Raw genomic sequence first — 57671 nt, forward strand, 5'->3', positions numbered from 1 at the left:
TAAGCGGTAGGATAGTTCCCATTCACGACCCATGTAGCAGAATACGCCAATCAGGAAGTGGAAGATTACCAATTGGTAAGGACCACCGTTGTACAACCACTCATCTAAGGAAGCTGCTTCCCAAATTGGGTAGAAGTGCAAGCCGATGGCGTTGGAGGAAGGTACAACTGCACCGGAGATGATATTGTTTCCGTAGATTAAGGAACCTGCTACTGGTTCGCGGATACCATCGATGTCTACTGGAGGTGCAGCGATGAAGGCGATTACGAAGCAGGCGGTAGCGGCTAGCAAGGTGGGGATCATTACTACGCCGAACCAACCGATGTAGATCCGGTTGTTGGTGCTGGTGATCCATTCGCAGAATCGATCCCATACATTGGCGCTTTGGCGCTGTTGTAAGGTTGCTGTCATGGTTTTATAAGTGCGATTTAATTCATGTATGAATCAGGCGGTAAAGTTTTCGCCTGTGAAACTACTTTACACTGCTTTACAAAAATTAATCAAGTGCTAAGAATTTTGTAGAGTTAATAGAAATGATTAGCTTTACTTATTTAAGAGCTAGATGAGTGTCCCTGAGCATAATAGATGAAAAAAGAGCGATCGCTGCTTAGTCTGGTGTATGAAAGATACCACTGAGCAATTTATATTGCTATTCCTCCAAATACTCTGCCACTGCTGCCAAATCTGACATTGCCCTTCATTTGACGCATTGTCCCCTAAAAAATTAGGCAGCTTTCAATTCTAAAGATTAATCGAGGGGACAACAGACCTATCGTAAAGTCGCTAGCCGATCTTTTTCGTAATCCAATCATGTAGTCGTTGCCACCATTGATAATCAACGATACTGTTTTTTTTGGTAATGCTCCCGCATCAAGAGTGAACATCACTTGTTGACCACAAAACTCAGAGATTAATTGTTTTACGATGTCTACGACGGGCTACGCCTACGCCACTTCACTAATTTTTTTGTTTGACATTGGTTGCATCCTCAGTACAATGCCACGACCGTGACTATAAACTGATACGGTACTGATAAAGTTTTGGTAGGATTGACTGTAATCTGTAACTGTGCAACGAATGCCTTTACCATCGATCGCCAGTCTCTCATCAGGCATTGTTGGAACAAAAACTGATGCCCAATTATTAAATAAATCGGTGAATGCCTGAAAATCTAATGTTTACAGTACTCGTCGGAACGTTGAATAAGATGGAAACTTCATTGCCCGACTAGGTTTAACAGCTCAATTAAGCTTTGTCTGTGTACAACAGTAGGGGGACTAAAGGGGGTAATTCGACATTAAGTTTTAACCATGATAACCGTACAATTACTTTTGCGAGAAATATTCTCGGCAATATTTCCTTGAATCGCTTGTTGCAGTAGACTTTCACGGCTAGCCCCCAGGACAATCACATCACTGTTGTCAAGTTTTGCACAATTAAGAACAGCTTCAGAAACAGAATTGGCACGAACCGGAGTAGCCATCACTTTACCGCTAACTCGGCGTTGCAGAAAGCGAACAGATTTATCTAATAATGTTGTGTCAGGAATCGAGTTAGTCGGTTGGAAAACCTGACATAGCTTGATTTGGGGTGATGTACTTAAAGAAGCCAAAGCAGGTAATAACTTAATTGCTTGGCTGGAGTTAGGGCCGCCTGCCATTGGCAACAACCAACGGTCGAAGGATCTTTTATCATCCAATTTAGCCAAGATAACATCACAACCTGCCTGTCGAATTATGGTATCCACCACTCGGCTAAAAACTCTACCAGGAGTTGATGTATTGCCTTTCCATCCCATCAGCACCAAGTCAATGTGTCGTTCTTTGACAGTCTCTAAAATTGCCCCAGCAACATTATGGGCAACTCGGATCTCGGTATGAACGGGAATCCGCCACTCTTCTCCTAAAAGTATTGCCCGTTGCAAAAGTTGAAGACTTTTGCTGATTTGTACTGGTGTTTCCGATGGAATGCGGCTAGACGAAACGATAACCACTTGTAAGCATTCTATTTCGTAATTGCGATCTTTGGCGATCGCAACTGCCATGTCTAGTAAAGTCTCGGCTGTCTGGGGATGTGAAAGTGGTACTAACAACCTTCCTTTGCCTGTAGCCGGAGCGTGAGTTTGGTAAACCACATAAGAAGGTGCTGATTTACGTTCTATTTGTTCGTTACCACTCAGTCGCTCTGCTTCTACACGGATAATATCACTACGAGTAATAATTCCTATGAGCTTGCGATTTTCTGTAACGGGTAAGCAGCTGAGATGATAACGATTGAGTATATGCAGTACATGAGCCAGTGTTGCTGTGGGATTTACTGTCACTGGCTCTGGTGTCATAATCTCGCTAATAGTTGTATCTTTGCCTGATTGTTCTGAAGCAATATTAACTAAATCTTTTTGAGTGACAATACCAACAACTTTACCATTTTCTAAAACTGGAAAGTTGCGATGGTGAGAGTTGGAAAATGCCTGTACTGCTTCATCAGTACTCATTTGGCTAGAGAGAGTTTCCACCCGCCGTTGCATCACATCTACGGCACTCAGTTGCGCTAGAAGCCCCTCTGTGCTTGGCTCCTTGGTGATGTGAATCCCTTTCCACTCTAGTAGAAGGTCGTAGAGCGATCGATGGTCAATTTTTTCTGCTACTAAATAGGCAACCACAGACGCAATCATCAGCGGTAGCACCAGATTGAAATCTGTTGTCATCTCAAATACAATGACGACTGCTGTAATTGGAACCTTGGAGACGGCGCTAAAAAAGGCAGCCATGCCCACATGAGCATAAACTGTGGCAGCACTCATTCCCAGTAAACTGTGTTCCACAGCACCCACTAAGTAACCAAGGGCAGCGCCCAAGGCTAAGGTGGGAACTAGTAAACCTCCTGGCGCTCCAGAGCCGTAGGTAAAAATAATTAGGGTAAACTGAACTAAAAGAGCGATCGCGGCAAATGACCAATTAGCACTACCCACAAGTAAAATTTCTCTCAGCCCAGCATGATCGCGAAAGACAGCAGGTAAAAAAGCGATCGCCGCACCAGTAACTAACCCAGCGATTCCAATTCGCCAGGATAAACTCAACCTTACCAGGCGGCGGTTAATTGCTAGACTCTCCAGAATACCTTTATTAAATAGAATGCCTAGAAGTCCCGCCAGCACTCCTAAAATCAAGTAGAAAGGGATTTCCTGAGCGAAGAAAGTTGTATCGGGAAGACCTAAATTTAGATGATTCAGATCCAGGCTGTGACTACCATAGAGCCGAGAAATGACTGAAGCGATGAAAGAAGCTAAAATTGCAGTACCAAGAGTGATACCTGATACATCTTGGAGTAATTCTTCGACTACAAAAAGCACACCTGCGATCGGTGCATTAAAAGCCGCAGCTAACCCAGCCCCGGCTCCGGCGGCGATTAGTTGGCGACGATGCTCTGGTGAAGTCGGTGCCCAGTTACTAAGTTGATTTGCCAAGGCTGCCCCAATTTGGACAGTCGGCCCTTCCCGCCCTAAAGGCATTCCCGAACCCAAGACTAATGTAGCGCCGATCAACTTGACCAAAGCAATCCGTAAATTTAATGGCATTGGCACGCGAGCCAATACGGCTTTGACTTCAGACATCCCACTACCTGATGCTTCCGGTGCGAAGCGCTCTACTAGCCAACCAGCTAAAAATCCCCCTGCTAGTCCAACACCTGGTAGCACCAAGTAGGCAGACCAATGGTAAGAAAGATGCACTCGCAATGCACCTGCCCAATCCACTGCCTGTCCTAACAGAACTGCCGCTAACCCAGAAACTAGACCAATCAGGCAAGCTTCCACGAAAGCCAACCGTTTGGGTCGAAGCAACTGACGCCAAAGCCTCAACCAGAGAATTTTACCCTTGACTAACATATTTTTAGCGATCGCTTGTCATCAATGAAGGTATATAAATAGTCTGAAATGTTTTACTGTTCATTCTATTCATAGCCTTTCATAAAAAAATGAAATCCGAATGAAATTTTTCTCTGCCTAAAGATAGATATGTGCAGTAGGGGGTACAGTTATTTATAATGTTTTATACCAAATTGACCATGAGTTTATTAATATCACAGATATTTCGCCAACCCGTGAGATGATTTAAAACTGCGTAAAGTCTTTGGGGTTTGCGTTAGGATTTACGCATAAAAATTGTCTAGAAAATTGAGTGTAAATTTACTATTAACGCTGCCAATCATACATCAATCGTCCGTGGCGATCGCGCACAAGTTCCCATTCTCCATGACGATATCGTTGTCCGTGATAACGTATAGAGCGATAGCGTCGTCGATAATAATGTCCTCGATTCCACTGGCGTTGATAGTAATAGTTTCCAGTCCGATGCCGTCTACGATAACGTCGTCGAGTCCGTCGGTGAGCTAACAAAAACTCTTCACTTTGCTCTCCAACTAATTTTGTTTGTGCGTCAATACTCTGTTCATTGAGAACATCATTGCGAGTATTCTCTTTGGCTTCAACCAAAGTAGGTGGATACATGAAGGCTAATAACAGGAACACAATTGAGGATAGCTTTTTGAAACGGTTCACGTCTTTGCTTTTCCTAAACTATTGGTAATAATTTTATTTAATACTTAAGTTTAGTAATTATATAGTTCAAAATTCACAAATTTTAGTAACGCAAATGTAATGGCAAGTACATATAGCAGTTCCCATTCAGATAAAGTACAATGTTGTATCGCTTAATATAGTTGCTTGAGCATTATTAGTAAAAATTTTGAGTTTTATAAGCAATGGCATACATTCCAAAGGATGCAGAGTGGTATATCGCTGAATTGGTAATCGAGTGTAACATTGAGGGAAATCCACATAATGTTATTCATGTAAATATTGTTCTTGTCCGTGCTTCTTCACCAGAAGATGCTTTTGAGAAAGCCGAAGAACTTGGTTATCAGAGTAACGACACATATCTCAACCCCAAAAATCAAACTGTAACTTTTACTTATAGAGGCTTACGGCATCTTGATGTGATTCATGATGAATTAGAACATGGTGCTGAACTGATGTTTGAAGAAAAAATTGGTATATGTGAAAGCGAGTTACAACAAATATTGACTCCAAAATCTCAGCTAGCTATTTTTCGTCCGTTAAAACCAGTAGATTCATCTAAGCCAGACTATACCAGTAAAGAAATTATGGATGAAGTCGCAAAAATGATGAGTGGCGATAGTGTTATTGAAAGACTTTAAATACTTCAGCCCAACAGTGCATTCGCTATCCTAAACCTTTACAGAGCTAAAGTCATAAATACGCTGTTCGGGTCATCAATGTAGTTAGCAAAAGGGCCTCGGTACTCGAACCCATGCTGTGTGTACAAGGCTCGTGCTGGGGCGAACTCTGGAATTGCCCCTGTTTCTAAATACAAGCGATCGTAAGTACGCCGTTCTGCTTCTTTTATTATGCGTTCAAGAATCTTTGAGGCGACACCCCTACGTCGGTGAGCCTTGGCGGTACGCATTGATTTGATTTCACCACTTCTTGAATCTAGTTCTTTTAGTGCCCCACATCCGAGTAATTCTGATCCCTCCCAAGCTGTCCAGAAAGTAATATCAGGCGAGCACAATGCTTCTAAATCAAGAGCATGAACGCTTCCAGGTGGTGTCATCTCATGCATATTTTCGATATGCTCCTGGAGAAGATCGGCAATTTTTTTACCTGTCAAGTCATCTGAGCTGATTTGCAATCGACTCATCTCCTTAATTTGCTAGGAAATTCTACTCTATAGAGCAAGCAAGATATGCTGAATCAATTAAGCACTGCTGTAGCAAAAAATGCTCTCGCTAGCCATAGTTAATTAGTTTTTTGCAGATTGCTAATTGTCAAAAATATTTCATCATCAGCGATCTGGCTATTATAATCAATATTAATTTGAGTTGGATAACCAAGTATTGGATCGTATTGTACAGTCAAGTTTGCTGCTTTACGAATCAGCGCATCCCTGATGATATCAAATAGTTTAGGAATTGTATTATATTGTTTAAACAATTCTGCCTCAGCTGGCTGTTGAGTTGCTTTATAAGTAATAGAACTTGTGACTCGATTACGTACTTTAATAATCACTGGTTCTGTGGCTTTAGGTAAACAATTGCAACTTCTAGTGAATTCATAGCGGTAGTTAGAGATTTTTTGCCGTTTCCATAATCGGTAATTAATCTTGTATTGTTCTAAGTTTAAACTACTAGGCGCGGGGGTTGTGGCTACCTGTATAGGAGGAGGTTGAGATATTACAGGTGCACTAAAACCCAAAGATGCTACTAAGACAGCACTAATTGCAATTGGTAAGCGCATATAAATCCATTCTTAACTCCAACTGCTCACTTTAACGTAGCTTCAAGATGATTGCCAAAACATTGAAATTATTTGTGACACTCAAAGTTGGTAAGGTATTACGCAAAGAAAATTGCATATTAACTAGTGAGGGTTGTCCTTAGTCAAAAGTCCTTTGTCTTTAGAAACACTTCTGGACTAATGACGGTCTATACGGAAAATTTAGTCGTTACCTGATTGCAACTCATCTGCTGTTAAATCTTTCCTGCCGAACGCTCTGCTAACCACTGTGACGGTAATCCTCTGACTCTATTAAGATAGATTCAAGTTCCCAGGAGCAATATCTCCTGAACATGGGTTTAAATTTTGAAAAAACCCTTTGTTCTTCACATCGGGTTATCAGCTGTATATGTTTTCTGAAGTTAAAAAATGTCTCATGTTAGCCGTACCTTTGGCAGGGGCACAAGTGGCTCAATCTGCAACTGGTTTTGTCGATACGGTAATGATGGGCTGGTTGGGAAGTCAAACCATTGCATCTGGAGGTTTGGGAACTGTTATCTTTACTTTTTCTCTATTGATTTTTAGTGGTATCGTTTCTGCTGTCAGTCCGTTAGCTGCCCAAGCATACGGAGCCGGAAATAAAGAAAAAGTTGGCACAATTGTCCGGCTTGGACTAGGGATATCTCTGGTGCTAGGAATACCAATTACATTACTGCTTTACAATGGAGGTGCTTTACTACTTTTACTAGGACAGGATGCTAACACAGTAGCACTAACAGAGATTTATTTAAGAGCGATCGCACTGGGTTTTATTCCTGGTTTGGGCTTTGCAGTACTTAAAAGTTTTCTTTCTGCTCTATTGCAACCGCAATTAATCATAGTGACAGTGGTCTTGGGTACTCTGTTCAACATTACAGCTAACTATGTGCTGATGTTTGGCAAACTAGGATTCCCGGCCTTGGGTTTAGCTGGTATCGGTTGGGCAAGCACGCTTTCACTTTGGAGTATGTTTATTACTTTGGCAGTTTATATATGTAATCAGCCTCGCTTTGCAGTTTACGGTATTTTTCGACCTTCGTCTCAAGAAGCTTTTCCTCTAGAGCATCGCCGCATCGTTGGCGAGATTTTTCAAGTTGGATTGCCCATCGGGGGGCTGATTGCTGTCGAAGGCGGACTATTCACCGTTGTCACTTTGTTGATTGGACAATTGGGAACCAATGCTCTGGCTGCTCATCAAATTGCTTTACAAACAATTTCGATGTCATTCCAGATGGCAGTAGGCATTTCTCTAGCGACAACAGTTCGTGTTGGACTGTTAGCCGGACAAAATGACTTAGTTGGCACTCGTCTAGCTGGATATGTAGGCATTGCCATTGCAGCTTTAGCTATGGGTGTAGTAGCCCTTGCATTTTGGCTAGTACCAAAGTCGATTATTTCTCTTTATATTGATATCAACAATCAGAACAATGCAGATGTGGTTGCCCTGGCGGTGAAATTGCTAGCAGTCGCGGCCATTTTTCAAATAGTTGACGGCGTGCAAGTTACTGCTGCTGGAGCATTACGCGGACTCAAAGACACCCGAATCCCGATGTTGATTGGCTTTTTTGCTTATTGGTGTGTTGGTTTATTCACTGGTTATACTTTTGGGATCTCGTTGGGGTCTGGAGCTATTGGTCTTTGGTGGGGATTGGCTATTGGTTTAGCCAGCGCTGCAATCATCCTAACTTGGCGGTTTAGCACCAGGAAAACTAATAACTATTGAAGAAGTCAGGAGTCAGAATTCTATTTTGATAAACACAGATGCAGTTAAAGGCAAAAGTCCTCAAGCAACTAAATTATAGTGAATTAGGTTGAATGAAAAAACAAATCTCAAATAACGGATTAACTAAATTTCAAGTACTGATTATGGCGATCGCATCTGGGGTGTGTGTTGCTAACGTTTATTATAATCAGCCAATTCTCAAAGATATTGCATCTTCTTTTCAAGTTAGCGAAAGTGAAGCGGGTAGCATATCTGTGCTTTCGCAAGTTGGTTACGGTTTTGGGCTTTTCTTTTTAATCCCCTTGGGCGATAAAATCAACAAAAAAACATTAATTCTTTCTTTACTTATATGTTTGTTTTGTTTGTTGATAGCGATGACGTTTTCACAAAATATCGTCCAGGTTTGGATATTGAGCATAGCAATTGGAATTACAACAGTCTCCGCTCAGGTTATTCTGCCCTTAGCAGCAAGTATAGATAGAGTAACTACAGGACAAACTGTAGGCAGTATTTTTACTGGTATATTGATTGGAGTTTTAGGAGCAAGGGTTTTTAGTGGATATATTGCTGAAAGCTTGAGTTGGCGTTATGTATATGGATTTTCAGGAGGAATGATTTTAATTGTTACTGTCTTGCTAAAGATTTACTTGCCTAATGTAAATAATGAATACACTGGTGATTATTTTGATTTATTAAAATCAACGCTTCAACAATTAAAACGTTTTTCTTTATTGAGAGAAGCATCTTTAATTGGAGGATTAATGTTTGGTGTCTTTTGCTCATTTTGGACAACGTTGACTTTCCATTTAAGCGGAGCGCCTTTTAATTTTCAATCTGACACAATTGGGATGTATGGCTTTGTGGCGATCGCAGGTGCATTAATGGCACCAATTTTTGGTAAATTAGCCGATAGAGGTAATTCCCAACGTTCCTTAACTATTTCCGTATCTCTGGTGATTGCAAGTTTAGTAATTGCTAAAATTGCTTCTACTTCAACGCTGGCGATCGCTGTTGCTGTATTGTTACTAGATGTAGGCGTACAGGCAATTCAAGTCACCAATGTGGCAAGAATATACACTCTTGATGCTCAATCGAATAGTCGCATCAATACAGTGTACATGACTACCTATTTTATCGGTGGTGCTGTAGGTACTAGCATTGGTTTATTATGCTGGAATTTTGGGGGCTGGAATTTGGTGACTTGGCAGATGTTAGTTTTTACTTTGCTTGGATTTATTGTTATAGTCAGACCGAAAATCACTACAGCAAGCATAAATAAAAAATAATCGTGGCGATGCTATAAAATCTGCGATTCAAGACTCAGATTTTACTATAGCGTTGCTTTTTGATGGGATTTCCAAATAAAAAAACATCCCAAATTTTTTTGTGGGATGGGTGTCCCCACCCGTCCCAGATTTAGAGCGCTCATGTTGCCCACCCCACAAGATGGGTAAATTATTTCTTGTAAGTCCCGATAACAACGTAGATTACGGAGTCCTCTTGTTTTCTCTTCACCACTTTAGAGTGTCAAGAAAGGTTGTGATTTTAGTCTACATAATCTGTTGGTATTTACGAATCAACAGTGTTATTTGAAGCTATTGGTTATTTGAAGCTATTGGGCGGCTACCATCTATCTCTATAGTATCTTTAGCTTTAAATTTACTCTTAGCGATCGGACGTTGACCATCTATATCAAGAATTTCCTCAACTTCAAAATCACTAGGGTCAATTGGACGCTCACCGTCTACAGGTAATATCTCATGTTCTTCAAAATTACTCTTAGCGATCGGGCGTTGACCATCTATATCAATTGTTTGATCGCTAAGATTTTTATCTTTTGCAATTGGGCGTTGACCATCTATATCAATTGTTTCCTCAATCTTAATGTTACTTGGATCGACTGGGCGATGACCATCTACATTAATTGTTTTCGTTGACTTTTGAGGTTCATTAGATAGTAAATTTATCTTAGTTTCATCCACTTTTTTGTCCTGTTTTAAATTCTTATTACTCTTTGTTTTGTTTTTGTTATCCATGTTTTTTATTTTATTCTACTAGGCTATTTATCTGCTATACATATCATTTTTAAAACTGTTTATCTCTTTAGATAAAGAGACTAATTTGAGTAAATAGCAGGAAAATCTGTTTATATATGTAAGATACTGAAGTAGAATCAAAAAATCCTCTATCACAGTACAGAATATATCTCTGACTTGAGAGGTATTTTTCATCTTTCAAAAAATACTTAATTCAATTGCTGGAGGAATGTGAGATTTTCTATAACTGGCAGGAGCCATCTTTTAGGGTCTTTTTTGTGCCTTGACGCGAACTTCTAAATATTTTTATGCAAGTCGTCTAGTTTCATTTTCATCCCAAATCAATGTCGGTGCTATAACAACCCATCCCAAATCAATGTCGGTGCTGTAACAACTAAGGAAACTTATTCTTATGGTGTAAATACAAAATAGATTTTAGTTATTTTGATACTTGTAAGTAACAGTAAAAACCTTTGTATTCAATCAAATAAGATTTTCAGTAATTATAACAAATTATACATAAAGTTTATAAAAATATTGACAAAGTATTTTTATTTTGCCAAAACGTTTATATCAACAATCAGCTATTAGCAAGTATTACGTCCTTTTATAACTCAAGAGATAATGCATACCGCATTTTCACTTAATTTTATACTGCTTATTTTTGTTTACTAAGTATTATCTCTAGATTCATTCCTTTACCAATGAGACTATATGAGCATTCGCTTTTTCCATATTTCTTTAAAGAAAATAATCCGCTTTTCTATGCTCGCTGTAGCTACGACTGTAGCACTTACAACCGTTGAACCTAGTCGCAGTAGTACTACATCTGGGTATCAATGGAATCAAGTCTCTATAGGAGGAGGAGGCTATGTTACCAATATTTATCTGCATCCTTTAGAGAAGAATTTAGCCTACATTAAAACCGATATAGGTGGCTTCTATCGTTGGAATTCGCTAGAGAAGAAATGGATTCCATTAATAGATCACTTTGGGTCTGATAAAAGTAACTACTATGGCGGAGAAGGATTAGCGCTTGACCCTAACAATCCAAATATTGTCTACATCGCAGCAGGCAAATATACTGGGGCTGGCTTAGGAACAATCTTCAAATCGACCAATAAAGGTCAAACCTGGAACAAACTGAACATAGATTTGCCAATGGGTGGCAACGAAACTAAGCGATGGACAGGGGAAAGGCTGGGAGTTAATCCATTTAGTCCTAATATCATCTTCTTTGGTTCGCGTTTGGATGGGCTATGGAAGTCGGCGAATGCTGGTCAAACATGGAAAAAAGTAAGTTCTTTCTCTGGAAAACCTAATGCATCCATTGGTATTACAGGAATTTTGTTTAGCAAAAAAAATGCTGGCTTGGTTTATGCAAATGCCTATGGAGACGGAATATATAAGTCTACTGATACAGGTGTTACCTGGAACAGAATAGCCAAAAGCCCATCAAAAGTAAATCGAATGGTGCTTAATAGCAATGGAGTGCTGTATGTAACGCACACTTCAGGAGTTAGCAAATATGCAAATGGGGCTTGGAGTAATATTACGCCGACTAACATCAAAACTATTTCATTTAATGGGCTTTCTGTAGATCCCAATAACTCTAATCACGTTTTAGTGACTTATGACCAATACCATGAAAGTACTAATTACTCTAGAGTCTTTCAATCTACCGATGGTGGCGCTACATGGCAACAGAAAAGCCATTCATTGAATCCTCAAGTACCTTGGTGGCCAAATTGGTATTTTGCTTCTGCGGCCTCAGCGATTGAATTTGACCCAAATATTGCTGGCAAAATTTGGTTAACAGACTGGTATGGAACCTGGCAAACAGACAATATCAATGCTAACAAGCCTATGTGGTCTAACTATGAAAAAGGACATGAGGAAACAGTTGCTTTTGAACTCATCTCACCTCCAAAAGGCTCACTATTGTTAAGCGGTTTGGCTGATGTAGAAGGCTTTAACCACGGCCAAAAATTAGATACTTACCCATCTACTCAATTGGGTGGTAGTAACGGCCCTTGGTATCAAGAAACATACAGCATGGCCTACAGTGAAAAAGATCCCTTACGTATGGTACGCGTTGGCGGACATCGAGGGTTCAATACCTTTACAGGAGGAACTTCCACAGATGGCGGACATACCTGGAAGAACTTTTCCTCATTTCCGCAGAACATTATGCCACTACGGGTAGCTATGTCTGCAACAAATCCAAGTTTGTTTGTAGCGATCGCCAGCGAGAAACAACCTATACGTACAACTAACGGTGGAGCTACTTGGAGTGGAGTATCAGGTTTACCCAACGGGCCCAAGGGGCCGTGGTACTGGGGTCAACCATTGGCATCAGACAAAGTAAATGGCAATATTTTTTACTACTACAACGATGGCAAAGTCTACTGCAGTAAGGATGGAGCTGCATACTTCAGTATTGTCAACTCAACACTTCCTAGCGAAGATTGGTCTATGCTCAAAACAGTTCCGGGGGTGAGTAACGAAGTTTGGATCAGTCTCAATTCAAATGGGCTTTATCGTTCAACAAACGGTGGTACGAAGTTTGCCAAAATAGCTGGTGTGGAGAAAGCTTATTTATTTGCCTTTGGCAAACCACAAACAGGAAGTACAATTCCAGCACTATATTTATATGGCAAAATCATTGGTATGGGAAAAGGAATTTTCCGTTCTTTGGATCGAGGGCAAACATGGACAAACATCTCTAATCCTCTAAATCCCATTGGCAATGTCCCGAACGTGATGGAAGCTAGCAGACAGCAATTTGGGCTAGTCTTCATTGGCACCGACGGTAAAGGAATCTACTATGGAAAACCAAATTAATCCAAATTAATGACGTTGCATTCCCTACAGAATTGTATATCACTACCTGGGTATCGCTGTTGTCGCCAGAAGTTATAAGTTTAAGATAACGTAGACGCTTTGGCTTGCCGCAGGCTACCGCAAAGGAATAGAGATGAGAACAGAAGAGTTTGATGTGGGTGAGTATGTCGATTTGATGGGGTTGTTGTTGGATTTAAAGATCGCAGATGAGTATCGTGATGGTGTGGTGGCAAATTTTGAGAGAATTAGGGCGATCGCTAATCTGGTAAATTCTTTCCCTTTACCAGAGGAAATTGAAGTTGCACCAGTTTTTGAACCATAATTGCTTCGAGAATAGGTATGTTGATGTTTTAGTGAAGCAAAAACTATTGCTGACTGCTATTACTCAAAAAGCTAAAGGCGCTATCTATTAATATTTCAGCATGAATTTTGATTCAGCCGATGCCATAACAATATCAACTGCTGTACGCGAAGGTAAAACTAGCGCTGTGGAGGTTACGAAAGCTGCCTTAGCACGAATAGCAACGCGAAATCATCTATTCAACTGTTTTACCACTATAACTGCTGAGACAGCTTTAACAGATGCAGCACTGATCGATCAAGAAATTGCTCAAGGTAATCATCCTGGAGTGCTTGCTGGTGTGCCTTTTGCGGTGAAAAATCTCTTCGATATCGCTGGTTTTACGACTCTAGCAGGATCGAAAATCAATGCAGTAAACCCAGAAGCTACTCAAGATGCAACCGCAGTAGCGAAGTTGAAGCAAGCGGGTGCTGTTTTGCTTGGTGCTTTGAATATGGATGAGTACGCTTATGGGTTTGTAACAGAAAACTCCCATTACGGTGCTACTCACAACCCCCATGATTTACAGCGAGTTGCTGGTGGTTCATCGGGTGGTTCGGCGGCGGCGGTTGCGGCGGGGTTAGTACCGCTGACATTGGGTTCTGATACTAATGGTTCAATTCGCGTTCCGGCGGCGTTGTGTGGTGTTTTTGGTTTCAAGCCAACTTATGGAAGATTATCTCGTGCTGGGGTAGCTTTATTTTCTAGCAGTTTTGACCACATTGGCCCTTTTGCGCGTTCGGTGCAGGATATCGCTACGGTGTTTGATGTGCTTCAAGGAAAAGACGATCGCGATCCCATTTGTACAAAGCGTCTACCTGAATTATGTTTACCGCAACTCAAACAAGATATTTCTGGTATCAGAATTGCGATCGCAGCTGATTATTTTACCAAAGGCGCAGAACCGGCAGCTTTAGCAGCAGTGCAAAAAGTAGCTGATGCAATAGAAGTCACTGAATACGTAATCATACCAGAAGCACACCGCGCCCGTGCAGCAGCCTTTGTAATCACAGCTAGCGAGGGTGCAAATCTGCGTTTGGAAAACTTGCGATTGCATCCTGAAGATTTTGATTTGGCTACACGCGATCGCTTTTTGGCTGGGGCGTTAATTCCTAGTAGTTGGTATCTCCAAGCACAACGGTTTAGAAGATGGTATCGCGATCGCGTTCGGGAAGTTTTTCAAAATGTCGATGTAATTCTTGCCCCAACTACACCAATTTCTGCACCATTAATTGGTCAACAAACCATAATTTTGGATGGCGAAGAAATTCTTGTCCGTCCTCATTTAGGGCTATTTACTCAACCATTATCTTTTATTGGTTTACCCGTTTTATCAGTACCAATTCAGTGCCGAAATACATTACCTTTAGGTGTGCAATTGATTGCAGCACCATATAATGAAGCGTTAATTTTACGGGTTGCAGCTGCGTTAGAGGCAAAGGGTGTAGTTTCAGCACCAGTAATTTTAAACGCTCTTAACTCAGAGGCTGTTTGAAAAATCTAATTTATAGCAAGGGACTGGGGACTGGGTGAAAAGCCTTTTTGTGTCTAAGTTTTATCGTCTGTTGATGTCCTAACCACCTTGAGTGTTGCTATTTTACACAAAGACACGATAAATCGCTATCCCCAAAAAGACTTAGTATCAGACATCCTCTAACTTAATTGATTGCGAAACTTACTAAGACTAATAGTTAATAACACAATAGCAATACTAAGCAATGCCAGAATATGCATCCATAACACATCTAAACCAACCCCTTTAAGTAGAATTCCTCGAACAATGGCAATGTAATGACGTAAGGGATTTAGTAGAGATAGGACTTGAAAAAAGGGGGGCATGGCTTCAATAGGGGCAAGCACCCCAGAAGTCTGCAATATCGGCATATTGACGAAAAATGACATCAATACCACCTGTTGTTGCGAACTGGAAAACATCGCCAACATAATACCTATACTGATCCCAACCAGCAGATAGATAATTGACAGCCCAAAAAATAGTAGAAAATTTCCACGCAACGGTAAACCAAAGACCAGTTGTCCTAAAGTCAAAGCTAGCAGAATATCTCCCATGAGCAAAAACGCTAAAGGCAAAATTTTGGAAAGCAAAATTTCCCAGTTTGCGGCTGGTGTCATAAGTAATTGCTCCAAAGTTCCGCTATCTTTCTCTCGTACAACAACGACTGATGAAACTAGTGTTCCAACAAGCGTTAACACTAAACCCATGACTCCCGGCACAAAATACCAGCTACTTATTAATCCTGGATTATACAAAAACACCACTTGGAATGATATCGGAAAATTCAGTTGGGTTTGCCCAAAGTTACGATTATAATTTTGAATAATCTGAGTCATGTAGCCACTGGCAATGCCTGCTGCGTTTGCATCCACTCCATCAATAAATACTTGAATCTCAGCTTCTTTTGTTGCTAGCTTTCTAGGAAATTCTGGTGGAATAATCACCCCTAAATTGAGTTTACCTTCTTCTACTTGACGGCTCAAATCTTTTTCACTTGTTGGTACAGATTCGATGGTAAAAATACTATTAGAGGTCATTGCATTAACAAGTTCGCGACTAGCACTTACATTCGCATAATCAATGACACCCAATTTCAAATTATGTACATCGGGATTAAGTGCAAATCCATAAAGTAATAATTGCATCGTTGGTGGTACAATCAGCAGAATAATTAACTGCTTATCTCGCAGAATTTGATTGATTTCTTTGCGAAGTAATGGCCAAAACGAACTATTAAATAGTCGTGGAAAAAACATATTAATTAGTAGCTGCAACATCTGAGAATAATACAGTTTAATAAGGTAATTGCATCTTACCTAAAGCACGACGCGTTATATTAAAAAACACCAAACCAAAAACAATTAGTACCACTATATCAAACCAAACTCCTGCCCATCCACTACCTCTAACAAATGAATCACGAGTGATATCTATAAAATAGCGGGCGGGAATTATGTTAGGCATAAGTGACAGGGGAAAAGGAATGTTGCTAATAGGATAAATAAAACCAGACAGTAATAAAGAGGTAACAAAACCGATCACAGAGACACTTTGTACAGCAGCATTTTGGTTACTGCTTCGTACTCCAAATAGCAAACCAAATAAAACACTGTCTGTAAGAAAAAGGACAGTTCCTATTAACAAGGTGATAAAATTGCCTACTAAGCTAACCTGGAAAATTAGCGAACCTAGACCCATGACTACGAATGCTTGAAGGATAGCTATCAGCAGGTAAGCCAGTCCTTTACCAAGTAACAGTTCACTTGCACTTATACTAGAAACGTAAAGTTGTAAGATGGTGCCTTTCTCCTTTTCTCTCACCATTGAGATCGCTGTCAATAAAGACGGAAAAATCCATAAAACCACAGCGTAGACTCCCGGTACAATATACAGAGACTCTAACCGACCGGGGTTAAACCATAAACGAATTCGAGGTGTGACGCTGTTATTAGATGTTATCAGTCCTTGCTCCTGCATAAAAAAATTCGTCACTCTCTGAATGCTATTTTTTATGACACGAGCATTATTGACATCTGTACCATCAATCAATACTTGCAGCGTAGTATTTTTACCAGCTTGGACATCTCGGCTGAATTGAGGAGGGATAATGACTGCTGCCTTGGCAATGCCACGGTCGATAGCATCCTGCACCGGATCGTTTCCCGACCATTGGGTGGGCATAAACTGATTGGTGGCGTATAGTCGCTCAATATAGCTATTGCTAATGTTTGTGCGGTTAAAATCTTGCACGATTAAGGGAATATTTTTACTTTCTAACCGGATTGCAAACCCAAAAATGAGTAACGTTATAAATGGCAGTATAAATGCTAACGCTAATGTCAGGCGATCGCGCTGAAACTGTACTAGTTCTTTGGTAAACTGAGCAAAAATCCGTTTCATAAATATAAAAAATATCAAAAAATTCTAGTTTTGCGATCGTTGTACTATACCGATGAAAGCGTCTTCTAGAAATTGATTCCCATCTTGCCACAAGCTTTAAACTAAAGTTTATACCCATAGAGGCGCGAAATTATCCCTAACTAAGACAACACGATATGTGTTGTCACCAAAGCTAAGATAAATACAAAATCAACTGCCGAACCAACTAGAGAACCAAAAAACTTTGTCGGTAAAGCATTGCCAAACAACATTACCACTGTTCCCACAAACATCCAAGGCCATTGGATTTCACGCCAAATGTAGAATCCTGCTACACCAACTAACAAAGCGATTAAAATTGTCAAAATTGGCGCTTGAGTTTTTTTCGGTTTATATCGCAGACTGCCAGCAACGTTTATTGGTGCTAGTTCCAAGTGTTTAAGATTAGTAAACAATCCCAATCCAATCAAACCAAATGTAATCGTCCAGCAACCAGAGAACAAAATCGGTTTACTTGCCCAGAATACACCAGCAGCGCTAGCTAGTCTAATGGCTACTACCACCAACAATGGAATCAATAAATCATGTAATAAGAAGCGCAGACGATTAAGGAATTTTAGGAAATTACCTTCATTAATTAAACGACCTAGCGAAATAATGAGATTGTCATAGGTCATTCCAGCTACCACTAATAGCAGCAACAATATGTTCGCATGGTGTGAGTGCTGCCATAAACTTATACTCCATGTAGCTAAGACCAAATTAGCTACCGTATAGAGTGGATATAAGATAGCCCCCATAATTTAATCCCTAGTATTTTTAGAGAACGAAAGTTTAGATTACAAAGTTAACTTTTATATATTCTTGTGAGGTTCAGCTAATTAACTGAAGCATTTAATAAATCAGGTATGAGCTAATTATTACCTTTTGAAGAAAGCAATGTTTTATACTTTATCATCACTCTATTTGAAATAGTGTAAAGAAATAATTAATTTTGGATTTTTAAATAACTCTGTAAGAAATTAATTCCCATGTTGAATTAGCATCAAAAAATAAGATTAAATACAATTGATTTAACCTCAAACCTTGAGCTTTTCGTTTAAAAGCGTGTTTTTTCAGGTCAAGGTGAAAATTGCACAAGATATAAGTCAGACTAGGGCAAACACATCTAAATAAAAGTCAGTTTGATGAACCTCTCCCTAACCCCTCTCCGACGCAAAGAGAGGCAGAAATATTCTTCGTTGACAATGAAAAAATCATGGTTTCAAAGCCTCTGGAAGAGCGGGGGAAAGGAATGGAAGCGGGATTTTTTAGATCCGTCAAATTCACGTTAAATAAAATTTCAAAGCCTTGACTGAAATGAACATATACTTGTATCGCACTATTAGCGACATTACAAGCACGACGTTAAAAAATGAAGGGCTAGAGTAAAACTTTAACTCCAGCCCTAAATATGTAGCTTTAGGTAATGTCCAAAGCATTAAGTTGTTTAATTGGGTGCAGTCTCACCCCGGCTTAGTGTTCCAAACCTTACAACGAAAGCCCCTAGTGTACCATCAAGGAAGCTATCACTCTGTGTAGCGGTAAACGTTCTTCCACCATTAGCAAAACCTAAGCCGACTCCTGAAGTTGATCCAGTAACTTGAATACCAGGTGCAGGTGTCGGAGGTGGTGTAACTCCACCATGAACAGTCTCCAAATCTGTAGCTGATACTTTTTCAAGCAAGCTAGATTGTAATTCAGCGATTTTGATATTAGCCATGATTTCCCCTTTGAGTTTTCTTGGTAGTACGTTGACGTATCGTATTTGCTATCGCTCTAAAATTTTCCCTGATAATTTTTAATTAGGGGAAGAATTTGAGAAAGCACCAGCCGAAAGAGAAGCGGTGATACGTGGCGATCCGACCCCTCCATTTAATTGAAAAAATGAGTCAGTACCGTTGGTAATCCTTCCCGGCCCTATATTAATGCCTGTGGTAGCAGCAGTTCCAACTAGAACAAATTGGAACTCACTGCCTCCTCCATTAACTAACCGTAAATCGGCATCAGAAAGTTTCTCAAATTGGCTTTCTGGCTGCAATTCAGATATTTTTATCGTAGCCATAGATTCTATCTATTACAAAGAAATTAATTGAAATTTGAACTGCGTTTGTTCAACAAAATAACTATAAACAATTTAGAGAATTTTGCAATACTCTTTTTGCTTAAGTTTTGTAAATTATCTTTGATATATATACTAAAAAACAACAATTTAGATGGAGTAAAACGCCACCTAAATTGTTATTTTAGTTTTCAATTATCAGAATAACTAATATGCAAATTAGAACTGGGTTAGTAATTCACTTTTATAGAAATTATCTTGAACACCAGTACTTTTCACACCATGATTTATCGAAACAAAATTCAGGAGTCAGGAGTCAGAATACAAGAAGGGTATTCTGACCGAAAAAGCGGATATCAGAGCGTAAAGCCTTCTCTACGAGAGACTCCGCCAACGGCATAGCAACTTTTAGAGACGCTACGCGTAGCTTGCTTCTGAGAGGATGTCTGAAAACTTTTTAGTGTTGTATTCGAGACTTGTAGATCCCCCTAAATCCCCCTTAAAAAGGGGGACTTTTAGAAGTTTTCCCCACTTTTCAAGGGGGGCTAGGGGGGATCTCGGACGAAATATTTAATACATCTCAGACATCCTCTGAGCAGGAGTACGCTTAGAGCGAGTCTGCAATAGCGTAGCGTTAGCGAGGGACGAGCGTCGCGTCTGAATAAGCGGGTTTAAGACCCCCACCAAATCGCAGATTTAATAGTCTTCCCTACGGAAGCTGCGCCAACAATTAATCGCGGGTATGAACCCCCAAATGAATTGATTATGACTTCTGAATTTTTATTCAACTAAAAGTGCTTAAAGCAAAAGCAAACACTTAAAACCAAAGTGCTAAACAAGCGAATTGTTATTTTATTTGACTTATAGAGTTAGCTCGACTTTATCCATTTTTTAGCAAAGCGAATATTATCCCTGAAATTTTTGTGCAAAAGTATTTTTACTTTTTTAACTTCATCGGTCATCTGTGATGTTGAAAAAGTATTTGCCAAAAAGCCAGGGGTTTTGCTGGATAAAGAAAACCGGGTTTTTAATTGTCGAGTTTAGAGTAGGTTTGAATTTGCAAACATACTCTAATGCTCAGAGTACTTCCGTTAAATCTATTGGGAAACTTGAAAAAAGGTTTTTGAAGCTAACGCCGTGTTATTTTTTCTTGATTGGTCTTACTGTTGCTTGAATTAAAGTTCCACCCGTTACTGTTTTATTGCCGAAAGCGTCTGCTGTTATTGCAGCAGAACTAATAGTACTAGCGTCTATCTTAGCTCCTGTATCGTCGTAAACAGCTATCGTTCCACTTGTCAAAAGTAAAATCGTAGTACCAGCGCCTCCAACTAAGTTTTTGACTTCCTCATAATTTAGAGATTTTAAGTAACTCTGGTGGCAGTCTAAATCACAAATTTTAAGCATACTTCTCCCTTGTTAACTTACTGTTTACCTCTGATTAACTTCCTATTTAGGATTATTGTCTGAGGACAATCTACCGATTGCTTTTTCGCGCCACAAAAAAGAATAGCACTATTAGAAATTAATAAATAGTAGTTTTACATAAATTTTTTGCATCTCAGCCATAAAAAAGCTCGCTCTGTCAAGCTATTTACCTCCTTTTGTCTTTAGAGGTTGTTTGAAAAGTATTTTGCTATGACTGATTTTAGGTACTTTCAGATCCTCTGTATCCTAGTCATAGAGACATTTTAGCTCACATTTGCAAGAAGTTTATCAATATGATAGTAGAGAAATAATTAAGAAGTTGCAATGGAAGCATTACTACTTTTGCGGAGAATATTTAGTCGCTTTTCAAGCGATTTTAAGAACAGTATTGGTTCGCGAATGATATTCGCGAACCGTAAATAGATAAAATGATTTTCCGATTTCAGGTATTAACAAACGAGTCTCCTATCACACACAAAAATATTTGTCTATTCTCCGTTGGTATACATATCGTTGGCAGATAGAAGAGTATTATCAAATTCTGAAATCGAGCTGCAAAGCAAAAAGCGATCGCTTGGTGGGTGAGAGATATCTTTGATAATAGGTTTTTTGACTTTGATTGCTGCACAACTATTAAGAATGACTTATTTATAGCGATCAACTATTAAGAATGACTTATTTGTATTGAACTAAACTACAAATTGTTGCATCCTGAATGTAAAATAAATCACAGATGTATCTTCTACTTGAAAATACACCTCCAAAGCAAAAATAATGTTGAATTCACTATTGATTGGACAATAGGCGCAATAGTGTGGCTAGGAGAATACTTAGAATATATAAAAAATAGTGTAATTAGGATACAAGTTTGGTGAAGAGGTTAGTTAGAGTTGGAAACCTCGTGCCAAACTTGCTTGTTGTATTCTTTACTACATTTTGTTGCACGGTTTATTACATTTTGTTGTATTGGTTATTACATTTTAAAATTAATGGTTTAATTTTAATTGTTTAAAAGCTTTGTAAAGCCAAGAATGGTTTGTATAAATTATTCGCGAACCGTAGAATTTTTATTTTATGTCTAATAACTCAAAACCCTCGCCCCAAGAAGATTTATATGCACGCATAAATTGCGTAGTTCAAGCTAAAGAGCATCTTGAGAAAGAAATCCAAGCAATAAGTGCAAGTGCTTCGGAAGAAGTAGCTGCATCTTCCTGTTGGATTGTTCGCTATCTTGCTAAAGGCAGGAAGTCTGTATATTGGTATTATAAATTACACGCTAGTGTGGCAATATTTCCAACAAAGACTGATGGAAAGAGTTCTCGTTACAAGCATTTAGGTAAAGCTGGTAGTCAAGCATACCTGGATGCTGTAGAACAAATTTTTCTAAAAGCCAAAATCGAAGCATTAGATCGTTCAATTAAAACTTTAGACCAGGGTTTGAAAGATTTAATCCAAGAAACTTCTAAATACAACAAAGATTAGTAGCGGGTTTGCGAATAATGTGCCTGCGAACTATTCCCGCTTCTCACATCCTGTGAAAAGTCAGGAGTAATAACCAATCGCGTACTCCTACAAAGAAGTAAGCTACGCGTAGCGTCTCGTATATAAAAAAAGAAATACTTGACTAAACTGTATTATACTATACTTCATCAAAACTATCTGGATAAACAACCTTACCTTTATACTGCTTTTGATAGTTTTGCAGTGCTTTCACCATGAAAAATTCCTCTGGTACTGGAAAGGGAGACTCGATTTCATAAACAACAGAAGACTGAAAACCAAAGCGAGTATAGAAATGGGGATGACCTAATACAATTACTATGGATTCTTTCTTTAGCTCTGCTATTTCTAACCCTGCTTTTATTAGTGCGCTGCCAATTCCTTGTCTTTGAAACTGTGGATGAACTGCCAAAGGTGCTAAACCAAGTACCTGTAGTGTTTCTTCACCTACTAGGTCAATATAGCTGAATAAAATATGAGCGGCTACAACATTTTCAACTTCTGCAACTAGAGAAAGTTCGGAAATATAACGGTCAGAATAGCGAATTTTCTCTATAAGTTTAGCTTCGTTTTCTTGCCCAAAGGCTAATGTATTTACCTCAGCTATTGCTGTGTAGTCTAGCAGAGTTTCACAACGGATATGAATCATTTTAAAATTAATTCCATAAAAATCCAGTCTGCTTGATGTTCTAGAGTAATCTCGGTTTTTTCTAAATACGGATCAATATTCTGAAAACTAAATATATGATAAAGTGCGTGTGCTTATTTTGCAAAATGGGCACTGTTTAAACGTATCCTTGAGTAACCAATGTAGGCGGCTTAAAAGTTTGGTGTACTTATCTCAATTTTATCAAAAGATTATAGTTCATTTAAGGAATTTACTAATGCGATCGCAGAATTTTTTACTCAGGCTCCAAAATGAAAAATTCTCTTTCTGCTTTATGTCAATAGGCTATCAGAAGGAATGAAAAAACGCCTTTAGAGAGAATCAGCAAACAATGAGAGTGTGGTAATCTCCAGTTAAATATTTCTTTTACTGCATAGGATCACTTAACTGAAAACCTTGAGGTAGGGAACAAAATGGAAATCGATTTTACAACTATTTTAGGGCTAGTAGCAGGAGTACTGACTACACTCGCATATCTCCCTCAACTTATTAAAACTTGGCAGTCCAAATCAGCCAATGACCTTTCTTGGAGTATGTTAATTATTCTTTGTGTAGGTATTATTTTATGGTTGATTTATGGTTTTTCTGTTCATGATATTCCTTTGATTGCTGCTAACATTGTTACCTTACTTATTGCATCGGTGATTTTAGTGCTGAAGATTAGGTACCGCTCAGGTACAGATGAAGAAGGCAAGAAACAGGAAGCACAAGGCAGAACCGAAACCACATCGATTAAGAGTTGAAAGCAGGAAACAAAAGTTAAATGCGAATGGCACTAAGATAAACCCAAAGTCTTGTGTTGCCTAGTTCCCAGCCTGGAGGCTTGAGAATGTATTACGAGAGGCTCTGCCTCTGGTCAAGCCACTGGAGGCAGAGCCTCCCAGGATCGGTTCCCAGCCGGGAGGCTGGGAACCAGTCAAATACAACAAAGATTAATAGTGGGTTTGCGAATAATGTGTTCGCGAACTATTCCCGCTTCTTACATCTTGTGAATATTTAATACATCAATCATAACTTTTCAAACATCCTCTAAAACTAATTCCATAAAAACCCAGTTTGCTCGATGTTCTAGAGGAATCTCAGTTTTTTCCAAATACGGAGCGATATTCTGAAAGCCAAATATATGATAAAGTGCGTGTGCTTCTTTGGCAAAAGGGGCACTGTCTAAACGTATCTTTGAGTAACCAATGTAGGCAGCTTCGTTGATGATAGCTTCTAATAAAGACCGACCGATTCCTTTTCTGCGAAATTCTGGTTTGACATACATTCTTTTAATTTCGCCAATATCTTTACCAATCTTTCGCAAGCAAGCGCAGCCAGCTATTTTTTCCTCATATTGTCCCAAAAGCAAGCGCCCTGAAGGTGGTAGAAATTCGTGGAGTTGAGTCATATATTGGTCAAAGAATGTATTAGCATTTAAATTGATGCCGAATTGATTGCTGAATATCAACTTAGTCTCATTAAAATATTCCCAAAATACTTCCTGGATATGAGAGTTATGTTCATCAGTCTTTACCTGGATAATTTTAAGCAAAGTTTATACCTCCGCTAAATAATTGAATAAAAATACATAAGTTAGAGTGACAATTACTAGGCGTTGCATATTTGCGGGATAATTTTGCTAGTTTTGTGAGATGGGCCGAAAAGCCCGTCCCTTGTATTTTAGGGTAGGCGTCTCGCCCGCCCTACAAGAATCATCCCTTGATTCAGCAAGCCCGACAATTACTAAAGTTGATTTCGCGCTTTGAGTTGCAGATATCGCTCAACTAACCGATCGGCAATTTGATTTGCTGGCGCATCTAGAACCAATACACCTTTTTGTTTCAATTGGGCATAAGCTACTTGTCGTTGCATTAATAAATCTAGTGCTACTGCACGGGTATAAGCACTTGCAACATCATCTGTAAAGGTGTGTGCTAGACGATCGACTTGTGGATCTCGCAAAGTCACACAAAATGGAAGGTAGCGGGGTGCTAACTTGGAAAGTGCAGCTAGGAGTTCTGTAGAGGCAGTGATATCAACTAAATCGGTAATCACTACTACCAGCGCCCTTCGAGTTTGTCGCTGCACAACATTTGTTACCGCCCCCAAATAATCAGATTCAAATAACACTGGTTGAAGTGGAGTTAAGCGATCGATTAACTGATTCAAATGATGTTGACCGCGTTCTGGGGGAATCCACGTATGCATTTGGCGATCAAATACACCAACACCCACGCGATCGCCTCGATGTAAACCTGCCAAAGCTAAGGATAAAGTTGCATTCAATCCCCAGTCAAATCGCTGCAAATTCTGCACTTTTGCCGTCATTAGCCGACCGCGATCGAGTAAAATCAGTAACGTTTGTTCCTGTTCTGGTTCTAGAACCCTGACCAGTGGCATAGCATTACCATAAGCCCCAACCCGACGGGCAGTAGCTTTCCAATCAATAAACCGCAAATCGTCACCAGTTCGATAGTTTCGCAGTTCGGCAAACTCTGTACCAATACCAGTTTTGCGAGATTGGCGCATCGATCCTGATGATTGCAGTGTCAGACGAATGGTGAGCGATCGCAATCCCACTAAATCAGGATAAACTTTCACAGGCAGACTTTGGGGAATTTGCCAGTCATCCCAAGCTAGTCCCCAAAGCCCCAACTGTCGGACTTGAATATTTCCCCAAGGAAACTCTCCTCGCTGTGTTGGGTGGACGGTATACGTTAATTCTTCAGTGCTGTTACTGGGAACAATAGCGCCCAGTGCAGGTGCAGACACGCCAAATCCTGTTGGGTAATAGTCGCGGATTTCAATTTGAGCGTCGGTATTTTGTGATGTCACCTTTAACACTACGGGATTATCTCGCCCAATGGATAATCGTGACGGTAATTCGCGGGTAATTTGCACGCGAGAACGCCGTACCCGCAAACCATCTGCAACCATCAGTCCGAGAATAATTGCATTAAATAGCACAGTTATGGCGATGGTTGCTCTAATGCTGATAAATAAGGATAGAATCGGGGCGATCGCTATACCCAAAACTAATAATAAATAAACTCGTTTGGAAGGAACCATTTTTTAGAGTGAGAAGTTAATAGCTAGGTATAAGGTGAATTCAATGTAACCGAAATAAGAAGACTTGCTAAATTATTTTATTTTTTCCTTGTAAAAAAATAACTACCTAATGTACTATTTTTTTGGGTAAAGTAGCAAATTATATTTTGGACGGGTGTATGAGAATCTTGCTAATCGAAGATGAAGAAATTTTAGCAAGTGTCTTGTTGAAGTCTCTGACTAAGCAACACTATGTTGTTGATGTCGTACAAGACGGACAAATGGGTTGGGAATACACGCAAAGTACGAACTATGACCTGTTATTAATAGATGTAGGATTACCAAAACTAGACGGGATTACATTGTGTCAGCGATTGCGTTCTGGTGGTTGCTTTACTCCGATTCTCTTGATGACGGCGAGAGATGGTAGTAAAGAGCGGATTCAGGGACTTGATGCAGGTGCAGACGATTATTTGATCAAACCTTTAGATTTAGAAGAACTGCAAGCACGGATACGAGCGCTGATCCGTCGAGGCGATCGCCCCTGTACTCCTATACTGGAAGTAGGCGCGCTGCGACTAGATCCCAGTAGTTGCGAAGTCACATATAACAACAAACTCCTGGAATTAACAGCCAAAGAATATAGTTTGCTAGAGCTATTTTTACGGAATCCATCGCGTGTTTTTAGTCGGGGGGATATTATTGAGCATTTGTGGACTTTTGACGACCCACCCCAAGAAGAAACTGTAAAATCTCACATCAAATACTTACGACAAAAGTTGAAAGCAGCTGGAGCAGTAGATTGGATTGAAAATGTTTATGGTTTGGGATATCGGCTGAATCCTGGAAGAGAGCAGGGGAGGCAAGGGGAGCAGGGGAAGCAGGGGGGGAAAGAAAAATCCCAAGTTGCAAGCCCTCAAGTTGAGGAGCAGTTTCAGCAAGCGATGGGTGGCTTGTGGAAACAATACGAAGGGTTGATGGTGCAGCGATTGGCGGTGCTGGAAGAGTTAACAGCTGCGCTTTCTAAGGAAACTCTGACTCAGGAGTTACGTAAATCGGGAGAACGAGAGGCGCACAAACTAGCTGGTGTCTTGGGAATGTTTGAGCAAGACAATGGTACTTTGCTAGCGCGGCAAATTGAACAGATTTTAGGGAAAGATGGTGATTTGTCAGTAAGTGAAAAGCGGCAATTGCTGGGGCTGATTGAAGGTTTGGGTAACATCATCAACCTGATGGGGCAGAATGTAGATGATCAAACTTCTGCTGCGATCGCAGCCGAAATTAGTACGCGATTGGTCTTAATTGACCCGAATCTGCAACTAGGTTCTCAGTTGCAACAACTGGTTGAGTGCATGGGAATATGCTCGAAGCAAATCAGCAACTTAGAGGATGCAAAAAACTTTCTCCAAACCACATCACCAGATTTAGTAGTGCTAAATATAGATGATATCGGCTGGCGTAAAGAAAGTTTAGCACTTCTAAGGGACTTAGCAACGCGTACCCCACCCGTACCCGTTCTTGTGCTGGCTGCAACTGATGAGTTAGTAGAACGCGTAACTTTTGCTCAATATGGGGCGCGGGGTTTTTTGGTCAAACCTGTAACAGCTGCTCAAGTTTGGGATGTTTCGTCTCAGATATTACAACGTACTCGTTCTTTGCGGGTAAATATACTGGCAGTAGATGACGACCCGTTGATTTTAGCAGCACTGCGCCCAATGTTAGAGCCGTGGGGTATGCGGATGACAGGATTAGAAAATCCGCTACGTTTCTGGGAAGTATTGCAATCTACTAAACCGGATTTGTTGATTTTAGATGTGGAAATGCCTCATATAAATGGTATCGAACTTTGCCGAGCAGTTCGTACCGATCCCCAATGGCAGGAATTACCAATTGTGTTTCTGACTGCTCACCGAGAAATGGAAACTGTGCAGCAAGTGTTTGCGGTTGGGGGAGATGATTATGTGATTAAACCTGTTGTCGGTGCAGAATTGTTGGCACGCATTACCCATCGCTTAGAACGCAGTCGTTTACTACAATCGCTTTCTACTAAAGATCCCTTAACCGGACTAACAAATCAGTTTCAGTCTAACCGCGACTTGCAGCACCTAATTGCTCAAGCTGAGAAAAATCAGCAATCTGTTTGTTTGGCAATCTTAAGCGTGACTGATTTGCGTCAAATTAATATTAAGTATGGTCATCAGGCTGGAAATCAAGTATTGCAAAGATGGAGTCGTTTATTCCAATCGGCATTTTGCAGTGGTGAAGTGCTTGGTTATTGGGGTAATGGTGAATTTGTCGTGGGAGTTTCTGGATTAACAAAAACAGAAGTAAACCATCGCCTGAGTGAGATTTTAACTACCCTCCGCCAACAAATATTCACAGGCTTCAAAGGCGATCGCTTTCAGGTAATATGTAATTTCACTGTAGTCGAATACCCCAATGATGGGCTAACGATACAATCTTTATACCAAGCTGCTGCTGGGGGTAATATCGTGTCGGGTTAAAGACTTATCATTAAGACGGCAGGGGGCAGGGGGCAGGGGGCAGGGAGCAGGGGGTATCTCGTTCCCATCATTTTTTCCTTTTATCGACCTGTTGACAAGCTTACCTTTTTCTTAAGTTGTCACCAATGGTCTGAGACTGGGAACGAGGAAACGAGGAAAAAACCGCTATATTTTGAGATGCCTATACATTTGCTGATTTGGTGTTCGCAATTGCTGATTTGGCGATCGCAATTGCTGATTTGGCGATCGCATTTTTGTAAAATGAAGAGAATATGTAGTTTTGCTGTAGTCTAATATTTCAGTCAGAGACTAACGATACAATCACTATACAGATTTATTAGTATCATCTTTAGCACATGATTATTAATTTGTACAGTACTTAATTAATAAAAATTACGAATTACGAATTATTTAACAGGAGTCTTGATGAGTACACAACAGCTAGAGCAGGTAAAGCAATTGCAAGCCACTGTGAAAAAAATGGAAGTAACGCTGGGTGCGATCGCTGATGCTGTAGTTTGGGTAGGAGAAGACCGACTGATTCAATGGTGCAATTCTCGCTTTGAGTCTCTAGTAGACCAACCTCACGCTACTGTCTGCGGTGCAAAGTTAACTGACTTGCTACCCCTGACACAATTAGGACAACCAGTTGCTTTATCCTGCTATCCTGATGTGCAAATACTCAATGAAGAGTATGAAACAGCAAATTATCAGTTGCAGCAAGATCAGCAAATAACATTACAAATTTCTGGTAGCTCTACCGGAATGACTAGCGATCGCTGTGCAATACTAGTGATTCGGGATATCACATTGACGCAACGAACTCAAGAATCTTTACAAGAGATTGAGGAGCGATTGCAGACATTAATTAACGCTACACCCGATATTATCTGTTTAAAAGACGGCGAGGGAAAATGGTTGCTGTCAAACCAGGCTAACCTAGAATTTTTAGAGCTACAAGGCGTTGATTATCAAGACAAAACAGACTCAGAACTGGCAGAATTTAGCAATTTTTATCATGATGCTTTGCTCAACTGCAATAAAACAGATGAACGAGCTTGGCAATTGGGATGTGTGCATCGGATAGAAGAAGCTGTTCCTCGCCCTGATGGGACAGTGAGCAGTTTAGATATGATTAAAGCTCCCCTATTTCACCAAGATGGTAGACGCAAAGCCTTGGTGGTTTTAGGACGGGATTTGAGCGAACGCAAACAAACCCAAGTAGCTTTAGAAAACTCTCTATCTTTATTAAGCGCTATCTTTGAATCGATTCAAGATGGTATATTAGTAGTCGATAGCTCAAGTAAGATCGCTAGTTATAACCAAAAGTTCTTAGAAATGTGGTCAATTCCACCAGAACTTTTGACGGAACCAGAGCATCCTCAGCGACTAGCGTATCTGGCAAACCAATTAAAAGACCCTGATGAATTTTTGCAACGAGTCCGAGAATTATATTCACAGCCGGAATTAGTTAGTTACGACTGGTTAGAACTAGAAGATGGCAGAGTATTTGAGCGCTACTCTTGTCCTCAGCGCATCGGCGAACAGATTATTGGTAGAGTGTGGAGTTTCCGCGACATCACCCAGCGCCAAAGGGCTGAAGCAGCACTGCGACAAAGTGAATTACAATACCGCAGTATTTTTGAAGCAATTAATGATGGACTATTTATTACTGAAATAGAGACTGAAAAAGTCGCCGAAGTTAATCCGGCGGCTTGTCAGATGCACGGTTACTCTTATGAGGAATTTCTCACTTTACATCCATCTAGTTATATTCACCCAAGCTCGCATTCTGTTTTTCTAGAGTTTGTCGAGAAAACCCGATATGGCGAGCAATTTTATGGACAAGCTGTTGATATCTGCAAAGATGGCAGTTTAATAAATGTGGAAGTCAAAGGAACAACCTGTATCTACAATGGCAAGCAACATATTTTAGCAATAGTCCGGGATATTACGGCTCGCAAACGCACCGAAGAAGCCTTACGTCAAAGCGAAGCTCAGTACCGCGATTTGGTGCAAACAGCCAACTGTATCATTCTGCGTTGGGATGGCAATGGTGACATTATATTTTTAAATGACTACGGTCAAAAGCTTTTTGGTTTCGATTCAGATGAAATTACAGGAAGCAATGTTATCGGTACAATCGTTCCAGAAACCGAAACTTCTGGGCGCGATTTGCAGACATTAATGGTTGATATTTGTCAGCACCCAGAAAATTATCTATTTAATGAAAACGAGAACTTATGCAAAAATGGCGATCGCGTCTGGATTGTCTGGGCGAATAAACCCATTTTAGATGCCCAAGGAAACTTAATCGAAATTCTTTCAGTCGGTACAGATGCCACAGAACGCAAACGCGCCGAAGCAGCCCTCCAAGAAAGCGAGTTAAAATTCCGTAGCATTGTTGAAAATGCCAACGATCTGATATTTGTGCTTTCGCCAGAGGGAATTTTTACTTATCACTCGCCGAATGTGACTGCACTGATGGGCTACAGCCTAGAAGAAATTGAAGGTCATTCTGTAGTGGAGTTTACCAAACCGGAAGACTCAGCAACTAGTGCCAGTGCTTTACAAAGGGCGATAACTGGTGAAAAGCTGACTGATATTGAAGTGCGATTGCGACACAAAGATGGTAGCTGGCGATGGTTCAACTTTAACACTTCTACAATTAACACTCCTAGCGGTGAAATTGCGATCGCCGGCGTGGGACGCGATATCACAGAACGCAAGCAAGCAGAAGAAGCCTTGCGTCGTAGTGAAATGAAATACCGCAACATCTTTGAAAATTCCCAAGTGGGGATTTTTCGCACCTGCCAAAAAGATGGATTGATTATCGATGCTAATCAACGTGGTGCCGAGATATTAGGTTTTACCTCTGCTGCTGGCTTAATTGGCAAGTATTTCACGACTGATTTATATGTCAATCCAGAAGAACGCGTGCAAATGTTAGCAGAGTTAGAACAGTCCGGTGAAGTTCGCAATTTTGAAGTAGCACTGCGACGCTTGGATGGATCTGTTGTTTGGGTACTGTTATCACTTCGTTTCAACGCCGAAGAATCCTGTTTGGATTCTGTTTTTACAGATATTAGCCAACGCAAACAGCAAGAACAAGCTTTACGCTTAATTGTTGAGGGTACAGCAGCGAAAACAGGCAATGAATTTTTCAATTCTTGCGTTCGTTACCTTGCCGAAGTCTTGCAGGTTCAATACGCCTTAGTGACTGAGTTTGATGACGAGCCAAAAACGAGAGTCCGCACTTTGGCATTTTGGTGTAATGGGGCTATTAACGATAACTTGGAATATGATTTACAGGGTACTCCTTGCGAACACACCTTGCGAGGCAATATGTGTCACTACCCGCAAGCAGTACAAACTACTTTCCCAGAAGATGCCGATTTAGTGAAGATGAATGCCGAGAGTTTTTTTGGCGTTCCTCTCACCAGTTCATCTGGCGAAATCATCGGACATCTAGCAGTGATCGATGTCAAACCCATGAAACCCGATCCGGGACGGGAACTGATTGTGAAAATATTTGCTGCCCGTGCCGGTGCCGAATTGGAACGCAAACAAGCAGAAGCAGCCCTACAGGAAAGCGAGTTAAAGTTTCGCACTATCGTTGAAAAAGTTAACGATGTGCTGTTTGTTCTTGATGCTGATGGGGTTTTCAACTATATTTCTCCAAATATCTTGAAGACTACCGGATTTGCCCCCAGCGAAATAGAGGGTAATTCCTTGGCATCCTTTACTCATCCCAACGATCTGCCAAAATGGCTGGAAGTTGCCCAAACTATCCTGGCAACAGGTGAGGGAATTTCGGGGACTGAGTACCGCGCTAAACATCGGAATGGGGGCTGGGTTTGGCTAACTAGTAATGCAGTCCGCACACAAGATGCCCAAGGTAATTTTCAGATTGTCGGCGTAGCACGTGATATTAGCGATCGCAAACAAGCAGAAGCAGCATTGCAACGTCGAACTCAAGCCGAAAGTTTAATCAGCAGCGTTTCTCGGCAATTTATTGACCAAGATTTAGCAACAGCAATTAATTTTACACTGCGAGCGATCGCTGAATTTATTAATGCTGAACACAGTTGCATCTTTGAATGCTCCCAGGATAAACGTGAATTCAACCTGATTCATGAATGGTGTGGTGAAGATGTTGCACCATTAATTGATATTGCCAAAGGTTCGCCTGTGGAAGTTTTCCCCTATTTCTACGAGCCAATTCTCCGTGGTAGGCATCGACAAATCTCTTGCGTGGAAAATTTACCCCTGCATCTACCCGAGCGACAACTTTTTGAAAGTATGTCGTTTCAATCTATACTAGCTGTGCCAATGGTTCATGCTGGCAAAGTCGTTGGGTTTGTTGGTGCAGCGATGATTCACTACTCAAAAACCTGGAACCAAGAAGATATTAATCTATTGAAACTGGTAGGTGAAATAATTGCGATCGGTCGAGCTAGACACCAGGCAGAAGAAGCGCTGAGAATTGCCAAAGAAGCCGCCGAAACTGCCAACCGAGCCAAAAGTGCTTTCCTCGCTAACATGAGTCACGAACTCCGCACCCCTCTAAATGCAATTTTGGGTTTTTCCCAATTAATGGAGCGAGACATTAGCCTCAACTCAAACCAGCGCGAATCATTAGCTACCATTAATCGCAGTGGAGAACACTTGCTTAACCTGATTAACGATGTCTTGGAAATGTCCAAAATTGAAGCTGGACAAATCATTTTCAACCCCGAAGACTTCGACCTATATCTGCTGTTGCAAACACTACAAGAGATGTTCCAAGTGCGGACACAGGCAAAGCAATTGTTTCTCAAATTTGAAATGGCTCCCAATCTCCCGCGTTACATCCAAACAGATGAAGGTAAACTCCGCCAAGTGCTAATTAATCTTTTGGGTAACGCCGTCAAATTTACTCAAACTGGGGGAATTACTTTACGAGTCAGATTAGGAAGTGAGAGTAGAGGAGGGGAAGCAGGGGGGGCAGGGGAGGAAGAACTATTAAGCCCTGCCCAATCCCCAATCCCCAATCCCCAATCCCCAATCCCCAATCCCCAATCCCTACACTTTGAAGTCGAAGACACTGGACGGGGAATAGCGGCAGCAGAAATGAATAACCTGTTTCAGCCTTTTGTCCAGACAACAAGCGGTATTCAAACTAAGGAGGGAACTGGACTTGGACTGACTATCAGCCGTCAATTTGTGCGGTTGCTGGGAGGCGATATTTACTTAACGAGTAGCGTTGGACAAGGGTCTATTTTTAGCTTTGATATTCAAGTGAATTTAGCCGCAGCTTTGAAAGCTGCACCAAAATTGAATAAGGGACGCGTACTGAAGCTAGCAGAAGGCCAACCATCTTACCGTATTCTCGTAGTAGATGACCGTAAAGAAAACCGCGATTTGATTGTGCAACTTCTTGGTAGCATTGGTTTTGAAATTCAGGCTGCGACTAATGGACAAGAAGCGATCGCTATTTGGCAAACCTGGCAACCTCACCTAATTTGGATGGATATGCGGATGCCTGTAATCAACGGCTACGATGCCACTAAAGAGATTAGAGCCAAGGAAAAAAATACAACTAGAAATTTCCGCACTGTAATTATTGCCTTAACTGCCAGTGCTTTTGAAGAACAACAGGCAAGTATCTTAGCCGCAGGTTGTGACGATTTGGTTCGTAAGCCATTCCGAGAGCAAGTGATTTTTGAAAAGATCGCTGAATATTTGCAGGTGCGTTATATCTGTGCAGAAGAAAGCAATGAAGATGCAATAGGCAACAATTTAGAAAATACTCAATCTACTATCTTGGATCTTCGCTCTGCAATTACCATTATGCCTACCCAATGGCTAACAGAACTGAATCAGGCAGCCGTTGAGGTCGATGCTGAAAGGATTTTGCAACTCATTGAGCAAATTCCCCAAACTCATTCTGCTTTGGCAGAAAAATTGGCAAATTTAGTCCGCAACTTCTGCTTCGATGAAATTATCGACTTAACTGAGGAAAATATCTAATTATGAATAACAAAACTAAATTCTTGACTTTTGTCACCGTAATGCTAACAGTTTCTTCTTTGACTATTAGCACAGTTGTCGCCAAGGCGAAACTAACGAATCAGTCAAAACTGTTTATTAACGGTATTGGCACAGTAAAAGTCGGCATGACTGTCCCTCAAGCGGCAAAGGCTGCTGGTACTAAGCTAGTGGGCGATGCGCCAAATAATAATTGCTATTATGTTAAGCCAGAAAATGAACCCAAAAATCTTTCGTTCATGGTGACAAAAGGTCGAATTTCGAGAGTAGATGTCAGGCAAAATAATCAGATTACTACCTTCAAAGGTGCAAAAATTGGCGACACCGAGGCGCAAATCAAGTCTCTTTACCCAGGACAAATTCAAGTCACACCTCATAAATACGTCCAAAACGGACATTACCTAACTTTTGTCCCGAAAGACCCTAGCGATCGCAACTATCGCCTAGTCTTCGAGACTGATGGTAAACTTGTGACTGAGTTCAGAGCGGGGAAATTGCCAGAAGTCGAATATGTTGAGGGCTGCTCTTGATTTAATCATCTTGCAAAAAAGTTTTGTAGTCTATTAAAGGGTTAAAATTGTCAAAAATTTAACTATCCTCAATTGGCATCAATCTGAATATTGTTTGCTTCAAAGGCTTGCCGCACCCGTAGACGGAACTCTCGCCCAACGTTCCATTGTTCCATAGGTGCGGTTTTAATCCAGACGCGCACTAACATACCTGTATGAGATAGGTCATCAATCCCCAACACTTGGGGCGATTCTAGCAGGCGATCGCGCCATTCTACTTCGCTATACAATTCTTTGGATACTTGCTTGAGAATCTCTAAAACCTGCTTGGGGTCGTTTTCATACGCCACTACAATAGAAAAGTCTACCCGCGACCAGAGACGGGTTAGATTGCTGACATTCATGATATTGCTATTGGGAATGGTAATTAGTTTACCTTCGTTATTACGTAGTTGAGTCACCCGCAGGTTGAGATTTTCCACCAGTCCGCTTTTATCCCCAATTTCAATTACATCTCCCACAGCAAATTGATCCTCCATCAAAATCAAGCAGCCATTGACCAAATCTTTAATCAGACTTTGGGAACCAAGAGAAATGGCGATACCGATGACAGCGCCCCCTGCCAAAATTGAACTGGTGGGCATATTAAATGCGTTTAGAGAATGCAAGATACCCAAGGTAATGAAAATAAAGGTGATTAATCCTTTGAGTGCCCCGGAAACTGTTGCAGCTCGTAGCGCAATCCGTTGAGTTTCACTCAAAGGGAGAGAGGAATGGGTTGTCCAGACATCAGTGAGGCGGTCAATTAAGGTTTTGCCGATCCGAATAACAAGACTGATGAAAAACCAAATAATCAGTAGCGCCAGGGGCCTGGCTAAAGCGTCCTTCGACCATCTCATGAGGTAGGGGACGCTATACATGATGACCACAATCCCGATGTACCACATCAGAATAAATGCCCAAAACAGTAGCAATGTGAGCAGAGAATAGATCCCCAGTTGGCGCTTGAGGCTAAACTGTCGCTGGATCATTTCTAGAAAGTGCGATCGCCCATCAGCGATGGTGTCTGTCTTTGTTTGACTGTCGCTGGTTTCTATTGTGTGAATAGTTGTGGATGTTTCTGCCTCAGATTGCTTGACCACATGCTCTTTTACCGCAGCTATCTGCTCTTGATGGCGAACTTCCAATGCCGTCTGTTTGCGAATTAGAGTTCGGCGCAGTAACCACAACACAACACTCCCTAACACTAAGCCGACGCTGATTTGTAGTGCCTGCCCAATTCGTTGCCACAATATCTCATGCGAGAAGAGTTTATTAATGCGTTCCACTTCTGCTTGTAATATTTTTTGCCACTCCTGCGCCAATTCTTCCAGAGTTTTCCCGTGGTAGTCAGCATCTGGCTCTGTTACTGTCACCAGCCTTAAAGGACGGGTCGTTCGATCGTCACTGAGTTGGAGGATTGAATCCTGATTCAGAATGGCAATAGAAACCAAAGGAGTTTGTTTAGCTTTATTAGTTCGTTCGAGCGCTCGCATCAGCCGTTGTGTAATTTCTTCGGCACGTACCTCTACTGGAAGAGATCCATCTGGCGGTTGGCTACGATTAAAAACAGTGGGAGAGACAATCTCAAACAAGGAGTCTCTGTCTAAGGGTGAATACACAGAGGCAATTTCATACATCCCGAGGCGGGTAACACCTTTAGGTGGCTGGCGCGGATCGTTGGAAGCTGCGGTAGGTAACGAAGGCAGTTGACTGTGAGCGATCGCACTCCAACCAAGTACTATTGCGATCGTCATCACACTGACTAGCACAAACCGAATTATTGAATGGAGGTAGCGATTAAACAACATAATCTATGGTCAAGTGATTGAATAACTAATAATATTTAGTGTTAGTCATCATCCTACTTTAATTTTCTATCATCAATTAATTTTAAAGATTTTCGGGCTATTAGAAAAAATTTGGCGCTCGGTTCCTATAAAAAAGCTCTAGAATTCAGAAATTGCAAAAGTTTTTGGAAAGTGACACAACAAAGATAGTTTAAGAAAGTTTGCAAGTGTCAATTAGAAAACGCACATTTAAGAGATGATATAAAATGCGATCTTCGTTGTCATAACTGAGGAGTTTTATGGCGATCAAATCTTCAAATTCGTTTTTAGCGGTAGCACTGGCGATCGCTTCAGTAAGTTTTCCCGTATCCGTCAAAGCCGATACCGTGAATGCCCGTTGCGATGTATTCCCAAAAGGAGAAGACCGCGCCACATCCTCTGGCCCTTGTACCTTTTCCCAACGTCAGGGTGCGGTTAGCATTCAACTAGAAAATGGTAATAGCTATGACCTGCTCCCTTCGGGTAATCGACCTGGCAATTATCGCGATCAAAATGGTGATGCTGCCTATCGACAATCTGGACTTGGCGATCGAGGACAGATTTATCGTCTCGCCAATGAGTCGATTTTTGTCTATTGGGATACATCTGCCAATCGACAAAACTCAGGTAACAGAAATCGGACGGCTGCTGCTAGGCGTCAGCCGGAAGCGGGTACTACCGTCTCTCGGTTGAGCGATTTAGTGGGAGCAAGGGCAGGACAGGCAGAAAACACAGTGAAAAAACGGGGCTATCGATGGGTCAAGAGTGATGATTCGGGCTATGGCTACTGGCTAGAAGGCAAAACCAACTACTGTGTAACAATTCAAACAGACCAAGGACGCTATCAATCGATCGTTTACACGGGGAATTCAGAGGATTGTAAGAATTAGTTGCTATCTGGACAAATAATCCAATTTAGAAGTGTATTTTTATATAGGACTAGTATTTGATTTTTGAAAAGATACGTAGGGTGTGTAGCTGCGAGAGTACGGCACTATCATCAAGGGTTTGGTGCGTTACTAACTGCGTTCTAACACACCCTACAATACCTAATTTTGTTCAAAAATCAAATATGATTCCTATATATAGCAAGGGACTGGGGACTGGTGACTGGGGATTGGGTGAAAAGTCTTGTTGTGTCTAAGTTTTATCATCTGTTAATGTCCTAACCACGTTGGCTGTTGCTATAACAGTTGAAGGTGGCGAATGTGAGATAAAAACTGCAAAGACATGGGTTTCGTCTTTGTCTTTATAAAACCCAACAATACAACAGACTAAAAACGAGTTCTGCTATTGCTCCAGTCGCCGGAATCGCAATTACCACGGAAATGCTCAATCCCATTAATGGCAATCCGTCCACTGCGTCGATCGATCTCAACACGCGGATGATTTAGCCCATTTACTTGGTATTTTCCCGTGATTTGCTCAGGTGTGACACGGAGATCCTTAAGGTTCCACCATCCATTAGTACCGCCGGAATTAATTGGCGGGATGAGCCTTCCGCCCAGATGAATTTTTCCCTGCATATTACGAATCTCGACTTGAACCTCGGAATCGAACTCGTCTGTCGAAGACTCTACACGATTTTGCAGTTCATAGCGATGACGGCGTGAGTTCCATTCATAGCTGTTGCGGTTTTCAAGACTTGGTTTGCGACCTTCACCGTAGCAGATTAAGGTCAGTTTTTGCCGCATTGAGTTGTCACTGTTGCGCTCAGGTGCGCCTTGCTCCCGGAGATAGGTATCGATCGCAGTTTGAGCTTTACCAATTTCTCTTGAACTACAGGAACGACCGTTTTGAACTAGCTCCCCTTGAGGACTAAAAAGGACAGTGCAACCGCTTCCTCGTGTCATCCCCGTCACACTTAAATTACCGTTGTCTACAGTATCGATTATCGCTTGAGCATTCACAGAACTTGCGACCGTAAGCGTAAGTAAACCCAGCGCGATCGGCGTTAAAGCCCGCAATGTTTTCATTGTTATATTGATTGTTGTTTTGAATAGATATGAATTAATGGGATCACTCTATCACCAAGAGGTTGAATGGTAAAGTCAGCAAACCTAAAAGTTTTGCCAAGCCAAAAAGAATAGCCTATAATACCGTTTTTGTATAATTAAGTTATTAGCTTTACTTACAAAACGAGTTCTTGATAAAAAAATATAGCAAGGGACTGGGGACTAGGGACTGGGGACTGGGTGAAAAGCCTTTTTGTGTCTAAATTTTATCATCTGTTAATGTCCTAACCTTTTTGGCTATTGCTATAGGACTCATATTTGATTTTTGAAAAAAACTCAGTACAGCATTATTCCTTCTTCCCAGTCCCCAGTCCCCATTACCCCTTATCCCCAGAGGGGGCCCCACCATCCCCAGTCCCTAGTCCCTACGATTAATTCAGAAATCAAATCAGATTGCTATATAAAAGACCATATTTTATTTTGAGATCCAATTTTTAAATTTCAAATAAGCAAAGTTCCTCTCCCAAGCTTGGGAGAGGGATTTAGGGTGAGGGCTAATATTACTCCTTATTTATCGACTTTACTTCTTCTGGTAGTAAAGTAGTTTCATCTTTAGGACGTTCGCTATCTACGGATTTGGCTATAGTTCTATAGGGTTTGATAATTAGACTGACACCAATCGTCCAACCTAATGCAACCATCCAACCTGCGAGAATGTCACTAGGAAAATGAACCCCTAAATAGAGACGACACCACGCAATCGCGATGATGTATAAGCTGCCGAATATGAGAACTAACCAGCGCCAAGAGGTAGTCCAAGTTAAGAATAACAAAATTGCTACCAGTGTTACACTCGTCATCGCATGAGCGCTGGGAAATGCAAAAGTAGACTCAGGTGCAATAGACTGCCACAATTGTGGACGCACTCGATGCATTAATTGTTTTGCTGTGCGGTTGATGATAGTGCTTCCTGCTGAGGCGGTGAGTAAATAAGCTAGCGATCGCCAGCGTTTTTGAAGTAGTAACATCAGTGCGATCGCCCCCAAAATCACCATCGCCGTCCAAGGCAACCCAATTGTCGCTAGGGTGACAGCTAAAACATCTAACTGTGGGTTTTCTGTAGAATGAACTGCTAACAGAATCGGCACATCCCACGGAAAGCCCGCTTGATTCTCCCATATCTTCACTGTCAGGATTTCAAAAATCTGCAAAGGTAAATAGACTCCGATCAAAAGGAGTAAGAGCGATCGCCAACGAGCAATCAACAGGTTTTTGAGAAAATCAAGTGGCGATTTACTCTCTTTATTGATTTGTTTCTTTTTTTCCATATCTAAGTTAAAAGGGTCGATCGACGACTTCATTGATTACAAATTACTGGAAACTTGAGAAGTTCCACAATGTTTACAGTACGACAAATGCTTATAAGTAAGATTATGGCAGTTATGGCATTCAATGTACTGATAATAACCGCAGTGTGGACAGTAAGTATCAAGATGTCGAATTTTCTTGGCACAATTGACACATCGTGATTTTTGAACTCTGCTAGCTGCTTGGACTTTAGCGTTAAAGACAAATTTTTGAAAAAATTGGATGATTCCAAAACCAATAACTGGAATTAGCAAGATATAAACATAATTTATCAGGAAAAGTAACCCGCCAAAAATGGCACTGATTATATCAAATAAAAATTTGAATATTGCACCTATTTGGAGAAATTCAAATATTTTAACGATTAATGGGATAAAAAAGATAACTAGCAAATGCCAGCTAATTAGCGAGACGAGTCCATATCCTCTTCTTTGGGCAAATTTATGAACTGATAAGGCAATGAGAATCAGTGGTAAAAGAAAGAGGGACTGAAAACCAAGTTGAATACTTGGATACCAAAATGATGCCTGATGATAGCCTTTATCGACTTCTTGAAATAGATTGTCATTTTTAAGAAAGGCTATAAAACTAATGCTTTCTGGTTGAGCAAGTAGTTCATTTTTAAGAGTAGAAGTTTCTTGTTGAAGAGTAGAAATTTGGCGATTATTTTCTTCTAACGTCTGTTTAGCTTTTTCAGCACTGACTTGATTAATTGATTGTTCGCGATTCTGTCCGGCAATTTTTTCTAAGAGCGTTGAGTCATACTGAGATTTAATCGTGCTATTTGCTTGTTCGAGTCTACTAATTTTTGCTTGTTTTTGATCGATAGTTTTGATAATTTGCTGCTTTTCAGAATTCTTAATCTTATCTTTGTAATCGGCATATTGCAAACACGTTTGAGAAACCTTACCTAGATGTCCTGCTTCGGCTTGTTGATAGTTTCCCCGAAAACTAAATTGATTGTTCGTGTAAGATGGCAATGAAAGTCTAACAATTTCATAGTCTTTATCTTTAGTAGTTTTTGCTCGGTAATTTTGCCACTCTGAATAACATGGATAAGCCTCGGTTGGACTGATATGCCATCTGCTAATATCATCGAGTCCGGTAAAAACATTAATTAAGATAAAAATATCAACTATAATAATCACAATCAAACTGACTTTATTCAGTGGTTCGTTGTTGATTGTTCTGGAATTACTAAAAAATTGACTCAAAATTCGGCGAATTCTGGCAAACATATTGTCTTTTAAAGAAATATAAATTTAATCCGAATCAATTTTATGCGATCGTTAGTGAATAGCTAGACAAAAATACATCTACATATCTGAAGATTTGTTAACTGCTGGAGAAAAACAAAATCCCCGACAACTTTTAGGAAGTCGGGAATCGGTGTTTTTCAATTCTCACAAATCAGGCTGCGGTCAAAAATATCATAACTTTGACTGAAGTTTACACAATTGATGACTGTGTACCCCAACTCAATACCGTTCGGTTAAAAATATTCGTCGCGACTGTTTTAACGTGAGTTCGATGAACCTCTCCCTCCCAACCTCCCTCTCCCACAGGGAAAGGGAGGAGCAACGAAAAATTAGAGTTTTGGCTCCCCTCTCCGTGTCGGAGAGGGGTTGGGGGAGAGGTCAAAAAAGGGCTTGTCGAACTCGCGTTGTTTTAAAAGTCAAGCGTAGGCGTAGCCCGCATCTGTGTACTCAATCGCAATGCGACAAAGTTTAAAGTACCTCAACACGACTTTGAAGTACCTCAACACGACTTCGGAGTACCTCAAAACGACTTTGAAGTACCTCGAAACGACTTTGAAGTACCTCAAAACGACTTTGAAGTACCTCGAAACGACTTTGGAGTACCTCAAAACGACTTCGAGGTATCTGTTGCTTATATAGCAATATGGTTCAGTTAAGGAAGACAAGGGTTTAGAGGGAGTTGCAAAAAAATTGTAGATTGGGTGGAGGCTTTGCCAAAGCCAACATTCTGATATATGTTGGGTTGCGCTTTGCTCCACCCAACCTACGTCTAATGCACTATTTTTTTGCTTGCCACGCCACTACACATTTCTATTTTTGAGGCAAAACCTATGCAGTATTGCAACCCCACTCAACCCTATTTTGCAGCGAAGTAGGCTTCTAATGCCTCAGAACCACCAATTAATTTACCATCGATAAATACTTGGGGAACTGTTGTCGCACCCGCAACTGCTTTTAGCGATCGCGTGGTGATATCCTTGCCCAAGATAATTTCTTCGTAATTGATGCCATGTTCCTTGAGCATTGCCTTAGCACGGGCACAGTAAGGACAACCCACTTTCGCAAACAGGGAAACTACTTCGGGCTTAACTGCTTGGGGATTGATGTATCTGAGCATTGTCTCAGCATCGGACACCTTAAAGGGATCTCCTGGCTCCTCTGGTTCAATAAACATCTGGTTAATTACACCATCTCTCACCAGCATAGAATAACGCCACGATCGCTTCCCAAACCCCAGGTCTGATTTATCTACTAATAAACCCATGCCTTCAGTAAATTCCCCATTCCCATCAGGAATTAGTGTGATATTTTCTACTTCTTGATCCTTTGCCCATTCGTTCATCACAAAGGCATCATTAACAGAAATACAGATAATGTCATCGACACCATTCTGTTTGAAAATTGGAGCTAATTCGTTGTAGCCAGGGAGATGAGTAGATGAACAAGTCGGAGTATAAGCACCTGGTAAAGAGAAGACAACTACTGTCTTATTAGCAAATAGTTGATCGGTTGTCACATCCACCCACTGGTCGTCCTTGCGAGTATGAAAAGTGACATTGGGTACTCTTTGTCCTCGATGATTGGGTAACATAATTTTGCTTGCCTTCAGTAATCAATTCCAGTCATAACCTATCATGGGAGAACTGGTACAATGTAACTATCAATCGTCTAAGAAACTTCATTAATGAAGGTCGCGATCGCTGCTACAAATTCAGTGGTTGATTCATAGGGTAAAACATTACGTCCGTTTATTTTTATACCTCTATTTTTAGGGAAACAAGCAAGATAATGAGCCAAGCGTTCATCTGGCGTTTCTTTTTTATTGTCTTGGCTAATACTCGATGCAGTTTCGCCCATAACTATTAATGTTGGTTGATGAATAGAGGCCATAAAACTAGTATAATCATCACGCCAAAACCCTGCTAAAAAAGAAAACACTGCATGGCGGCTTGCAGAATTTTCTGCACCTGCAAGCAATGTATTTAACCACTCTGCATCCACCGCATTTTCAGAAGCAAAAAGTTGGCGAATCGAGAAAGAACGTAAAAATTTTGGAGTGCGTGCATAGCGATAAAAAGCACTGCCAAAAGGCGAATCTAATACATTCCAAAGGAATTTTTCCTGCCATTTTGGTGGTTTATTTGTCATCAAAGCCCACGTTGGCGGCCCAGAAAGTACCAGTCCGGCAATTAGATTTGATTCCTTTTGGACTAATTGAATAGCAACTGGCAATAAAGCGCCTTGCACTACAACAATAACAGGTTTTTGGACTACTGTTTGTAAAAAAAACTGCAACTGTTCTGCCCAATCACTAGGAGTGTAAGCTATACGGGGCATATCACTTTCACCACATCCTAGTAAATCAGGGTTATAAATTGAATTACGCTGACCTGTACTATACCATTCGCGACAAAATCGTTGCCAAAATCGCCGCGACAATCCCACGCCAATCGGATGAATTAATAGTAAAGGAATGCCCTCAGATGTTGTATTAATTGGTTGATGTACTTCGTAGGCACAACGATAATTCTGCCAACTGTAAAACTGGCTAGGAGATGCTGTCAAATTAGTTGTGTTAGCTACAGCAGATGGTTGCATAATTCCTAGTTTTTAATACGTACTAAAAAATCATCTGTGGATGAATCAATTTATATCCAGCTTCTTTGAGTTTTTCATTCGATACCCAAGCATTATATGGGCGAGTACTCTTGATAGATGTATCCCATTCTACTTTGGGTAAATTATGTTTTTCAAATAAGCTATCTAGCAAGTCTCGGCTGGTGAGATGTGCATCATCTACCAGATTGTAAATTCCTTGCAAACGACGGTGACGGGCAAATTCTATCGCACCAACAATATCATCTAGATGAATCCAATTTGTGGTGTCCTCACCATTGCCCGGACGGGTTGTACCAGAATATCTACCAAATATTTTCAACAGTTCTCTACCAGTTCCATAAATCCCTCCTAAGCGGAATATACAAACACGGAGATTTTCGCTAGATGCCGATAGCAACACCTCTTCTGTTTTGCAGAGAATTTGGGCATTTAAATTAGCAGGTGCAAGCGGTGTTTCTTCATCTACCCATACACCATTCCTGTCACCATATACGGCATAACTACCTGTGTAGATTAATTGTTTTACACTTTTAATCTGCTGTAAGCACGAAACTAAAGTTTGGGCAGTTTGTAGATAAGTTTTTTCATAAACTTCTCCATTTTTTGCCCCAACACTCAAAAGTACAACTTCTTGATTGTGCAAAACTGATTTTAGACCATCTATGTCATTACCACTGGTAACTACAACTCTTTGAGATACTGATTGTAGGGCGGGGACACGCTCAGGAGAAGTTGTGGTTACACTAACAACAAAATTCATATCTTGTTGCCAATATTGAGCAACTTTATAACCAACATAACCACAACCAATGATTGCAACATTCATGACAAATTAGACACAAATAAATTAAACTACTCATTGAGACGATTTTCTGAGTTAACTGTCTGGAAGTAAATAATTTTAACAGTCCAGAGCTAATAGTCAATAATTAACAGGACAGAAATTTTTACCTAATGACTATTTCGCTAATTCTTTCTCAATTATGGCAATTATTTCTGGTGAATTTGGCTGGACACTACTATTAAATCGAGCTACCACTTCACCTTGCTTATTAACTAAAAATTTTTCAAAGTTCCAAGCAACAGCTCCCGTTGGCTCAACAGCTTTAGTAAGTCGCTCATAAAGTGGATGCTGCTGTGAACCTTTGGCATGAACTTTATCAAATAGTTCAAAGGTAACACCATATTTACTCGTGCAGAATTGCACAATTTCTTCATTGCTTCCTGGTTCTTGCCCACCAAAATCGTTACAAGGAAACCCTAAAATACGTAAACCTGCTTCTCCATACTTTTGGTTCAACTTTTCTAACCCCTCGTATTGAGAAGTATAACCGCAGAAGGAAGCCACATTTACAATTAAGAGTACCTTATCGGTGTAGTCGTTTAATTGCTTATCTTCACCGTTGATGGTCTTGACTGCAATATCCGAAATTGTCTTATTCATCTGAAATCTGATTGATAGGGAATATTGCCAAGTCTCCCATATTACAGGTACTCTAAACTCGGTTTCTTTAAGGAAATTAGGTTTGTTAGTCTTGTTGTAACAATTCTATGTGAGTTGTGTAGTTGCAAAACCCTGTATCTTGGAGAAATAGCTCGGTAAAGCTGCTATTTCAGCATAAATACGTTAAATTTACGTTGCTTTTAATACCAAGTTTTGAGTGCAGTGATGAATCGATCTAGGTTGAAAGTCACAAAGAATTGACTCTTTGTATCAAAAGTTAACAACATCCTGAATTCTCCAATTTATGATTTTGGAAAATAGGTAGCTAGAAAGAATATAGTTACTTTTTTGTTGCATCATAAATTATATTTCATCACAAAAACTAAAAAACTGTATCATAAAATACAGTTTTTTAGTTTTGATAGTGAATAGAGCTAAAAATCACATTGTTAGCTTAAAAGAGCTATTTTAGGATAGTTCTTTCTACCTGATTTTTTATTGGCATTATTCAAGACAATTTTGGGCGCTTTTTCAGCTAATTTTTTTAAAACATTTAAAGATTAAGTTAAGAAGACTTGACTCTTTCAGAAAGTACATCATAAATTTTTGACGAAGAACTATCAAAAATATTTACAGATGTGCCAATAATTTCTTAAACTCCTACTAAGATTATTTGAGTTTCTGGTTTTTCAACAAGTTGTCTAAAGGAAAAATATCAAAACCCACTGAATCTAATTTCGGACAGTATTTTTTTCTGCTTAACCTGCTTTTTCCCTTTTTTAAGGATGATTTGGAGGATGATGTTCAAATTCATGTACAAACAAAAATCGAAAACAAAAAAGAGGCATTCGTCTGCAAGAAATTACGTTATCAATTCACAATCCAACTCTAAAGTCAAGCTATTTAATTTGATTAAGCGACTTTCTCCCAGTTGGCAAGCTTGTTTACCTATCGCTTGTCTGATTGTGTTGGGTTGGGGTTATGCCGCAGTTGCCCAAACTCCAGCCGCAGCGCCAACGACAGCAGAACTCAAAATTGCTATTGACACCCTGTGGGTAGCGATCGCTGCTTTTTTAGTGTTCTTCATGAACGCTGGTTTTTGTATGTTAGAAACTGGCTTCTGTCGCCAGAAAAATGCTGTCAATGTTCTTTCCAAAAACTTGATTGTATTTGCTCTGTCTACCGTTGCCTTTTGGTCAATTGGTTTTGCCTTCATGTTCGGTGATGGCAATGACTTCATTGGATTGAATGGGTTTTTCTTAAAAGGAGTAGATAACAGTCCCGCGACAGCAGACGCTTATAAAGGTATCTTCAGCGCTCTTAATTGGGCTGGTGTACCTTTAGCAGCCAAGTTTTTATTCCAGCTAGTGTTTGCTGGAACAGCAGCAACAATCGTTTCTGGTGCAGTAGCCGAACGAATTAAGTTTGTTGACTTCCTAATTTTCAGCCTCTTACTTGTAGGCATTGCCTATCCCATTACCGGACATTGGATTTGGGGTGGTGGTTGGCTAGCAGACAGAGGCTTTTGGGATTTTGCCGGTTGTACAGTGGTTCACTCTGTAGGTGGCTGGGCAGCTTTGATGGGGGCAGCATTTCTTGGGCCCCGTCTTGGTAAATATCAAGACAAGCAAACTGTAGCAATGCCCGGCCACAACATGAGTATTGCTACTTTGGGCTGTTTGATTTTGTGGTTGGGCTGGTTTGGTTTCAACCCCGGTTCTGTCATGGCTGCCGATCCTGGTGCGATCGCTCATATTGCTCTAACTACTAACATGGCTGCTGCTGGCGGTGGAATTGCTGCCACTATCACAGCTTGGTTGTACTTAGGTAAACCAGACCTATCAATGATTATCAATGGTATTTTGGCTGGTTTGGTTGGAATTACAGCATCTTGTGCTTACGTAGGTGTCGCTAGTTCTTTAGTAATTGGCTTCATTGCTGGGGTACTGGTAGTTTTCTCTGTAACATTCTTTGACAAACTTGGCATTGATGACCCAGTGGGAGCTACTTCAGTTCACTTAGTTTGTGGTATTTGGGGAACCCTAGCAGTTGGTCTATGGTCTGTTGGCCCTGGTGTTTTTACTTGGTATACACTTGGCCCAGAAAAAGGTTTATTTTCCGGTGGTGGCTTTGGACAGTTTGGTGTTCAGTTGCTGGGCGTTCTCTCAGTAGGTGGCTTCACTGTTTTACTCAGTAGTATTTTTTGGTTGGCACTAAAAGCTACTTTAGGTATTAGAGTATCTAAAGAAGAGGAATTAGAAGGTTTGGATATCGGCGAACACGGTATGGAAGCCTACAGTGGATTTCTTAAAGAAGGTGATGCAATGGCATTTTCTGATGAACAAAGCTCAATTGGGAGATATTAAGTAAAATATTTCTTTAGCTCACCCTCTGGCATATTCTGACAGCAGAAATCATGTATTTGAACCACACCTCTCGTAGGGGCGTAAGGCCTTGCGCTCCTACCGCGTGGTCTATTTATCTGAAAATAGCTGTAATTTGAGCGACCAATACACCATTAGTTGATTGAACTGATTTTGCTTCTCTACCCAAGCGGTGAAAAGTAGGGGGTATAAAATCTCCTGCCCCCTGCCTCCTTCAATAATTTAGCGATCGCATTTTACCTTGTGAAAATTTTATGCTTAAAGGCTTAAGAGTTAGTATGCTGCTATTGGCAGTTATGGGAAATTTAGCATGGTCATTTAATGCCAAAGCAAATTTTAACGGCAAACTCACCGTGGAAATTGATGGTTTGAAGAATAAAAAAGGACAAGTTTGTGCCAGTATATTTGCTAGCAGTGAAGGATTTCCTAGCGATGGCGATCGCGTCTTACAAAAGCAGTGTACCAAGATTACTGAAAATCCCTTACCACTTACCTTTAATAACTTGAAAGCAGGTAGTTACGCTGTTGCTGTTTTCCACGATCAAAATAATGACCGCACTCTCAATACCAATCTTTTTGGTATACCAAGGGAAGGTTTTGGATTTTCCAGCAATCCAGAAATTCGCACAAGAGCGCCTAAATTTAGCGAAGCAGCATTTTTAGTGGCAGGGCCAGATACTAATATCCACATCCAGTTGAAATATTTTTAAGCTGATAGCAGATTCCGCTTGGTACACTGCCAATACTTTTCCCCAAAACCCGACAAGTATTGGTACACCATCAATCTCTATTGTTGTGAATTAAGATCGGAATCTTCCTGTAGACTCTGTTGCTCTGGCAAGTCACGTATTCGTATTCGATTCATCTGATTTAAAGCATATCGTGCTGTTGCTTGCACATCGGCATCTGGGTCTTCTAGCGCATGGTGCAACATCTGAGTCATTTGACCCATCATGTCATAAACGCGCGTCAGGTCACGGATCGCATTTTGCCGCACTTGTGGACTTTCATTTTGAATTGAAATTGCTAAAGCACGGTTCATTGGTTTGAGTGTGCGCATACCAATTTCTGACAAAGCTGCCAAAATTAAGCTGCTTTCTTGAGAATCAGCATCAATTATTAGGTCAACCAGATGTTGAATTGCCCGCGAATCTCCTTGCTGACCCAAATCCCAAATAGCCTTGCGCCGCTTGGTTGGGTCAGAACTGCGTAAATCTTGAATTAATTCCTCAACGATATTGAGTTTAGCAAGACGAGAAGTTTTTTCTGGTAACAGTAATTGCGCGGAAAATGTTGGTGGTGGAGGAGGTGTTTGTAGACTAGTGACAGTTTCCAGTAAAGGTGGTGTAATCGGCTCTTTGTCAGCTTCACTCAAACTTTTAGGCTCTGATATTTCGGACTTTTGCACTTGCTTTCTCTTCTGAAACAACCTCAGCAGATAAAAAAGTGCGCCACTACACCCTAAAACTCCAATGGCAAATAGTAACCACCAGATAAAACCTCTCTCAGGTGCTTGGGGATTTGCAGAAGTCGGAGCAATAGAGGTAGCTATTGAAGAGGTAACTTTTGGAGAGGTGAAAAACTGCTTTTTCGCCTCTATTGCTGCTTGCAGTTTCTCCTGAGTCGCTGGGCCAGCAAGCCCATCTAATTTTAAACCCTTTACTTTCTGGAATTTAGCTACAGCGATTTCCGTATTGGCGTTATACTGTCCATTTACTACATCCCTGTAGTACCCCAACTGCTTTAATTGGGTTTGTAGTCTCTGCACATCTGATTTTCGACTACCATATCTCAAAACAGCTGGACTAGCAGTAACTTTTGGACTAGCTTGTGCAAGTTCTAAAATTTCAGGTGCTAGGTTAGGTGTAGCTGCACTTGAGCGATTTGGGTAAAAACCCACGCAAGCAAAACAGGTAAATATCAGAATTGAGGAACGGCATAGCCTCATATTGCAAGTTTCAGCTTGAAGGTGCTTTTCAAATCTTCGATACCACAATAGCTTCTAGACGACCAAATGTTAACTGTCATTTTTAATTGAGAATTGGGTATGGGGCATTAGGAGTGCTGTTAGCGGGGCATTGAGCCAGTGCTGAGTTAGGAGTTAAGAGTTAGGAGTTTTGTTTACCCCCTTGTCCCCTCATCTCCCCACTGAATTACGTTAGCAGCGTTAGCGTTAGCGTAGCGGTAGCGAGTACTCGAGCGTCCGCAGGAGCGTCATTACGAATTACGTAGCTTGCTTCTCGCATGAAGGCGAGTATTACAAATTATTTTAACAAGTTAGGGTGATATTTCTGGTTCCGATTCTTTAACTGCTAGGCTGATGGGGTTCAATTTTTTAGCAGATGCTTCTAAAACTGGTTGCTGTATATTAGCTATCTCGCCGACAGTAACTGTGTCGTTTTGTCCTCCTAAAGTATCACGTTGGTTAATGAGATAGATGCTGATTAAAGTGAGAAAAACTCCTACCCACTGCAACGGACTGAGGACTTCTGAGAGGAAAAGATTGCCGAATAATAGCGCAAATACGGGTGTTAGGAAGGTGAGAGAACTAAGACTTGTGAGACTGCCACTAGAAGCAAAGTAGAAAAATAACCCATAAGCGATCGCACTGCCGAATACGGTAGCATAACCCAAGGCCATGAAATCAGATGCTCCCAGATTTTCCCACTGCTGGGATTCAACAACTGATGAAATTCCCCATAGCGGCAATCCTCCCAAAATCATGTGCCATCCCGTAGCGCTTACAGGGTCAGCATGTCGGCACACAAATCGAATCAACACTGTTCCCACTGCCATTAATAGTGCTGCTAATAGCATTAACCACTCGCCACTAGCAAACAAATCTTGCCAGTTGCCGATTGTCATATTTGCGCCTGAGTCGAGAAAATGTAAAATCCACTCATCAGGTAAGCCAATTAAAGTAATGCCTGTGACTCCCAAGCCTAGTCCCAGCCATCCCCAAAAACCAATTTGTTCTTGGAATAGCCACAACGACAGCAAGGCAACAGCCAAGGGTTGCGAGTCAATCATCACAGACCCCAACCCTGCACTAGTTCTGACTAATCCCTCTGCCAAAAAGCCTTGAAACAGCGTTCCATCTACTAAGGCAAATAAGGCAATCCACAGCCATGCAGCCCAACCCTTCGGCTGGGGTTTACCCATGAATGCTGCTGCAATCAGAATTAACATCCCTGCTGGTATCAGACGCACACCTGCCATGAATAGCGGTGTAGTATGGGGTATCACTCCTTTCATCGCTACCATTGCCGTCCCCCATAGGAAAAAGGGGGCGATTAACAACAGGGGGGCGAAGGGAAGTCGAGATGCACTGAGTTTCAGTTGCATGGGTTTGCTGATGCCTTTCTTTGTTTAACAAGCGCAAAAATTGCTTTACCCAATTTTACCGAATTATGTAGTTTTGCGTAGGCATCGCCTTTGGTGGGTGCTTCGCACCATCGCGGAGGGTTTTGGAGTATGATTTGCTTCATACTCTTTTTCTATTTTGGCGATCGCTGTACTATACCAATAAAGGCATCTTCTAAAGAAAAAGGAATCGGACGTAAAGAGTTGATGGTAATTTGATTAGCTTTTAAAAGTTGAGTTAGTTGATTTATTTCCTGTTCGGGGCGATCGAGAACAATGTGTAAACTATCAGCGAAAATCGAGACGCGCCAAGACTCGAAGTGTTGTTTTAGTATTTTAGAAGCTACTTGGTTTTGATTAACAATAATTTCTATTAGTTGTCCCGGTTGCGAGGCTTTGACAGAACTGGGTGAACCTTCAGCAACGGTTTCTCCTGCAACCATAAAACTCATCCGGTTGCACTGTTCAGCTTCTTCTAGATAGTGCGTTGTCACTAAAATAGCTGTACCGTTGCGGGCGAAATCATTAATCAGCTTCCAAAACTGGCGACGCGCCAACGGATCTACCCCTGATGTTGGTTCGTCTAAAAACAAAATATCTGGTTCGTGCATCACGCAAGCACCAAAAGCAACTCGTTGTTTCCAACCACCTGGTAGCTGCCCTGTAATCATATTTGCTTGTCCTTCTAAGCCGCAAGTAGCGATTACCCAATCAATTTTTTCCCGTCGAAGCTTGCGAGGTACGCCGTAAACTCCGCTATAAAATTCGAGATTTTGCAAAATAGTTAAATCGTCGTAAAGAGTGAATTTTTGACTCATGTAACCAATGCGTCGCCGTAAGTCTGCACTACGTAGATTTCCTGTCTCACCACCCAAGGAAATTTCACCGCCACTTGCTCCTAGTAATCCACACAGCATCTTAATGGTGGTGGTTTTGCCAGCACCATTAGCACCTAACAACCCAAAGATTTCCCCATAACGAACTTCGACGTTGACATCTTTAACGGCTTGGAACTTGCCAAAAACACGGCTGAGGTTGCGAGCATATATAGCCAGTGAAGACGCAAATAAAGCATCTGTCTCCTTGTCCCCTTGTCCCCTTGTCCCCTTGTCCCCTTGTCCCCTCTTCCGATAACGAGGAAATGGAAAAAATTGCGGTGCAGAACCTTGTTGTCGCAAGCGCATGACAAAAACGTTTTCTAATGTGGGTTGGCCATATTCGATACTGCCAGAAGGTAAATGATGTTGTTGCAGTAGTTCGCGGACTTGGGTTTCGCCAGAATTTATATCTTCAACGAGGACATCCAAGCGATCGCCAAAAGTTTGCACATCTACTATATTTGTCTGAGTAGCCTGGGAGAGTATTTCTTCTGTGGCTTCCAGGTTGGCTGTTCGCACTTCTAAGCGATGCAAGCCTAAGTTAGCCCGTAAGTCTGCGGGTGTGCCAATTTCATGAATTTGTCCACTATACATCAAAGCCACGCGGTGACAGCGTTCCGCTTCATCTAAATATGGTGTCGCAACTACAATTGTCATCCCCTCGGCTGATAATTCCCCCAGCACATCCCAAAACTCCCGCCGGGAAACTGGATCGACACCTGTGGTAGGTTCATCTAATAACAATACTTCTGGTTGCGAAACCAAAGCACAACACAGCGCTAGTTTTTGTTTCATTCCACCAGAAAGTTGTTCCGCCAAGCGATCGCCAAATCGCTCTAAATTCATTAATTTTAAATATTTATTGCGGCGTTCCCTCAATAAATCATCTGCTACTTGCCGCAACCCTGCTGCATAACGCAAGTTTTCATCAATACTCAAATCCAAATACAGCGAAAACTGTTGAGTAAGATAACCTGTGATTAATCGGGCATCTCGTGCAGGTTGATTAAATATTTGCACCTCTCCTGCGGTTGCTTCCATCACACCGCCCAAAATGTGAAATGTACTAGTTTTACCCGCACCATCAGGGCCAATTAGTCCAAACATTTCACCTTTGTAGACACTCAAATCAATTCCTCGCACAGCAGCTAAGTTTCCATAGTGCTTGTGCAAACCGCGAACTTCAATTGCTGTAGTTGGCAAACTAGATGATGCAGGTAAGTTTCGAGAGAAAGTAATAATTTGCGGTTTCATTCCCTTCTATCTCCTGCCGACGCTCTCGGACTCGCTACCACTGCGCTATCCTGCCCCCCCTGCTTCTCTGCTCCCCTGCTCCCCTGCTCCCCTGCCCCCCTGCTCCCTGCCCCCTGCTCCCCTGCCCCCTGCCCCTCGCCCCCCGCCTTCAAAATAATTTCGGCATCTGCTGGCATCCCCATTTTGGCGCAGGGTAAATCTGATTCCCTATAAGGTTTTTCGGGGTTAAAGCAGCTATCAGGGTTTTGAACTTTGATCCGAATTCCTACTACTTGCCTGACTCGATCTTTTTGAAAGTAAATATTTTCTGGTGTAAATGAAGCTTGCGGATCGATGGAGATTACTTTACCTTCTAATGGTTTCTTTGGTGCAGAATCAATGAAGATTTTTGTTGTTTGTCCTAGACGCACTTTGCCAATATCGCCTTCGGGAATAAAACCTCTAAAATACACTGTTTTGGGGTCAACAATTGTCAAAATATTAGTCTGACTGCTAACTATTGCGCCTGGTTCGACACTCCGGGCTGTCACTACTCCATCTAAAGGACTAACTACATTTAAATCTTTTTTAGAGTCTGCAATCTGGGTGAGGATTTGCTGATTTGATGCTTGGGCATCTTTCACTTTGGCACGGGCAGAATTGACTTTTGCCTGTGCAGATTTAAGTTCAGCATAACTTTGCTGCTGCTTTCTGACTAAAGCTGTTAACTGGGCGTTGCGAATATCAGGATTGAAACCTGTAGTATTAACTTGAGTTAACGCTCCTGATGTAGCCTTTAATTGCTGGCGTTCGGCATTAACTGCTGCAACTCGTGCTTCTAGGGTTGCAATCGCGGTATCTAGAGTAGTTTGAGCTTGATCGAATTGTTGTTGATTGACTGCCCCTTCTTTTACCAATTGGGCATAGCGATCGCGGTTGATTTTTGCTAAATTAACTTCTGCTGTTGCTTGTTTAACTTGTGCCTGTGCTTGCACTAATGTGGCTCTGGCTGCTGCGACATTTGCTTGTGCTTGCTCAATTCTTCCTTGGGTATCTCCTTGGGACTGCTGTAAATTCAGTTTGGCTTCGTTAATTTGGCTGTTAATTTCTTGAATTTCTCTACTGACTCGCTCTACATCTGAAATTGCCTGTTGTTCATCATACCTAGCAGATGTCACTCTCGCTTGACTACCCAGTAGTTGTTGTTGCAGCAATCGATCGTCTGTGTCGTCTAACTTAATTAACTCTTGCCCCTTTTTAACTGCTGCCCCTTCCCGCACGGCAATTGTCTCAATTCTTCCAGAACGCTTGATCCCGATCTCGGTTTCATAACCCTCAATCCGTCCGCTAACTTGCAGTACATTTGGTGATACTTGCGGTTGAGAGCGCCACACCGCGTAGCCAATACCACCAACCACCAGCAGCACTCCGATCGGTAAAAGGAGCGGTTTCTTGCGCTTTTGCGGCTTCAATACTGCATCTTTGAAATTTTCCGGGGATGTTGGGATAGTCTGAGTCATGTTAACCCTGGATTGTGAAAAATATTTTGTAAATTGAAAATTCTGAATTCTGTGTCATATACTAGACTGTCTAGTATGATCGGACAAGACATAAGTCAAAAAGTTTACTTTTCATGTTTATAAACCCTACTTTTCAACTAGAAAATACTTTATCTGCGATCGCTCCCAAGCAGGAGCAAATCTTGCAAGGAGCTATACAGGTATTTTTGAAGGAGGGTTACGCTAGAACAAGTATGGATCGTGTTAGCGCGGCGGCTAGAGTATCTAAGCAAACAATATACAGTCACTTTCAAGATAAAGAAGGGCTGTTTAAAGCGTTGATAGAACGGTTGACCCTCGCTTGTTTTCAAAGTATTTTTTGCACAGAAAATTTACATAGCGAACCAGCGATTTTTTTGCGGCAAATGGCTAAAATTTATTTAACCGAAGTCGCTGATAATCCCGATTATTTGGCATTATTGCGTTTGATGATCGCCGAGTCACAAAACTTTCCAGAACTAGCCAAACTTTATACTCAAACCGTTGTGCTACGCGGTCGGCAAATGCTGAGTCAGTATTTAGTATCTCATCCAGAATTAGGAATCACCGACCCAGAAGCAATGGCTCATATTTTTTTTGGTTCGCTGGTATCCTACGTGATTTTACAAGAAATGTTGTACGGAAAAGAACTTACATCTTTATCGCGCGATCGCTTGCTAGATAGCTTAGTAAATGCAGTCATGAGCCAGTCCCTAAATACGGTTACTCAGGGATAATCGGTGTATTTGTTTGAGATTATCAAGTGGAATCCCAAGTAAAATATTATGCTTAGTCAATTACCGAATTGCATTACTAGCCCTTCGTGGTGGCAACTGATCGGATGGATTGCCGATCCGATTGGATTTCAGCAAAAGTATAGTCAAGAGTATGGAGATATTTTTTCCATGCGACTGAGTGGACTCGGTTCTTATGTAATTATTAGCCATCCCCAAGCCATTCAAGAAATTTTCAGTCAAGATTCTAAATTTGATATTGGTCGTGGTAATAAAATTGCAGAACCTTTGATTGGACGAAATTCTCTCATGTTAATAGATGGTGCCCGCCATCGACGAGAACGAAAATTATTAATGCCCCCCTTTCATGGAGAAAGGCTACAGACTTATGCTCAACAAATCTGCTTAATTACCGAGCAAATCGCCAATCAATGGCAAATCAATCAACCTTTTGTGGCTCGTTCTGCCATGCAGAAAGTTAGTCTAGAAGTAATTTTACAAATTGTCTTTGGTTTAAGTGAAGGGGAACGCTATCAACTAATTTTACCTCTACTAACTAGTTGGTTGGATATGACTGATTCTCCTTTGCGCTCCAGTATGCTATTTTTGCCATTCTTACAACAAGATTGGGGAAAATGGACTCCTTGGGGGCAGATGAAAAGTAGACAAAGCTATATTTATCAGCTACTTCAAGCAGAAATTGCAGAGAAAAGAACAAAGAACAATCACAGCCAAGGTGACGTTCTAAGCTTGATGATGGCAGCACGGGATGAAAATGGGCAAGCAATGACCGACGATGAATTAAAAGATGAATTGCTCACAATTTTATTTGCTGGACATGAAACTACTGCAACAACCCTAGCGTGGGCTTTCTATCAAATTCACCGAAATTCAGATGTTCTCTTAAAATTGCAGCAGGAACTCGACAACTTGGGAGAAAATCCGAACCCAATGGAAATTGCCCAGCTTCCTTACTTAAGCGCAGTTTGCCAAGAAACCCTGCGGATGTATCCAGTCTTACCAGTGCTTTTCCCCCGGATTACCAAATCATCCATAAATCTTGCTGGATATCAGTTTCCTCCTGACACAACTTTAATGCTAAGTATTTACCTTTTGCATTACCGAGAAGACTTGTATCCTAATCCTCAACAATTTAATCCCGAACGTTTTTTAGGACGCCAGTATTCTCCTTGGGAGTTCATTGCTTTTGGTGGCGGAAGTCGGCGCTGTTTGGGATATGCCCTTGCTTTGTTAGAAATCAAATTAGTCCTTGCAACAGTTTTATCTAATTATCAACTTACCTTACTAGAAAATAAACCTATTAAATTGCAACGACGTGGATTTACCCTTGCTCCGAATGGTGGAGTTCGGATGATGGCGATTAAAAAACGATAAACTTGTTTGGGAGGAACTTGGGGTGCGAGTAGGATAAGAAAATAAAATCAAAAATATTGGCAAAATTCAAATCACACTTCAATTAGTACAGGTTTCTCCGTGGCTCACGCTTGGATTAAAAGCGGCTCATCAAATCCAAGGGCGTAACTTTCTGTACGGATACTTACTTCACCCCGGATACAGAAGAAGGTCGCCCTAGAAATGCCTGTTTGCTCTTTGCGCATGGTTAGGCCTTTGGGGTGGACGATGGAAGTGGACAGACTTCCATAGCTTGAATCAAGCCGTGTTCAAAGGTGAATCGATGACCCACGTGTTCATCGGCAAGAACTGCGTAAGCCTTGTCACGCACGACCTGATGCACATCGACCAAAATGCGCCCGCCCTCCTCCAAGTAAAAGGAAATCGGCTCGACGTGCGGATCGATCTCGCTCCATTGCTCTGTCCAGTAAGCGCGAACTTCTTCAGGCCCATGAACAAAACCGCCTTTGAACGCTCTCGGCCAAACCACGTCCGGAGTCATGAGGGCAAGGGCAGCGTCAATGTCTCGCGCGTTGAAAGCTGCGTAAGCCGCACGGAGCAGTTCGATTAGGAGTGCTTTTTGATCTGACATAAGAGGTATGGTGAACCAGATGCAGTAAGGACTAATAATTTATTGTACAGAGTTTAGCTAAAGCTTTTTTTATCGACACTATCAT

The 57671-nt window shown here is 41.1% G+C and carries 44 protein-coding genes and 1 pseudogene; 16 read left to right on the forward strand and 29 right to left on the reverse strand.

The genetic code is table 11. The annotated features are described in order from the left end of the window. The 4 genes and pseudogenes from RMY32_RS12995 to RMY32_RS13010 all read right to left on the reverse strand — a co-directional run. A pseudogene (locus RMY32_RS12995) lies at positions 1–411 on the reverse strand (photosystem II q(b) protein); the annotation flags it as partial. Between the two features lie 533 nt (positions 412–944). Beyond that, positions 945–1115, reverse strand: coding sequence for a hypothetical protein (locus RMY32_RS13000; RefSeq protein WP_322714416.1), 171 nt, complete (start codon positions 1113–1115; stop codon positions 945–947). 182 nt (positions 1116–1297) lie between these two features. After that, entirely contained in the window at positions 1298–3886 is a 2589-nt protein-coding gene (locus RMY32_RS13005; protein WP_322714417.1) for a chloride channel protein, read from the reverse strand. A 306-nt stretch (positions 3887–4192) separates the two neighbouring features. Then, complete coding sequence (locus RMY32_RS13010; RefSeq protein WP_322714418.1) at positions 4193–4558, reverse strand: hypothetical protein; 366 nt, start codon at positions 4556–4558, stop codon at positions 4193–4195. A 203-nt stretch (positions 4559–4761) separates the two neighbouring features. On the opposite strand from RMY32_RS13010, the gene RMY32_RS13015 reads away from it, so the two are divergent. After that, positions 4762–5217: a DUF4288 domain-containing protein gene (locus RMY32_RS13015; RefSeq protein WP_322714419.1), complete on the forward strand. Its 456-nt coding sequence runs from the start codon at positions 4762–4764 to the stop codon at positions 5215–5217. Between the two features lie 38 nt (positions 5218–5255). Here RMY32_RS13015 and RMY32_RS13020 read toward each other — a convergent pair whose 3' ends face one another. Together RMY32_RS13020 and RMY32_RS13025 are read right to left on the reverse strand one after the other, a co-directional pair. After that, positions 5256–5720 (reverse strand): GNAT family N-acetyltransferase, encoded by a 465-nt coding sequence (locus RMY32_RS13020; protein ID WP_322714420.1) that lies wholly within the window; start codon positions 5718–5720, stop codon positions 5256–5258. A gap of 98 nt (positions 5721–5818) precedes the next feature. Further along, complete coding sequence (locus RMY32_RS13025; RefSeq protein WP_322714421.1) at positions 5819–6316, reverse strand: DUF6174 domain-containing protein; 498 nt, start codon at positions 6314–6316, stop codon at positions 5819–5821. Between the two features lie 388 nt (positions 6317–6704). Here RMY32_RS13025 and RMY32_RS13030 point away from each other — a divergent pair, with 388 nt between their 5' ends. Then, the gene (locus tag RMY32_RS13030; RefSeq protein ID WP_409882886.1) at positions 6705–8057 is read left to right on the forward strand and encodes an MATE family efflux transporter; all 1353 of its coding nucleotides are present in this window, start codon (positions 6705–6707) and stop codon (positions 8055–8057) included. A gap of 92 nt (positions 8058–8149) precedes the next feature. Continuing rightward, positions 8150–9343, forward strand: a complete 1194-nt coding sequence (locus tag RMY32_RS13035; protein ID WP_322714423.1) for an MFS transporter — start codon at positions 8150–8152, stop codon at positions 9341–9343. 309 nt (positions 9344–9652) lie between these two features. Here the strand turns inward: RMY32_RS13035 and RMY32_RS13040 are convergent, their stop codons facing one another. After that, positions 9653–10039 carry a hypothetical protein gene (locus RMY32_RS13040; RefSeq protein ID WP_322714424.1) on the reverse strand — a complete coding sequence of 129 codons (387 nt, stop codon included), beginning with the start codon at positions 10037–10039 and terminating at the stop codon, positions 9653–9655. A 768-nt stretch (positions 10040–10807) separates the two neighbouring features. On the opposite strand from RMY32_RS13040, the gene RMY32_RS13045 reads away from it, so the two are divergent. The 3 genes from RMY32_RS13045 (at position 10808) to RMY32_RS13055 (ending at position 14772) form a co-directional block, all read left to right on the forward strand. After that, entirely contained in the window at positions 10808–12937 is a 2130-nt protein-coding gene (locus RMY32_RS13045; RefSeq protein WP_322714425.1) for a hypothetical protein, read from the forward strand. Between the two features lie 133 nt (positions 12938–13070). Further along, positions 13071–13259 carry a DUF4089 domain-containing protein gene (locus RMY32_RS13050; protein ID WP_322714426.1) on the forward strand — a complete coding sequence of 63 codons (189 nt, stop codon included), beginning with the start codon at positions 13071–13073 and terminating at the stop codon, positions 13257–13259. Between the two features lie 100 nt (positions 13260–13359). Then, a complete protein-coding gene (locus RMY32_RS13055) occupies positions 13360–14772 on the forward strand; it encodes an AtzE family amidohydrolase (RefSeq protein ID WP_322714427.1) in 1413 nt (470 codons plus the stop codon). Positions 14773–14930: 158 nt separating this feature from the next. Here RMY32_RS13055 and RMY32_RS13060 read toward each other — a convergent pair whose 3' ends face one another. The 6 genes from RMY32_RS13060 to RMY32_RS13085 all read right to left on the reverse strand — a co-directional run bounded on the left by RMY32_RS13060 (position 14931) and on the right by RMY32_RS13085 (position 20677). Then, positions 14931–16049 (reverse strand): ABC transporter permease, encoded by a 1119-nt coding sequence (locus RMY32_RS13060; protein WP_409882890.1) that lies wholly within the window; start codon positions 16047–16049, stop codon positions 14931–14933. A gap of 37 nt (positions 16050–16086) precedes the next feature. Further along, the gene (locus RMY32_RS13065) at positions 16087–17193 is read right to left on the reverse strand and encodes an ABC transporter permease (protein WP_322714429.1); all 1107 of its coding nucleotides are present in this window, start codon (positions 17191–17193) and stop codon (positions 16087–16089) included. 140 nt (positions 17194–17333) lie between these two features. Further along, positions 17334–17972, reverse strand: a complete 639-nt coding sequence (locus RMY32_RS13070; protein ID WP_322714430.1) for a hypothetical protein — start codon at positions 17970–17972, stop codon at positions 17334–17336. 689 nt (positions 17973–18661) lie between these two features. Next, positions 18662–18934, reverse strand: a complete 273-nt coding sequence (locus tag RMY32_RS13075) for a hypothetical protein (RefSeq protein ID WP_322691850.1) — start codon at positions 18932–18934, stop codon at positions 18662–18664. 78 nt (positions 18935–19012) lie between these two features. Then, complete coding sequence (locus RMY32_RS13080; protein WP_322714431.1) at positions 19013–19276, reverse strand: hypothetical protein; 264 nt, start codon at positions 19274–19276, stop codon at positions 19013–19015. A 1137-nt stretch (positions 19277–20413) separates the two neighbouring features. Beyond that, positions 20414–20677: a hypothetical protein gene (locus tag RMY32_RS13085; protein ID WP_322714432.1), complete on the reverse strand. Its 264-nt coding sequence runs from the start codon at positions 20675–20677 to the stop codon at positions 20414–20416. A 1095-nt stretch (positions 20678–21772) separates the two neighbouring features. Between RMY32_RS13085 and RMY32_RS13090 the strand changes: the two genes are divergently transcribed. Then, on the forward strand, positions 21773–22180 hold the full coding sequence (locus tag RMY32_RS13090) for a hypothetical protein (RefSeq protein WP_322714433.1): 408 nt from the start codon (positions 21773–21775) through the stop codon (positions 22178–22180). Positions 22181–22337: 157 nt separating this feature from the next. Here RMY32_RS13090 and RMY32_RS13095 read toward each other — a convergent pair whose 3' ends face one another. After that, the gene (locus RMY32_RS13095; protein WP_322714434.1) at positions 22338–22847 is read right to left on the reverse strand and encodes an N-acetyltransferase; all 510 of its coding nucleotides are present in this window, start codon (positions 22845–22847) and stop codon (positions 22338–22340) included. Positions 22848–23278: 431 nt separating this feature from the next. On the opposite strand from RMY32_RS13095, the gene RMY32_RS13100 reads away from it, so the two are divergent. After that, on the forward strand, positions 23279–23608 hold the full coding sequence (locus RMY32_RS13100; RefSeq protein WP_322697519.1) for a SemiSWEET transporter: 330 nt from the start codon (positions 23279–23281) through the stop codon (positions 23606–23608). 275 nt (positions 23609–23883) lie between these two features. Here RMY32_RS13100 and RMY32_RS13105 read toward each other — a convergent pair whose 3' ends face one another. Continuing rightward, entirely contained in the window at positions 23884–24399 is a 516-nt protein-coding gene (locus RMY32_RS13105; protein ID WP_322697518.1) for a GNAT family N-acetyltransferase, read from the reverse strand. Positions 24400–24590: 191 nt separating this feature from the next. After that, on the reverse strand, positions 24591–25916 hold the full coding sequence (locus RMY32_RS13110) for a DUF58 domain-containing protein (protein WP_322714435.1): 1326 nt from the start codon (positions 25914–25916) through the stop codon (positions 24591–24593). Between the two features lie 158 nt (positions 25917–26074). Here RMY32_RS13110 and RMY32_RS13115 point away from each other — a divergent pair, with 158 nt between their 5' ends. From RMY32_RS13115 to RMY32_RS13125, 3 genes are all read left to right on the forward strand, one after another. Next, on the forward strand, positions 26075–28399 hold the full coding sequence (locus RMY32_RS13115; RefSeq protein WP_322714436.1) for a response regulator: 2325 nt from the start codon (positions 26075–26077) through the stop codon (positions 28397–28399). A 426-nt stretch (positions 28400–28825) separates the two neighbouring features. Then, the gene (locus RMY32_RS13120) at positions 28826–34411 is read left to right on the forward strand and encodes a PAS domain S-box protein (RefSeq protein WP_322714437.1); all 5586 of its coding nucleotides are present in this window, start codon (positions 28826–28828) and stop codon (positions 34409–34411) included. Between the two features lie 2 nt (positions 34412–34413). Further along, positions 34414–34959 carry a hypothetical protein gene (locus RMY32_RS13125; RefSeq protein ID WP_322714438.1) on the forward strand — a complete coding sequence of 182 codons (546 nt, stop codon included), beginning with the start codon at positions 34414–34416 and terminating at the stop codon, positions 34957–34959. 68 nt (positions 34960–35027) lie between these two features. Here the strand turns inward: RMY32_RS13125 and RMY32_RS13130 are convergent, their stop codons facing one another. Next, entirely contained in the window at positions 35028–36788 is a 1761-nt protein-coding gene (locus RMY32_RS13130) for a mechanosensitive ion channel family protein (protein WP_322714439.1), read from the reverse strand. 278 nt (positions 36789–37066) lie between these two features. Between RMY32_RS13130 and RMY32_RS13135 the strand changes: the two genes are divergently transcribed. Further along, positions 37067–37696: a hypothetical protein gene (locus RMY32_RS13135; protein WP_322714440.1), complete on the forward strand. Its 630-nt coding sequence runs from the start codon at positions 37067–37069 to the stop codon at positions 37694–37696. 384 nt (positions 37697–38080) lie between these two features. Here RMY32_RS13135 and RMY32_RS13140 read toward each other — a convergent pair whose 3' ends face one another. The 7 genes from RMY32_RS13140 to RMY32_RS13170 form a co-directional block, all read right to left on the reverse strand. After that, the gene (locus RMY32_RS13140) at positions 38081–38782 is read right to left on the reverse strand and encodes a hypothetical protein (RefSeq protein WP_322714441.1); all 702 of its coding nucleotides are present in this window, start codon (positions 38780–38782) and stop codon (positions 38081–38083) included. A gap of 539 nt (positions 38783–39321) precedes the next feature. Beyond that, the gene (locus tag RMY32_RS13145; RefSeq protein WP_322714479.1) at positions 39322–40089 is read right to left on the reverse strand and encodes a phosphatase PAP2 family protein; all 768 of its coding nucleotides are present in this window, start codon (positions 40087–40089) and stop codon (positions 39322–39324) included. A gap of 36 nt (positions 40090–40125) precedes the next feature. Next, a complete protein-coding gene (locus RMY32_RS13150) occupies positions 40126–41367 on the reverse strand; it encodes a hypothetical protein (RefSeq protein ID WP_322714442.1) in 1242 nt (413 codons plus the stop codon). A gap of 877 nt (positions 41368–42244) precedes the next feature. Further along, positions 42245–42979 carry a glutathione peroxidase gene (locus RMY32_RS13155; protein ID WP_322714443.1) on the reverse strand — a complete coding sequence of 245 codons (735 nt, stop codon included), beginning with the start codon at positions 42977–42979 and terminating at the stop codon, positions 42245–42247. Between the two features lie 77 nt (positions 42980–43056). Continuing rightward, positions 43057–43986 carry an alpha/beta hydrolase gene (locus RMY32_RS13160; RefSeq protein ID WP_322714444.1) on the reverse strand — a complete coding sequence of 310 codons (930 nt, stop codon included), beginning with the start codon at positions 43984–43986 and terminating at the stop codon, positions 43057–43059. 22 nt (positions 43987–44008) lie between these two features. Further along, complete coding sequence (locus tag RMY32_RS13165) at positions 44009–44833, reverse strand: SDR family oxidoreductase (RefSeq protein ID WP_322714445.1); 825 nt, start codon at positions 44831–44833, stop codon at positions 44009–44011. 132 nt (positions 44834–44965) lie between these two features. Then, the gene (locus RMY32_RS13170) at positions 44966–45451 is read right to left on the reverse strand and encodes a glutathione peroxidase (protein ID WP_322714446.1); all 486 of its coding nucleotides are present in this window, start codon (positions 45449–45451) and stop codon (positions 44966–44968) included. 812 nt (positions 45452–46263) lie between these two features. Here RMY32_RS13170 and RMY32_RS13175 point away from each other — a divergent pair. Further along, positions 46264–47817 carry an ammonium transporter gene (locus tag RMY32_RS13175; protein ID WP_322714447.1) on the forward strand — a complete coding sequence of 518 codons (1554 nt, stop codon included), beginning with the start codon at positions 46264–46266 and terminating at the stop codon, positions 47815–47817. 272 nt (positions 47818–48089) lie between these two features. Then, positions 48090–48545 carry a DUF2141 domain-containing protein gene (locus RMY32_RS13180; RefSeq protein ID WP_322714448.1) on the forward strand — a complete coding sequence of 152 codons (456 nt, stop codon included), beginning with the start codon at positions 48090–48092 and terminating at the stop codon, positions 48543–48545. A 77-nt stretch (positions 48546–48622) separates the two neighbouring features. On the opposite strand, the gene RMY32_RS13185 is transcribed toward RMY32_RS13180, so the two are convergent. The 4 genes from RMY32_RS13185 to RMY32_RS13200 all read right to left on the reverse strand — a co-directional run bounded on the left by RMY32_RS13185 (position 48623) and on the right by RMY32_RS13200 (position 54829). Next, positions 48623–49783, reverse strand: coding sequence for a peptidoglycan-binding protein (locus RMY32_RS13185; RefSeq protein WP_322714449.1), 1161 nt, complete (start codon positions 49781–49783; stop codon positions 48623–48625). 329 nt (positions 49784–50112) lie between these two features. Next, on the reverse strand, positions 50113–51180 hold the full coding sequence (locus RMY32_RS13190) for a DMT family transporter (RefSeq protein WP_322714450.1): 1068 nt from the start codon (positions 51178–51180) through the stop codon (positions 50113–50115). A 152-nt stretch (positions 51181–51332) separates the two neighbouring features. Then, positions 51333–53330, reverse strand: coding sequence for an ATP-binding cassette domain-containing protein (locus RMY32_RS13195; RefSeq protein ID WP_322714451.1), 1998 nt, complete (start codon positions 53328–53330; stop codon positions 51333–51335). Then, entirely contained in the window at positions 53327–54829 is a 1503-nt protein-coding gene (locus tag RMY32_RS13200; RefSeq protein ID WP_322714452.1) for an HlyD family secretion protein, read from the reverse strand. Before RMY32_RS13200 ends, RMY32_RS13195 begins: the two co-directional genes overlap by 4 nt. Positions 54830–54942: 113 nt before the next feature. Between RMY32_RS13200 and RMY32_RS13205 the strand changes: the two genes are divergently transcribed. Continuing rightward, entirely contained in the window at positions 54943–55584 is a 642-nt protein-coding gene (locus RMY32_RS13205; RefSeq protein WP_322714453.1) for a TetR/AcrR family transcriptional regulator, read from the forward strand. 48 nt (positions 55585–55632) lie between these two features. After that, the gene (locus tag RMY32_RS13210; RefSeq protein WP_322714454.1) at positions 55633–56976 is read left to right on the forward strand and encodes a cytochrome P450; all 1344 of its coding nucleotides are present in this window, start codon (positions 55633–55635) and stop codon (positions 56974–56976) included. Positions 56977–57202: 226 nt separating this feature from the next. Here RMY32_RS13210 and RMY32_RS13215 read toward each other — a convergent pair whose 3' ends face one another. Beyond that, positions 57203–57586, reverse strand: a complete 384-nt coding sequence (locus RMY32_RS13215) for a nuclear transport factor 2 family protein (RefSeq protein ID WP_322714455.1) — start codon at positions 57584–57586, stop codon at positions 57203–57205. Positions 57587–57671 lie beyond the last annotated feature (85 nt).

Source organism: Nostoc sp. ChiSLP03a, from assembly GCF_034531215.2.
In the GTDB taxonomy this organism is placed as follows: Bacteria; Cyanobacteriota; Cyanobacteriia; order Cyanobacteriales; family Nostocaceae; genus Nostoc.

Excerpts from the sequence above, each read along its gene's own strand:
- RMY32_RS13095 (WP_322714434.1), bottom strand. The coding sequence starts at position 22,847 with ATGATTCATATCCGTTGTGAAACTCTGCTAGACTACACAGCAATAGCT.
- RMY32_RS13085 (WP_322714432.1), bottom strand. The coding sequence starts at position 20,677 with ATGCTTAAAATTTGTGATTTAGACTGCCACCAGAGTTACTTAAAATCT.
- RMY32_RS13150 (WP_322714442.1), bottom strand. The coding sequence starts at position 41,367 with ATGTTTGCCAGAATTCGCCGAATTTTGAGTCAATTTTTTAGTAATTCC.
- RMY32_RS13205 (WP_322714453.1), top strand. The coding sequence starts at position 54,943 with ATGTTTATAAACCCTACTTTTCAACTAGAAAATACTTTATCTGCGATC.
- RMY32_RS13200 (WP_322714452.1), bottom strand. The coding sequence starts at position 54,829 with ATGACTCAGACTATCCCAACATCCCCGGAAAATTTCAAAGATGCAGTA.
- RMY32_RS13195 (WP_322714451.1), bottom strand. The coding sequence starts at position 53,330 with ATGAAACCGCAAATTATTACTTTCTCTCGAAACTTACCTGCATCATCT.
- RMY32_RS13130 (WP_322714439.1), bottom strand. The coding sequence starts at position 36,788 with ATGTTGTTTAATCGCTACCTCCATTCAATAATTCGGTTTGTGCTAGTC.
- RMY32_RS13170 (WP_322714446.1), bottom strand. The coding sequence starts at position 45,451 with ATGAATAAGACAATTTCGGATATTGCAGTCAAGACCATCAACGGTGAA.
- RMY32_RS13180 (WP_322714448.1), top strand. The coding sequence starts at position 48,090 with ATGCTTAAAGGCTTAAGAGTTAGTATGCTGCTATTGGCAGTTATGGGA.
- RMY32_RS13160 (WP_322714444.1), bottom strand. The coding sequence starts at position 43,986 with ATGCAACCATCTGCTGTAGCTAACACAACTAATTTGACAGCATCTCCT.
- RMY32_RS13145 (WP_322714479.1), bottom strand. The coding sequence starts at position 40,089 with ATGGAAAAAAAGAAACAAATCAATAAAGAGAGTAAATCGCCACTTGAT.
- RMY32_RS13075 (WP_322691850.1), bottom strand. The coding sequence starts at position 18,934 with ATGGCTAATATCAAAATCGCTGAATTACAATCTAGCTTGCTTGAAAAA.
- RMY32_RS13125 (WP_322714438.1), top strand. The coding sequence starts at position 34,414 with ATGAATAACAAAACTAAATTCTTGACTTTTGTCACCGTAATGCTAACA.
- RMY32_RS13165 (WP_322714445.1), bottom strand. The coding sequence starts at position 44,833 with ATGAATGTTGCAATCATTGGTTGTGGTTATGTTGGTTATAAAGTTGCT.
- RMY32_RS13065 (WP_322714429.1), bottom strand. The coding sequence starts at position 17,193 with ATGAAACGGATTTTTGCTCAGTTTACCAAAGAACTAGTACAGTTTCAG.
- RMY32_RS13215 (WP_322714455.1), bottom strand. The coding sequence starts at position 57,586 with ATGTCAGATCAAAAAGCACTCCTAATCGAACTGCTCCGTGCGGCTTAC.
- RMY32_RS13175 (WP_322714447.1), top strand. The coding sequence starts at position 46,264 with ATGTACAAACAAAAATCGAAAACAAAAAAGAGGCATTCGTCTGCAAGA.
- RMY32_RS13115 (WP_322714436.1), top strand. The coding sequence starts at position 26,075 with ATGAGAATCTTGCTAATCGAAGATGAAGAAATTTTAGCAAGTGTCTTG.
- RMY32_RS13035 (WP_322714423.1), top strand. The coding sequence starts at position 8,150 with ATGAAAAAACAAATCTCAAATAACGGATTAACTAAATTTCAAGTACTG.
- RMY32_RS13060 (WP_409882890.1), bottom strand. The coding sequence starts at position 16,049 with ATGTTTTTTCCACGACTATTTAATAGTTCGTTTTGGCCATTACTTCGC.
- RMY32_RS13140 (WP_322714441.1), bottom strand. The coding sequence starts at position 38,782 with ATGAAAACATTGCGGGCTTTAACGCCGATCGCGCTGGGTTTACTTACG.
- RMY32_RS13030 (WP_409882886.1), top strand. The coding sequence starts at position 6,705 with ATGTTTTCTGAAGTTAAAAAATGTCTCATGTTAGCCGTACCTTTGGCA.
- RMY32_RS13070 (WP_322714430.1), bottom strand. The coding sequence starts at position 17,972 with ATGGGGGCTATCTTATATCCACTCTATACGGTAGCTAATTTGGTCTTA.
- RMY32_RS13185 (WP_322714449.1), bottom strand. The coding sequence starts at position 49,783 with ATGAGGCTATGCCGTTCCTCAATTCTGATATTTACCTGTTTTGCTTGC.
- RMY32_RS13155 (WP_322714443.1), bottom strand. The coding sequence starts at position 42,979 with ATGTTACCCAATCATCGAGGACAAAGAGTACCCAATGTCACTTTTCAT.
- RMY32_RS13020 (WP_322714420.1), bottom strand. The coding sequence starts at position 5,720 with ATGAGTCGATTGCAAATCAGCTCAGATGACTTGACAGGTAAAAAAATT.
- RMY32_RS13210 (WP_322714454.1), top strand. The coding sequence starts at position 55,633 with ATGCTTAGTCAATTACCGAATTGCATTACTAGCCCTTCGTGGTGGCAA.
- RMY32_RS13135 (WP_322714440.1), top strand. The coding sequence starts at position 37,067 with ATGGCGATCAAATCTTCAAATTCGTTTTTAGCGGTAGCACTGGCGATC.
- RMY32_RS13080 (WP_322714431.1), bottom strand. The coding sequence starts at position 19,276 with ATGGCTACGATAAAAATATCTGAATTGCAGCCAGAAAGCCAATTTGAG.
- RMY32_RS13005 (WP_322714417.1), bottom strand. The coding sequence starts at position 3,886 with ATGTTAGTCAAGGGTAAAATTCTCTGGTTGAGGCTTTGGCGTCAGTTG.
- RMY32_RS13025 (WP_322714421.1), bottom strand. The coding sequence starts at position 6,316 with ATGCGCTTACCAATTGCAATTAGTGCTGTCTTAGTAGCATCTTTGGGT.
- RMY32_RS13045 (WP_322714425.1), top strand. The coding sequence starts at position 10,808 with ATGAGCATTCGCTTTTTCCATATTTCTTTAAAGAAAATAATCCGCTTT.
- RMY32_RS13090 (WP_322714433.1), top strand. The coding sequence starts at position 21,773 with ATGTCTAATAACTCAAAACCCTCGCCCCAAGAAGATTTATATGCACGC.
- RMY32_RS13190 (WP_322714450.1), bottom strand. The coding sequence starts at position 51,180 with ATGCAACTGAAACTCAGTGCATCTCGACTTCCCTTCGCCCCCCTGTTG.
- RMY32_RS13100 (WP_322697519.1), top strand. The coding sequence starts at position 23,279 with ATGGAAATCGATTTTACAACTATTTTAGGGCTAGTAGCAGGAGTACTG.
- RMY32_RS13120 (WP_322714437.1), top strand. The coding sequence starts at position 28,826 with ATGAGTACACAACAGCTAGAGCAGGTAAAGCAATTGCAAGCCACTGTG.
- RMY32_RS13110 (WP_322714435.1), bottom strand. The coding sequence starts at position 25,916 with ATGGTTCCTTCCAAACGAGTTTATTTATTATTAGTTTTGGGTATAGCG.
- RMY32_RS13015 (WP_322714419.1), top strand. The coding sequence starts at position 4,762 with ATGGCATACATTCCAAAGGATGCAGAGTGGTATATCGCTGAATTGGTA.
- RMY32_RS13055 (WP_322714427.1), top strand. The coding sequence starts at position 13,360 with ATGAATTTTGATTCAGCCGATGCCATAACAATATCAACTGCTGTACGC.
- RMY32_RS13050 (WP_322714426.1), top strand. The coding sequence starts at position 13,071 with ATGAGAACAGAAGAGTTTGATGTGGGTGAGTATGTCGATTTGATGGGG.
- RMY32_RS13000 (WP_322714416.1), bottom strand. The coding sequence starts at position 1,115 with ATGCCTGATGAGAGACTGGCGATCGATGGTAAAGGCATTCGTTGCACA.